Origin of the sequence: Pseudomonas sp. 22526 (assembly GCF_052044735.1) — a bacterium.
Taxonomy (GTDB): domain Bacteria; phylum Pseudomonadota; class Gammaproteobacteria; order Pseudomonadales; family Pseudomonadaceae; genus Aquipseudomonas; species Aquipseudomonas piscium.
Genome location: NZ_JBQENK010000021.1, coordinates 64,690 through 122,360, shown reverse-complemented (window position 1 = coordinate 122,360; position 57,671 = coordinate 64,690). Strand labels below are relative to the sequence as shown.

34 protein-coding genes (2 of these 34 only partly in view) are annotated in these 57,671 nt (G+C 64.3%); 21 read left to right on the top strand and 13 right to left on the bottom strand.

What is annotated here, in order from left to right:
* Nucleotides 1–581: the 3' portion of a methyl-accepting chemotaxis protein gene (locus ACTJKT_RS26155; protein ID WP_370686837.1), read on the top strand. It extends 205 nt beyond the left edge of the window; 581 of the gene's 786 nt are visible here — the last part of the coding sequence; the start codon falls outside the window, past its left edge; it ends in the stop codon at nucleotides 579–581.
* 154 nt (nucleotides 582–735) lie between these two features.
* Here the strand turns inward: ACTJKT_RS26155 and ACTJKT_RS26150 are convergent, their stop codons facing one another.
* The 6 genes from ACTJKT_RS26150 to ACTJKT_RS26125 all read right to left on the bottom strand — a co-directional run bounded on the left by ACTJKT_RS26150 (nucleotide 736) and on the right by ACTJKT_RS26125 (nucleotide 8,586).
* Nucleotides 736–1,200: an SRPBCC family protein gene (locus ACTJKT_RS26150; RefSeq protein WP_440789116.1), complete on the bottom strand. Its 465-nt coding sequence runs from the start codon at nucleotides 1,198–1,200 to the stop codon at nucleotides 736–738.
* A 23-nt stretch (nucleotides 1,201–1,223) separates the two neighbouring features.
* On the bottom strand, nucleotides 1,224–4,658 hold the full coding sequence (locus ACTJKT_RS26145) for an amino acid adenylation domain-containing protein (protein WP_440789115.1): 3,435 nt from the start codon (nucleotides 4,656–4,658) through the stop codon (nucleotides 1,224–1,226).
* A gap of 15 nt (nucleotides 4,659–4,673) precedes the next feature.
* The gene (locus tag ACTJKT_RS26140; protein WP_440789114.1) at nucleotides 4,674–5,603 is read right to left on the bottom strand and encodes a diiron oxygenase; all 930 of its coding nucleotides are present in this window, start codon (nucleotides 5,601–5,603) and stop codon (nucleotides 4,674–4,676) included.
* Nucleotides 5,600–6,376, bottom strand: coding sequence for a DUF3050 domain-containing protein (locus ACTJKT_RS26135; protein WP_440789113.1), 777 nt, complete (start codon nucleotides 6,374–6,376; stop codon nucleotides 5,600–5,602). Before ACTJKT_RS26135 ends, ACTJKT_RS26140 begins: the two co-directional genes overlap by 4 nt.
* 689 nt (nucleotides 6,377–7,065) lie before the next feature.
* On the bottom strand, nucleotides 7,066–7,821 hold the full coding sequence (locus tag ACTJKT_RS26130) for a thioesterase II family protein (RefSeq protein ID WP_097306291.1): 756 nt from the start codon (nucleotides 7,819–7,821) through the stop codon (nucleotides 7,066–7,068).
* Nucleotides 7,822–7,893: 72 nt separating this feature from the next.
* Nucleotides 7,894–8,586: a GntR family transcriptional regulator gene (locus tag ACTJKT_RS26125; RefSeq protein ID WP_440789112.1), complete on the bottom strand. Its 693-nt coding sequence runs from the start codon at nucleotides 8,584–8,586 to the stop codon at nucleotides 7,894–7,896.
* 277 nt (nucleotides 8,587–8,863) lie between these two features.
* Between ACTJKT_RS26125 and lapG the strand changes: the two genes are divergently transcribed.
* On the top strand, nucleotides 8,864–9,553 hold the full coding sequence (gene lapG, locus ACTJKT_RS26120; protein ID WP_440789111.1) for a cysteine protease LapG: 690 nt from the start codon (nucleotides 8,864–8,866) through the stop codon (nucleotides 9,551–9,553).
* 14 nt (nucleotides 9,554–9,567) lie between these two features.
* A complete protein-coding gene (gene lapD / locus ACTJKT_RS26115) occupies nucleotides 9,568–11,514 on the top strand; it encodes a cyclic di-GMP receptor LapD (protein WP_440789110.1) in 1,947 nt (648 codons plus the stop codon).
* Nucleotides 11,515–11,581: 67 nt separating this feature from the next.
* On the opposite strand, the gene ACTJKT_RS26110 is transcribed toward lapD, so the two are convergent.
* Both ACTJKT_RS26110 and ACTJKT_RS26105 read right to left on the bottom strand, forming a co-directional pair.
* Nucleotides 11,582–11,920, bottom strand: coding sequence for a hypothetical protein (locus ACTJKT_RS26110; RefSeq protein WP_025808575.1), 339 nt, complete (start codon nucleotides 11,918–11,920; stop codon nucleotides 11,582–11,584).
* 147 nt (nucleotides 11,921–12,067) lie between these two features.
* The gene (locus ACTJKT_RS26105) at nucleotides 12,068–29,506 is read right to left on the bottom strand and encodes a retention module-containing protein (RefSeq protein ID WP_440789109.1); all 17,439 of its coding nucleotides are present in this window, start codon (nucleotides 29,504–29,506) and stop codon (nucleotides 12,068–12,070) included.
* Between the two features lie 357 nt (nucleotides 29,507–29,863).
* Here ACTJKT_RS26105 and ACTJKT_RS26100 point away from each other — a divergent pair, with 357 nt between their 5' ends.
* The 11 genes from ACTJKT_RS26100 (at nucleotide 29,864) to ACTJKT_RS26050 (ending at nucleotide 44,391) form a co-directional block, all read left to right on the top strand.
* On the top strand, nucleotides 29,864–31,213 hold the full coding sequence (locus tag ACTJKT_RS26100) for a TolC family outer membrane protein (protein ID WP_440789108.1): 1,350 nt from the start codon (nucleotides 29,864–29,866) through the stop codon (nucleotides 31,211–31,213).
* Nucleotides 31,214–31,251: 38 nt separating this feature from the next.
* The gene (locus tag ACTJKT_RS26095) at nucleotides 31,252–33,408 is read left to right on the top strand and encodes a type I secretion system permease/ATPase (RefSeq protein ID WP_440789107.1); all 2,157 of its coding nucleotides are present in this window, start codon (nucleotides 31,252–31,254) and stop codon (nucleotides 33,406–33,408) included.
* On the top strand, nucleotides 33,398–34,765 hold the full coding sequence (locus tag ACTJKT_RS26090) for an HlyD family type I secretion periplasmic adaptor subunit (protein WP_169915683.1): 1,368 nt from the start codon (nucleotides 33,398–33,400) through the stop codon (nucleotides 34,763–34,765). The genes ACTJKT_RS26095 and ACTJKT_RS26090 overlap by 11 nt, the downstream gene beginning before the upstream one ends.
* Nucleotides 34,766–35,115: 350 nt before the next feature.
* Nucleotides 35,116–36,006 carry a TauD/TfdA dioxygenase family protein gene (locus ACTJKT_RS26085; RefSeq protein WP_440789106.1) on the top strand — a complete coding sequence of 297 codons (891 nt, stop codon included), beginning with the start codon at nucleotides 35,116–35,118 and terminating at the stop codon, nucleotides 36,004–36,006.
* Between the two features lie 27 nt (nucleotides 36,007–36,033).
* On the top strand, nucleotides 36,034–37,071 hold the full coding sequence (locus ACTJKT_RS26080; protein ID WP_440789105.1) for an ABC transporter substrate-binding protein: 1,038 nt from the start codon (nucleotides 36,034–36,036) through the stop codon (nucleotides 37,069–37,071).
* A gap of 5 nt (nucleotides 37,072–37,076) precedes the next feature.
* Nucleotides 37,077–37,937, top strand: a complete 861-nt coding sequence (locus tag ACTJKT_RS26075) for an ABC transporter ATP-binding protein (protein ID WP_440789104.1) — start codon at nucleotides 37,077–37,079, stop codon at nucleotides 37,935–37,937.
* 20 nt (nucleotides 37,938–37,957) lie between these two features.
* On the top strand, nucleotides 37,958–38,824 hold the full coding sequence (locus ACTJKT_RS26070; RefSeq protein ID WP_440789103.1) for an ABC transporter permease: 867 nt from the start codon (nucleotides 37,958–37,960) through the stop codon (nucleotides 38,822–38,824).
* Between the two features lie 386 nt (nucleotides 38,825–39,210).
* The gene (locus tag ACTJKT_RS26065) at nucleotides 39,211–40,128 is read left to right on the top strand and encodes a LysR family transcriptional regulator (RefSeq protein ID WP_025808567.1); all 918 of its coding nucleotides are present in this window, start codon (nucleotides 39,211–39,213) and stop codon (nucleotides 40,126–40,128) included.
* 189 nt (nucleotides 40,129–40,317) lie between these two features.
* A complete protein-coding gene (locus ACTJKT_RS26060; RefSeq protein WP_440789102.1) occupies nucleotides 40,318–41,862 on the top strand; it encodes an MFS transporter in 1,545 nt (514 codons plus the stop codon).
* 25 nt (nucleotides 41,863–41,887) lie between these two features.
* Nucleotides 41,888–42,946 carry an HlyD family secretion protein gene (locus ACTJKT_RS26055; RefSeq protein WP_097306281.1) on the top strand — a complete coding sequence of 353 codons (1,059 nt, stop codon included), beginning with the start codon at nucleotides 41,888–41,890 and terminating at the stop codon, nucleotides 42,944–42,946.
* A complete protein-coding gene (locus tag ACTJKT_RS26050) occupies nucleotides 42,943–44,391 on the top strand; it encodes an efflux transporter outer membrane subunit (RefSeq protein WP_440789101.1) in 1,449 nt (482 codons plus the stop codon). Before ACTJKT_RS26055 ends, ACTJKT_RS26050 begins: the two co-directional genes overlap by 4 nt.
* A gap of 6 nt (nucleotides 44,392–44,397) precedes the next feature.
* Here the strand turns inward: ACTJKT_RS26050 and ACTJKT_RS26045 are convergent, their stop codons facing one another.
* From ACTJKT_RS26045 to ACTJKT_RS26035, 3 genes are all read right to left on the bottom strand, one after another.
* Entirely contained in the window at nucleotides 44,398–45,087 is a 690-nt protein-coding gene (locus ACTJKT_RS26045; protein WP_440789100.1) for an NYN domain-containing protein, read from the bottom strand.
* 236 nt (nucleotides 45,088–45,323) lie between these two features.
* Complete coding sequence (locus tag ACTJKT_RS26040) at nucleotides 45,324–46,070, bottom strand: DUF3142 domain-containing protein (RefSeq protein WP_440789099.1); 747 nt, start codon at nucleotides 46,068–46,070, stop codon at nucleotides 45,324–45,326.
* 2 nt (nucleotides 46,071–46,072) lie between these two features.
* Complete coding sequence (locus ACTJKT_RS26035; RefSeq protein ID WP_440789098.1) at nucleotides 46,073–48,244, bottom strand: outer membrane assembly lipoprotein YfiO; 2,172 nt, start codon at nucleotides 48,242–48,244, stop codon at nucleotides 46,073–46,075.
* Nucleotides 48,245–48,485: 241 nt separating this feature from the next.
* Here ACTJKT_RS26035 and ACTJKT_RS26030 point away from each other — a divergent pair, with 241 nt between their 5' ends.
* Genes ACTJKT_RS26030 through ACTJKT_RS26015 form a run of 4 tightly spaced genes read left to right on the top strand, consistent with a single transcriptional unit; the run spans nucleotide 48,486 to nucleotide 53,211 of the window.
* A complete protein-coding gene (locus tag ACTJKT_RS26030; protein WP_440789097.1) occupies nucleotides 48,486–49,268 on the top strand; it encodes an efflux RND transporter periplasmic adaptor subunit in 783 nt (260 codons plus the stop codon).
* Nucleotides 49,265–50,584 carry an efflux RND transporter periplasmic adaptor subunit gene (locus tag ACTJKT_RS26025; RefSeq protein ID WP_440789096.1) on the top strand — a complete coding sequence of 440 codons (1,320 nt, stop codon included), beginning with the start codon at nucleotides 49,265–49,267 and terminating at the stop codon, nucleotides 50,582–50,584. Before ACTJKT_RS26030 ends, ACTJKT_RS26025 begins: the two co-directional genes overlap by 4 nt.
* The gene (locus ACTJKT_RS26020) at nucleotides 50,584–52,680 is read left to right on the top strand and encodes an HlyD family efflux transporter periplasmic adaptor subunit (RefSeq protein WP_440789095.1); all 2,097 of its coding nucleotides are present in this window, start codon (nucleotides 50,584–50,586) and stop codon (nucleotides 52,678–52,680) included. Before ACTJKT_RS26025 ends, ACTJKT_RS26020 begins: the two co-directional genes overlap by 1 nt.
* 27 nt (nucleotides 52,681–52,707) lie before the next feature.
* Nucleotides 52,708–53,211: a GNAT family N-acetyltransferase gene (locus ACTJKT_RS26015; protein ID WP_053276899.1), complete on the top strand. Its 504-nt coding sequence runs from the start codon at nucleotides 52,708–52,710 to the stop codon at nucleotides 53,209–53,211.
* 60 nt (nucleotides 53,212–53,271) lie between these two features.
* Here ACTJKT_RS26015 and ACTJKT_RS26010 read toward each other — a convergent pair whose 3' ends face one another.
* Both ACTJKT_RS26010 and ACTJKT_RS26005 read right to left on the bottom strand, forming a co-directional pair.
* On the bottom strand, nucleotides 53,272–53,583 hold the full coding sequence (locus tag ACTJKT_RS26010; RefSeq protein ID WP_440789094.1) for a DUF6916 family protein: 312 nt from the start codon (nucleotides 53,581–53,583) through the stop codon (nucleotides 53,272–53,274).
* Between the two features lie 53 nt (nucleotides 53,584–53,636).
* A complete protein-coding gene (locus ACTJKT_RS26005) occupies nucleotides 53,637–54,224 on the bottom strand; it encodes a phage tail protein (RefSeq protein ID WP_440789093.1) in 588 nt (195 codons plus the stop codon).
* A gap of 220 nt (nucleotides 54,225–54,444) precedes the next feature.
* Here ACTJKT_RS26005 and ACTJKT_RS26000 point away from each other — a divergent pair, with 220 nt between their 5' ends.
* From ACTJKT_RS26000 to ACTJKT_RS25990, 3 genes are all read left to right on the top strand, one after another.
* Nucleotides 54,445–56,088: a glycosyltransferase family 39 protein gene (locus ACTJKT_RS26000; RefSeq protein ID WP_440789092.1), complete on the top strand. Its 1,644-nt coding sequence runs from the start codon at nucleotides 54,445–54,447 to the stop codon at nucleotides 56,086–56,088.
* A gap of 229 nt (nucleotides 56,089–56,317) precedes the next feature.
* Nucleotides 56,318–57,163, top strand: a complete 846-nt coding sequence (locus ACTJKT_RS25995) for a sulfotransferase family protein (protein ID WP_440789091.1) — start codon at nucleotides 56,318–56,320, stop codon at nucleotides 57,161–57,163.
* A 50-nt stretch (nucleotides 57,164–57,213) separates the two neighbouring features.
* Nucleotides 57,214–57,671: the beginning of an Ig-like domain-containing protein gene (locus ACTJKT_RS25990; protein ID WP_440789090.1), read on the top strand. Its footprint extends 7,147 nt past the window's final position; only the first 458 of its 7,605 coding nucleotides appear in the window; the start codon lies at nucleotides 57,214–57,216; its stop codon lies off the right edge, out of view.

The following is a 57,671-nucleotide window of genomic DNA, read 5'->3' as shown; positions in this document are numbered from 1 at the left end:
AGCTGTCGCAGAAGATCAGCCTGTCCTGCACTCAGATCGAAACCCTGAACGCCAGCACCGACAACATCGGCCACATCCTCGATGTGATCAAAGGCATCTCCCAGCAGACCAACCTGCTGGCGCTCAACGCGGCCATCGAAGCGGCGCGCGCCGGTGAAGCCGGTCGCGGTTTCGCGGTGGTGGCCGACGAAGTTCGCAACCTGGCCCATCGCACCCAGGAATCGGCCGAGGAGATCCACAAGATGATCACCTCGCTGCAGATCGGCTCCCGCGAAGCGGTATCGACCATGAACGCCAGCCAGGCGTCCAGCGAAGAGAGCGTCGAAGTGGCCAACCAGGCCGGTGCGCGGTTGGTCAGCGTGACCCAGCGCATCACCGAGATCGACGGCATGAACCAGTCGGTGGCCGCCGCCACCGAAGAGCAGACCGCCGTGGTGGAAACCCTCAACGTCGACATCAGCCAGATCAACCTGCTGAACCAGCAGGGCGTGGCCAACCTCAACGAAACCCTGAAGGATTGCGACGCCCTGTCGCTGCAGGCCAACCGCCTGAAGCAACTGGTGGACAGCTTCAAGATCTGATCGGCGAGCGCCACAAAAAACGCGATGCGGTCAGGTAGACCGCATCGCGTTTGTTTTTTTCGCGAGCAAGCTCGCTCCTACAGAGAACCACGATCCCCTGTAGGAGCGAGCTTGCTCGCGATAGCGCCCGCGTCCGCGCAGGCGTTTCAGCGCCTTACTCGAACATCCTCCGCACATTGCCCATCGCCTCATCGGCAAACCCCTGCAGGAACCCCTGGAAGGCCGCCACCTCGGCACCGCCTTCGGCCGGGTCGGCGACGATGCGCCAGGTGGCGCGTGCCCGTTCGCCGGGCAAGGCTTCGACGCTCATGGCCGCCCACAGGTTGCCGATGCCCAGGGTGTCGTAGATCAGGCTCCAGGTCATGTACAGCGCCTGGTCATCCCGTGAGTTGAGTTGTTCGATAACGATATTGCCGTCGTGGAAGAACTTCTTGCGCACCGAGCGCACGCCCTCGCCGGTCATCTCGATATGCGACAGCGCGGGAATGAAGGCCGGGAAGCCGGCGAAGTTGCCGACGATGGCCCAGACGCGTTGGGCATCGGCGCTGATGTCTACCCTGGACAGGACCTCGCAAGCGTTCGGGTTCTTGATCAGGGTGTCGGGTTGCAGGTTTTTCATAGTGCTCTCCAGCGTGGGTGGGTTCAGATAAAGCGGATGTCTTTCAGGTACTGGCAGCCCTTGCGCAGCAGCGCCGGGTCCTTGGCCGGGTAGTCGGCACCCATGCGCCGCACCCCGGCCTCGGCGTTGGCGTGGCCGATCTGCGAGATGTCGCCGATGTCTTCCTCGAAGCCGTTGAGGTAGAAACCGAGGACGCCGAACAGCGCGTTCTCGCGGTCGACCCGGCCCAGCTGGCGCTGCCAGTCAGCAACGCTGACCATGCGGAACTCGCGCCCGGCCTCGCGGAACGAGGCGACATAGGCCTCCCAGCTCAAAGGCTGCGGGTTGTGCAGGTTGAACACCGCGTGGGCGGGCTGATAACGGCTGGCGTGGAAGGCGATGAAGCGGGCGAGGAAGTCCACCGGCATCAGGTCGAAGTTCATCGCCAGCTGCGGCACCTGGCCCAGTTGCAGCGAGCCCTTGAGCATCAGCATCAGGCGGTTCCTGTGGGGCTGGCAGACCCCGGTCTGGCTGTTGAAACTGATGTTGCCCGGGCGATAGAGATTGACCCACACCCCCTGTTCGCGAGCCCGTTGCAGGATCCGCTCGCCGACCCACTTGGACAGGTTGTAGCCGTTGCGAATGTAGATCGGCGGGGTGGCCGCGGGCGGCTGTTCCAGCACCCGGCCCTGGGCATCGATGCTGCTGGAGGCGGACAGGGTCGAGACGAAGTTGAAGACCTTTTTACTGCGCCCTTCGCACAGGCGCAGGCACTCGAACAGCGGCTCGACGTTGTCGCGCGCCAGGGCCGGGTAATCCAGCACGTGATTGACGTTGGCGGCGTTGTGCACCAGCGTGCCGTACTCGCGGTCGATGCGTTCATACACCTCCGCAGCGAGCCCAAATTGTGGCTGGCTGATATCGGCGGCATGCACCCGCACCCGGCTCAGGTCCAGATGTTCCAGGCGGTTGTCGCGCAGGGCCTGGGCGAAACGTTCGGCGGCCGATTGCGTGGGCGTTTCCCGCACCAGGCACGCCACCTCGCTGGCGCCCCATTCCAGCAGCGCCTCGACTATGTGCAGACCGAGAAAACTGTTGGCGCCAGTGACCAGCACCTTGTGCACGTCGCCCAGTTGGCTGATGGGCAGCACCTGCAGGTCGAGTTCGGCGTTGGCATCGGCGAACACCTGGTCGAGGGCGTCGTCCGGGCCGTCGTGGGCGGCGCCGTCGATCAGGGTCGCCAGGTTGCTCAGGGTCGGCGCCTCGATAAAGCGGTTGATCGACAGGCTGCGGCCGAACTGTTCGCGAATCGCCAGCAGTAGGCGCGACAGCAGGATCGAATGGCCGCCAAGGTTGAAGAAGCTGTCGTCGGTGCCGATGTCCTCGGCCGGCAGCTCCAGCAGCTCGGCCCACAGCTGCAGCAGGCGCTGTTCGTTGGCGTTCTGCGGCAGGCGTCGCTGGCGGTTGCTGCCCGGGGTACGCGGCAGGGCCAACAGGGCGCGGCGGTCGACCTTGCCGTTGGCGGTGTAGGGCATGCTCGGCAGTTCGATGTAGGCGCTGGGCTGCATGTAGTCCGGCAACCGTTGGCGCACCTGTTCGCGCAGGGCTTGCAGCGCATCTCCGGCAGCGTTCGGCTGGGCCAGGTAGGCGAGGATCCGCCGCTGATCGTCGATCACCACCGCCACCTGGCGGAACAGCTGGTCGTCGCGCAGGCAGTGTTCGATCTCCTCGGGCTCGACCCGGAACCCGCGGATCTTCACCTGGTTGTCCCGTCGCCCGCAGATCTCGATACCGCTGTCGGTCCACTGGCCGATGTCCCCGGTGCGATAGACCCGCAGTTGGCGCCCGTCCGGCAGGTCCAGGGTCAGGTAGCGTTCGGCGCTCAGCGCCGGGTTGTTCAGGTAGCTGAGGCCGACGCCCGGCCCGGCCAGGTACAGCTCGCCAGGGGTGCGCTCGGGCACTGGTTGCAGCTGTTCGTCGAGGATCAGCACCTGGCTGTTGGCGATGGGCAGGCCGAGGTTGCGCGGGTTGTCGTCGACCCGCAGGCGGCGGGTGGTGGCCAGCACCGTGGTTTCCGTCGGGCCGTAGATGTTGTGCAGTGCGCACTGGCCGGCCAGGCGCTGGATGACGAAGGGTTCGCAGACGTCGCCGCCGGTCACCAGATGCTGCAGGCCCAGCGGCTGTTCCAGGGGCAGGATGCTCAGCAGCGCTGGCGGCAGGAAGGCATGGCTGACCCGCTGGCGCTGGAGCAGGGCCAGCAGTTGCTGCGGGTCGCGCCGCTGGTCCTGGTCGGGGACCACCAGCAGCGCGCCACAGAGGAAGGTGGGCAGGATATCCAGCAGCGAAGCGTCGAAGTTGATGGTGGAGAACTGCAGCACCCGGCTGTTCTGGTCCAACTCGACATGGCCGATGTACCAGGCGCAGAAGTGGCTGAGATTGCCCTGGCTGAGCAACACGCCCTTGGGCTGGCCGGTGGTGCCCGAGGTGTAGATCGCCACGCAGGGCGCCTCTGGCGGCGGTGCCTGGCGCAGCAGCGGGAGGCTGTCCTCGGTCTCGTCAGGCAGCAGGGTGCGTACATCGAGTTGCGCCAGGCCGAGGTCGCCCAGGTCTTCGCGGCCGTCGTGCAGCAACAGGGCCGCGCCGGCATTGTCGAGAATGTAGCGCCGCCGTTGTGGCGGATGCTCCGGGTCCAGCGGCAGGTACACCGCACCACAGCCGAGGGTGGCGAGAATCGCGGCATAGAGCGCCGCCGATTTGGGCAGGCACAGGCCGATCACCGGCGGTTGGTCAGGGCTGGCGGGCAGGTGTCGGAGCATCTGCCGCTGCAGGTTGCGGCTCAGGCGGTGCAGGGTCTGGTAGCTGTAGTCGATGCCCTGGATATTCAAGGCCGGACGCTGGGCGAAGGCCTGCAGGCTCTGGTCGATGCGCTGGGCGATCGGCACCTGCATCTCCCGCAACAATGTCGGTGCCGGCTGCTGGTTGTGCCGGTGCTCGAAGGCCAGCGAGTCCAGGCGCTCCAGGCCGAGCAGCGGTTCGCTTGGCTCATCCAGGGTGGCGAGCTGGTGGAAAAACGCTGCGCCGCGGGAAAAGCCGCTGACCAGCCGCGCGGTGCTGGCCACCAACCTGGCGATGGCACTGCTGCGCACGGCCTGGCCATTGCCGCTGGCTTCCGGCGGCAGGGTCGCCTGCTCGATCAGCCGGGCGCCGTGGCGGTGGAACAGGCGCACCTGTGGCAGCCCGGAAGCCGCTTGGGCGATCAGGGCGATGCGCAACTCCAGGCGTTCGGTGTCCGCCGCGAGATGGAGCGAATCACTCAGGCTACCGTCGTCGATCAACAGATGGGCGCGCAGCTCCTTGGCGTCGGTGACCGCTTGCGGCGAGTCCAATCGCCGCAGCAGATGACCGTGGCGCTCCAGCTCCATGGCCAGTTCGTTCAGGGCCTGACTGCGGCCCGTCAACACAATGTCGAGGCGTCTCATGCTCGGGTCCCTCCGTTAGGGCAGGTAGTCGGCCAGTGCGTCCTGGACGCAGGCCGAATCCAGCATCGAACTGCTGCGGAAGAAGCGCAGGATGTTGGCGATCAGGGGGTGATGGCGGTTGATCGGGTAGGCCAGGGCGGCTGCCTCCTCGCGCAGCGCCTGCTTGATCGGGGCGGTGACGGGCAGTTGCTCGATCAGTCGCAAGTCGAAGCCCTTCTGGATGTCGTTGGTCAGGTACTGGGCGATGAACACCGGCAGCACCCGGGCGATCTCCGCGCGGTCGGCGTCGCTGGCGCCGTGCCAATAGATGCGCACCAGGCGCGACCAGAAGCCCGAATGCCGGCCTTCGTCCTGCAGGTGGTCGGCCATCAGGCCCTTGATCGACGGCTTGACCGTGTCGTCCTTGGCGAAGGCGGCGACATCGTTGGTCACGGTGTTCTCGGCGATGGCCACGCAGATCAGTTCCACCGCGTCGCGCAGGTGCTCGGGCGCCCGCTGCAGGGCGGCGGGGATGGCCCGGCTGAGTTCGATTTCCCGGGGCAGCTCGATGGGGTCGATGCCGCTCATGGCGATGGTCTGCTGCATGAAGTCCATCGCCACCAGCGCGTGGTAGTCCTCGTCCACCACCACGGTCATGGCGTCGTAGCGGCAGGCGAAGGGAAAGGCGATGGCGAAGCGGTTCTTGGCGATATTGCGGGCGGTCTTGTCCACCAGCTCGGTCTCGAAGATCACCACGTCGTTGATGAACTTGTAGAGGCTTTGCACCAGCACGAAATCCCGCAGGTGGGGGCAGTGGTCGAGAAAGCTCTGGCTGTGCACCAGGGGCTGGCGGCTCAGGGGGTAGATCAGCTTGTCGTCGTCCTCGAGCATGCGGCGCGGGCGGGTGCGGATGGTCGCGCGCTCTTCCCAGGTGTCGGCGAAGGACTGGTAGTCGAGGGCGTTCATGCGCTCACCCCGATCGGCGATTCCGCCATGCTCAGGCGCAGCCCGTCCCACAGGGCGATGCGGCTGTCCACCGCGGCGATGGCTGCGGCGTACATCTCCTGCTGGCGTTGCGGGTCGCCAGCCACCAGCCGCTCCAGCAGCTGTTCCGCGGCCGGGCCGTGGTCGTCGGAATCGACCTCGATATGGCGTTGCAGGTAGTAGCGAAAGGTCGGTGCCTGCTCGATACCTATGCCCCAGTCGTCGAGGATGCGCTGGAACATCCGCGGGATGACGCTTTCCCGGCCGTGGAGAAAGGCCGCCGCCACGCAATGGGCCGGCGCCTGCACGGCGGTATGCAGGGTCTGGCGGACAAAGGCGCTGGCGGCCGGGTCGGCGTCGACGCTTTGCAGGGCAGTGTCGAAACTCACGCCTTCCTGCTGCAGCGCGACGAAGCGTTCCACCACCCGGGTGGCGGCGCCGACCTCGCGCATGGCGTCCAGGTACAGCTCGAAGTGGCTGTAATGGCCTTGCCCGGGGCGATCGTCGGACTCTTCGCCGAGCACGATCTCGTTGATCAGCCGCGCGGCGTGAGGGTCCTGCGGCGGTAGCCAGGGCAGGCGCACGCAGGTCAGTTCCTGTTGCAGGCGCTTGGTCAGCGACATGAAGTCCCATACGGCAAAAACATGGGTCTGCATAAAGCGTTGAAGAACGGCAAGTGTGTTGATTTCGGCAAAAATGGGGTGGGCGCTGAGTGTGGCTTTCTTGGCGTCGAGAAGTTCTTTGCTGGCGTTCATTTAGGCTACCTGTCTGAGATGTTCAAGTGTGTTTTATTGGCCGATTAGTTGCGGCTCGTATAGGTGTTTTAATCAATGCTTATTTGTTGCGGGCGAGCAGGGGCCTCAAACCTGAGTTGATAATCTGGAAAGTTCTATAGTGCTGGCCGGTCTATCCGTTAAAGAACCGTTGTCTTGGCTTTATTGGGTTTGGAGAGTCAATAAAGCCAAGGCCTGCCAGGTGTTCATAAACGGGTGGTCGATGTTGTTTTAACCTCGACGAAGAAAAAACTAATACAGGGATAAGTGTCGATCAAGTTGTTTTTACAATACTTTTAAAACTTGTATTTTTGTCGCGCGACAAGTTGCTGCAAAACTTCTTGTTCAAGTTTTGTTGAGATGAAGTTGCCCCTTCCGACTTATATAAGTCAGAATTTTTAACGCTGAGTGAATGCCTCACTCGAAGCAAACTTCGAAGCGCTGAGTTGAAGTCGTTGAATATCTGGGAGAAAGCATGCGGGAGCCGATCCCGGTCATGCCCTCCAGTCGCTGGGCTCCTTGCGTGGGTCTGCAGATCGACGTGTGCGGGCAAGTCTGCGTGCCGCTCACGTCCCTTTTTCAGTCGGCGACAGCAAGAGTGAGCCCAAATCGGCGACTGAGCCATCGCCGGCAGGCCTGTGAGGGCAGGAGCGGAGGAGGAAGACGGCGGATTATTCGCCGAGCAGGCCCAGGTGGGTATTGATGATCTGCAGCAGGCGCTGGCGCTGGGACTTGATGAAGAAGTGATTGCCGGCCACCTCGATCAGCTCGAACTCACGACGGGTGAACTCTCGCCAGTTGGCCATGTTGCTGGCGGGGGCCAGCGGGTCCTCGCTGCCATAGAGGGCGGTGAGGGGAATGTCGAGGTTGCCGCTCGACAGATCGCGCCAGGATTCGAACAGCTTCAGGTCGGCACGCAGCAGCGTCTCGTACTGGTTCCGGCTGGCCTGGTCGCGGGGGATTTCGATCGGCGTGGCGCCCAGCGACAGCATGGCTTCCTGGAAGGGCGCCGCGGGCAGCACGTGCAGCAATGGCCGGGGCGATGGGTAGTCGGGGCTGCGGCAGGCGGAAATGAACAGGTGGCGGGTCTGGCCAGGGTAGTGCGCCTGGGCGTGCTTGGCGGTTTCGTAGGCCAGCATCCCGCCCAGGCCATGGCCGAACAGGGCGTGGGGCTTGGCCAACAGTGGGCGCAGCGCGGAGAAGGTATCGGCCAGCAGCCGCGGCCAGTCGTCGAGCGGGGTTTCGGCCTGGCGGCTGCCGTGCCCGGGCAGTCGCACCAGCACCAGCTCGATGTGCCCGGCCAGCCCCGTGGACCAGTTGCGCAGCTGTTCCGGATCCGCGCCGGTCTGCGGAAAGCAGATGAGTCGGGTTTTCGCCGGCTCGCCGGAGTTGAGCACCATCAACCATTTGTCATTGCGCGCGTGCACTGCTTTTCCTTAAGCCGGTGTGCCGGTCATTGAGTGTTGCATCGTGGCCGCGTCATGCCGCCGTTACCGCTGTCAGCTCTCGGCGGACCGTTCGAGGTAGTTGCGAATGGTCTGCGCGGCCTTTTCCAGATGGCCCCGCAGCACCTCCACCGCCCGCTCGACGTCCTTGGCCTCGGCGGCGTCGGTCATGGCGTTGTGATCGTCCTGGGTCAGCTTGCCCAGGCCCATGGAGGATAGATGGAACCGCAAGAAGCGTTCTTCCTCGTTCAACTCGAGCTCGATCAGGCGCAGCAGCTTCTGGTTCGGCGCCCGGTGGTACAGCGACATGTGGAACAGGCGATTGAGACGGCCGATTTCGGCGTGGTCGGTTTCGCTTTCCAGCTGCGCGATATAGCCGCGGGCCTGGGCGATGTCCTCGGCGTCGAGCAGCGGGACCGACAGGCGCAGCGCCTCCAGTTCCAGCAGCAGGCGCAGGCCGTAGGTTTCCACCGCGTCATAGCCGATCAGTTCGGCGACCACCGCGCCTTTGTGCGGCACCACGTGCAACAGCGATTGCGCTTCGAGCTGGCGCAAGGCCTCGCGCACCGGCATGCGGCTGACGCCGAACAGGTCGGCCAGATCCTGCTGGCGCAGTGCCGTGCCGCTGGGCAGGCGGCCGTCGAGAATCGCCGCGCGCAGGGTTTCCTCGATCACCGAGCGCGCGAGGTGGGCGGGGATTGGCCCGCTGACTGCGATCTTGCTCAAGGGCCTCGGTTTTTCTGTCACGTTAACGCTATCCTGTTTTCTATGAGATTTGGATCCAATGGACGCTAGATAGCGCCCTGCAGCTTGTCAAACCAGCCGTCTGAGCCCTGTCGTGGCTTTGCCGGCGCTGATTCTCGGGGCAGCCCTCCTGCCGCTCAAGCACTGGCCGATAAACGAACAGGTCCCTGCTTTCAGCTTAGCGTCTCCAGAGGGGCTGTGATTGTAAGGTGCCATTGTCTTTTGGCGGACCAAGCTGCACCATCCTTCGACCCACGACAGCTCCCATGGACTCTTCGCATTGGCGGCACGTTTAGCTCTTTCTCGGACCCTGCGCTGGCTGTTTTCGGCGCTGCTGCTGGCCGGCCTGCTGCTGGGCGGTCTGCAGGCCGATTGGGACTTTTCGCAGATCAGCCGCCGCGCCACGGCGCTGTACGGGCCGCTGGGCGAAGGGCAGAAGCGCATCGACGCCTGGCAGCAACTGCTGGTGACCCAGAACCAGGCCAGCGAGATGGAACAGCTCAAGGTGGTCAACCTGTTCTTCAACAAGAACATGCGTTACGTGGAGGACATCGACCTGTGGCGTCAGGTGGATTATTGGGAAACCCCGGTCGAGGCCCTGTGGAAGGGCGCCGGCGATTGCGAGGACTATGCGATCGCCAAGTATTTCAGCCTGCGTCACCTCGGTGTTTCCAGTGACAAGCTGCGCATCACCTACGTCAAGGCGTTGCGCCAGAATCGCGCGCACATGGTGTTGACCTACTATTCAAGCCCGGAGGCCATGCCGTTGGTCCTCGACAGCCTGATCGACGCCATCCAGCCGGCCAGCCAGCGTACCGACCTGCTGCCGGTGTACTCCTTCAACGCCGAGGGCCTGTGGCTGCCCGGCAAGGGCAACAAGAAAGTCGGTGACACCAAGCGCCTGTCCCGGTGGCAGGACGTGTTGAAGAAAATGCAGGCCGAAGGTTTTCCGGTCGAGACGACTCACTAGGAGCACGAGCTCAGATGTCTTTGTTCAAACAACTGTTGATCGCAATCTGTCTGTTCCTGGTGGTCGCCTTCAGCGGCAGCTTCATGGTCAGCCTGGAAAGTTCGCGCACCCAGTACGTCAACCAGCTGCGCTCCCATGCCCAGGACGCGGCCACGGCGCTGGCCTTGTCCCTGACCCCGAATATCGACGACCCGGCGATGGTCGAGCTGATGGTCAGCTCGATTTTCGACAGCGGCTACTACTCGAGCATCCGCGTGATCAACCAGGTCACCGACGAGGTCATGGTCGAGCGCAGCGGCACGCCCGAGGTCAGCGACGTGCCGGACTGGTTCGTCAAGCTGATCGGCCTGGAGCCGGCCGGCGGCGACGCCCTGGTCAGCCGTGGCTGGCAACAGGCGGCGCGGGTCGAGGTGGTCAGCCACCCGATGTTTGCTGTCGCCAAGCTTTGGCAAAGCGCCCTGGGCAGCCTCGGCTGGCTGCTGCTGTGCGGTGCCGTGAGCGCGGTGCTGGGGGCCTTGCTGCTGCGGCGCCAGCTCAGGCCGTTGGACTACATGGTGCAGCAATCCCACGCCATTGCCCGCCGCGAATTCCTCAGCCTGCCCGAGCTGCCGCGTACCCCGGAACTGCGGCGCGTGGTGCAGGCGATGAACCAGATGGTGGAGAAGCTCAAGGCGCTGTTCCAGGAGCAGGCCGAGCGCAGCGAAAAGCTGCGGGTCGAGTCCTATCAGGACAACCTGACCGGCCTGGCCAACCGCCGTTACTTCGAGATGCAGCTCAATGCCCGGGTGAGCAACCCGGAGCAGGCCAGCTCCGGCTACCTGCTGTTGCTGCGGGTCAAGGACCTGGCCGGCCTGAACCAGCGCCTGGGTGGGCAGCGTACCGACCAGCTGTTGCAGGCGGTGGGCGAACAATTGCAGCGTGAGTGCGCGCGCTACCCGGAAACCCACAACCTGGTGACCCGTATCCGCGGCGGCGAATTTGCCGTGCTGGCGCCGGGTCTGGTGCGCGGAGAGGCCCTGCAGCTGGCGCAGAACCTGGAGAATGCCCTGGCCAGCCTGCACGCCACTGGCGCCACCGACGTGGCGTCCGTGGCTTCCATCGGCCTGGCGCCCTTCGTCCATGGCGACTCGCCACAGGCGGTGCTGAGCCTGGGCGACCAGGCCCTGGCCCAGGCCGAAGCCCAGGGCGACACGAGCTGGGCTTGCCTGGAGCATGGCGCGACGGCCAGCATCGGCGACGACCATCACGCCTGGCACACCCTGCTGGACGGCGCCTTGGGCCAGCAGCGCTTCGAGCTGTACTTCCAGCCGGTGGTCGCGACCCGGGATACCAAGCTGGTGCTGCATTACAAGGTGCTGTCGCGCTTGCTTGACGAGCAGGGCCAGACCATCGCCGCCGGGCGCTTCCTGCCGTGGCTGGAGCGCTTTGGCTGGACCTCGCGCCTGGACCTGCTGATGCTCGAACAGGTGCTCAAGCAGATGACCGAGCACCAGGACTCGCTGGCGTTGAACCTGTCGGCCGCGACCCTGGCCGATCCGCAGGCCTTGAACAAGGTGTTTGAGATCCTGCGCCAGCACGCCAACCTGGGGCCGCGCCTGACCCTGGAGATCGGCGAGGAGCAGTTGCCTGAACAGGCGCTGCTGGAACAGCTGACCCGACGCCTGCGCGAGCTGGGCTTCTCCCTGAGCCTGCAGCGCTTTGGCGGGCGCTTCAGCATGATCGGCAACCTGGCGCGCCTGGGCCTGGCCTACCTGAAGATCGATGGCAGCTACATCCGCGACATCGACCAGGAAAGCGACAAGCGCCTGTTTATCGAAGCCATCCAGCGCGCTGCCCACAGCATCGACCTGCCGTTGATTGCCGAGCGCGTGGAAACCGAAGGGGAGTTGCAGGTGATTCGCGAGATGGGCCTGTACGGCGTCCAGGGCCGCCTGTTCGGCGAGCCCGCACCCTGGCGCTGAGGCGCTAACGAAAATCGCCGGCCAGCAGCTCCCGCGGTAGAGGCGGGAACCGCTGGCCGGCGCCAGATCAGATCAGGCCGGTTTCGTCGTCGTTGATCAGGTGGCTCAAGCCGCCCAGCGCTTCACGCGCCTGGGTCCGGTCCATCAGCTTGGCCTGGGCCGCCGGTGGCAGGTCGGTGACGCGGATCACACCCTTGCTGGTCAGCACCTGAATCAAGTCGTCGAGTACCCGGATCATTTCCAGGTCGCTCTGCTTGAGTTGTTTCAGGCTGACTTCCACCACCTCGTTGGCGAACCACTGCTGGATCTCGCTGTGGTCGGCCTGCAGTGTTTCCGTGGCCTCGGCGTAAGGTGCGGGCTCCACGCGAACCAGCTGGCCCTGTGCATCGCGTTGCACGTAGAACATGGGGAATCCCTCGAAATATGGTCCGGCATCATGCTGTCAGCAGCATAGGCCAACGGCGCGCTTTGGTCGCGAGTATGCGACGTGGCGGCAAAATCGTCACGGTGGGAACAACCGGCCACCCAGGACGGGTGGCCGGTCGACCCTGGATCAGCTGTTGTTGTGATCGATCTTGATGGTCGGGTCGCTACCGGCGATCAGCGAGTTGATGTTGGTGTTGGACCAGTTGTTGCCCTCCAGCTTGATCGTCACGTCCGCGTTGGCGATGCCGCCCGCCGCGTTGAGCTTGCCTTCGGAACTGACCTGCAGGGTCGAGGTACCGTCCACCGTGGTGATCTTCAGGAAGTTGTCGATGGTGCTGGCGCTCTCGCCCTGCAACAGGTCCCGCAAGTCGATACGGTCGCCTTCGCTGGCCTTGAAGTCCTTGATCACATCGTTACCGGTATCGCCAGCCTTCCAGACGAAGGTGTCGGCACCCGAACCGCCGATCAGGATGTCATTGCCCGCGCCACCGATCAGCGTGTCGTTGCCGGTACCGCCCAGCAGGATGTCGTTGCCCTTGCCTCCGTCGAGCAGGTCGTTGCCGCCCTGGCCGAAGATGATGTCGTTGCCGGCGCCGCCCAACAGCGTGTCATTGCCGTCATGGGCCCCGGAGACATCGAACTCGGTGTAGTGCTCGGTGATGTACTGGTGCACGTTGCTGGTGGTGACACTGCTCGCGGCCACGCCGGTCTTCTGCGCCACGAAGGCCTGCATGGCCTGGTAGCCCTCGCCGGCGATGCCGTTGAAGCTCACCAGGTCGCCGAACAGGATGTCGTTGCCGTTGCCGCCGTTGACCGTGTCGGCGCCCGGCATGGTCGCCTCGGTATGGCCGAGGATGGCATCGGCCAGGTTCGACGGGTCGATATTGGTCTGTGGGGTGCTGTCGGTGTCGTACGGCTTCAGGTCGTTGAGGCTGACGTCGTTGTTCAGACCGATCGCTTCCACCTGCGACAGGTTGCTCAGCAGGGTGAAACCGCTGCCGGAGTTGGTGGTGGTGGCGTTGTTGGTGTAGCTGCCCGCGCCGCCCAGGCTGGACAGCTCATAGGTGCCATCGCCCTGGGCGTGCAGGGTGCCGGCGTTGTAACTGGACCAGCTACCCCAGGCCTGCGTCCAGACAGTGACGCTGCCGCTGCTGTTGATATCGATCAGGTGAGTACTGTCCGGTTGCAGTCGAACGGTATCGCCCAGCTGATAGTTGCTGGTAGTGATCACACTGTCGAGCCTGACGCTGCCGTACAGGATCGGGTTGGTCTGCTCGCCGGTCTGGTAGTACGTCGGTCTGCCGTCGGTAATGAAGTACGTCAGGTTGGTAGCGTTGGTATTGCTGGTGGCCGCGCTGCTCAGGAAGAAGTTGGCCGTGGTCTTGAACACGTCTTCGTAGTTGGTGCCGCCATAGGACGTCATGGAGTCCAGGACCGACTTGAGCAGGGTCAGGGCGTTCGGATCGTTGAGGTTCACCGAAACCTGCTTGTTGACCTGGGTATCGAAGTCCGCCAGGAAGACGTTCACGGTGCCCGAGGTGCTGCTGCCCAGGCTGTTCTTCAGGGTGTTGAACACCGTAGTCAGCGAGTTCTTGGCGGCGGTGAGCGAGGCTTCGCTCATGCTGCCGGAGCTGTCGACCATGAACGCGATGTTGTAGTTCTTGCCCTGCACCACGTTCAGGCCGGCGACGTCGGCGACCATGATGTCGTTGCCCTCGGTGCCGACGAAGTTGTCGTCGCCCGCCGTGGCGACGCTGGCGCTGTAGGTGGCCGGGTACACAGTGACCGGGATCTGCGCCGTGCTGCTGGCCGAACCGCCCAGGGATTCGGTGGAGGTCGAGGTCACGGTCAGGTTGAACGAGCCGTTGTAGTGCGACGGCGGGGTGATCGTCAGCGTACCCAGGTTCCAGCCGGTGACATTGGCTTCGCTGGTGCTGCTGCCCGCGGTGAAGGTATGCCCGGCGCCATCGCTGAGCACCGAACCGGCCGGAATGCCGCCGATCTTCACGCTCAGGCTTTCCGAGCCGTCGGTATCGGTCAGGGCGGTGGTGATCTTCGCCAGCTTGACGCTGCCACCCTCGGCACCTTCGTTGAGCTTGTAGCCGTCGTAGTAGCCTTCGCCGTTGCTGCCGTGCAGCTCGGAGAGGGTGACGCCGGCATTGTTCAGCGCGGTTTCGCTCGGGTAGATCGGAACGTTGGCGTTGCTCAGGTCGACCGGCGTGCTGCCATTGACCGAGAGGTTGACGTCATAGCTGCCCGGACCGCTCTGGTTGGCGTGGTAGATGTCCAGGGTGTAGTAGCCGCTGGTGGTCGGGGTGAACGAACCGCTGATGCCGCCGCCGGCCCCCCAGGTCGCGGTGGCCACGTTCTTGCCGCCGATGGTGATCAGCAGGCTGTCGTCGCCGGTACCACTGAAGCTGTAGGTCTTGCCGGCTTCCAGGTAGATCAGGCCGGAGGTTTTCGAGCCGCTGCCGCCGGTCACGCTGGCGTCGGACTGGGCGTTGGTCACTACCGAACTGCTGGTCGGGTTGCCGGAGTTGTTGAAGACGGTTTTCAGCGCATCGCCGGTGATGCCGTTGCCGTTGGTGCCCAGGCCGCTGAGGCTGGTCCAGGACTCTTTGAGCAGGCCGATGGAGTTCACGCTGTTGCTCGCCACGCCCAGGGTCGGCGCATCGGCCACCGGGGTGATGTCGATCTTCACGGTACCGGTGTTGCCCAGGGCCTGGCCGTCGGTTGGCTGGAACTTGATCTGCGCGTAGTCGGCCTGCTGGTTGCCCACGCCGCTGCCGTTGTAGCCGTCGACACCCGACTCGTTGGCATCCGGGGTGAAGCGCAGCTTGCCGGCGTCGATATCGGCCTTGCTGAAGGTCTGGTTGGTGGCCACGTCCTTCCAGGTCGAGCCATCGAGGTATTGCAGCTTACCGTCGCCCGGCAGCTGGGTGATTTTCACCCCGAGGCTGGCCGCGGGGCTGTCGACGTCGCTGACGCCGAAGGTGGCCCAGGTCAGGGTCAGGGCGGTGTCTTCGGTGCCGGTCACGGCGCCGCCGGTGGCCACTGGCGCGTCGTTCACCGCCACCACGTTGACCGTGGTGGTAGCCGTGTTGGAGTAATTGCTGCCATCGGTCACCGTCACGGTAATGGTCCGCGGCGTGGTGCTCGGGTCCTCACTGCTGTTGGTGAAGGTGATGTTCTTGATCTGCTGCATGTAGTCGGCCAGCGTCGCATTGCCGGACAGGGTCAGGGTGATGGTGCCCGCCTGGCTGTTGGCATTGATGGTGATGCCGTTGACGCTGTTGCCCAGGTTCAGCGCATCGCCCGGCTGACGATTGGTCAGCACGATGGTGGCGCCGGTCAGCATCGTGCTGTCCGGATCGGTGATGCTCAGGTCGGTGTCGGCGATCGACACGCCCGCGCCCGGGGTGTTTTCGGTGAAGGTCACCTTGTAGTCGGCCCCGGTGGCGCCGCTGGAGTTGTTGGCATCCAGGTCGAGGACCGGTGGCGCATCGTTGTCGATGATCGAGGTAGTGACGCTGCCGTTGGTGCCGCTGACCACCAGGTTCTCGAAGTTGCCGCCGGTGGCCGAGTCGATCTTGACCACGAAGTTTTCCGTGCTCTCGGTGATCTTGTCGTCGAGGGTGGCGACGTTGAAGCTGGCGCTGCTGGCGCCGGCCGGGATCTTCACGGTGTACACGCCGGTGAAGTCCGAGCCGTCGGCGGCGGTGCCGCTGTAGCTGATCTTCAGGGTGACCTCGGTTTGCGCCGGGCTGGTCAGGCTGACGGTGTAGGTCGCGGCCTGGCCTTCGGTGACCGAGGTGCTGCCGTTGATGCTCACAGTGGTCGTATTGATGGTGTCGGTGACGCTGGTCACGGCCGGCGTGGTGCTTGGCACCAGGTGCTCGAAGTTGCCGCCGGTGGTGCCGGCGATACTGGCGCTGACGTTGCCGGCGTCGATGTACACATCGTCGGTCGGCGCGGCCACGGTCACGCTGCCAGTGGTGGCGCCGGCCGCGATGTTGATCACCGCGCCGTTGCTCAGGGTCACGGTCATGGCCGTGCCGGCGGCGTTGGTCAGGGTCGCGGTGTAGAGGATCGAACCGCCTTCGGCCACGGTGCTGGTAGCGCTGAGCGACAGGTTGGTGGTGTCCGGGGTGTCGGTCACGGTGGTGTCGGCCGGCTTGCTGTCGACCGCCAGTTTTTCGTAGTTGCCGCCGGTGGCGTTGGTGATGGTGGTGCTCAGGGAGCTGCCGCCCGCCAGGGCATCGTTAGGGGCGACGAAGTTCACGGTACCGCTGCTGGCGCCGACCGGGATGGTGATGGTCTGGCCGTTGGACAGGGTGACCACGACTGGTGAGCCAGTCACCGGAGCGGTGACCGACGCGGTGTAAACCACGGTGCCGCCTTCGGCCACATTCGAGGTCGCGGTGAGGCTGACGGTCGAGGTGTCGATGGTGTCGGTGACGTTGGTCACAGCCGGTGTAGTGCTTGGTACCAGGTTCTCGAAGTTGCCGCCGGTGGCGGTCTGGATGGTCGCTTGCACGGTGCCGGCGTCTTTGTAGACGTCATCCGCAGGAGCGGCCACGGTCACGGTGCCCGTGGTGGCGCCGGCGGCGATGGTGATCACCGCACCGTTGGAGAGCGTTACGGTGACTGGAGTACCGGCAGCATTGGTCAGGGTCGCGGTGTAAACGATCGAGCCACCCTCGGCCACGGTGTTGGTGGCGCTGAGGGTCAGGGACGTGGTGTCCGGGGTGTCGGTAACCGAGGTGTCGGCCGGCTTGCTGTCGACCGCCAGTTTCTCGTAGTTGCCGCCCGTTGCACCGGTAATGCTGGTGCTCAGGGAGCTGCCGCCGACCAGTGCATCGTTTGGCGCAGTGAAGTTCACGGTACCGGAGGACTCACCCACCGGAATGGTGATGGTCTGGCCATTGGACAGGGTGACCACAACTGGCGAACCGGTGACCGGAGCGGTGACCGACGCGGTGTAAACCACGGTACCGCCTTCGGCCACATTCGAGGTCGCGGTGAGGCTGACGGTCGAAGTGTCGATGGTATCGGTAACGTTGGTCACAGCCGGTGCAGTGCTTGGTACCAGGTTCTCGAAGTTGCCGCCGGTGGCATCCTGGATGGTTGCTTCGACCTTGCCTGCATCCTTGTACACATCATCGGCAGGCGCCGCGACGGTCACGGAACCGGTAGTGGCGCCGGCGGCGATGGTAATGATCGCGCCATTGCTCAGGGTTACGGTCACTGGTGTACCAGCAGCGTTGGTCAGAGTGGCGGTATAAACAATCGAGCCGCCTTCGGCGACGGTGTCGGTTGCTGTCAGGCTGAGGGTAGTGGTGTCCGGGGTATCGGTAACCGAGGTGTCAGCAGGTTTGCTGTCGACATCCAGTTTTTCGTAGTTACCGCCAGTCGCGCCAGTGATGGTAGTGCTCAGGGAGCTACCGCCGGCCAGAGCGTCGTTCGGCGCTGTGAAGTTCACGGTGCCGGACGACTCACCCACCGGAATAGTGATGGTCTGGCCGTTGGACAGGGTGACCACAACCGGCGAGCCGGTTACTGGAGCTGTCACGGACGCGGTGTAGACCACAGTGCCGCCTTCAGCCACGGACGGAGTTGCCGTCAGGCTGACAGTCGAAGTGTCGATGGTGTCCGTCACATCGGTAACGGCTGGAGTAGTGCTCGGCACCAGGTTTTCGAAGTTGCCACCGGTGGCGGTCTGGATCGTGGCTTGCACGGTGCCGGCGTCTTTGTAGACGTCGTCCGCAGGAGCGGCCACGGTCACGGAGCCCGTGGTAGCGCCGGCCGCGATGGTGATTACCGCGCCATTCGACAAGGTCACGGTTACCGGAGTGCCAGCAGCGTTGGTCAGTGTCGCGGTGTAAACAATCGAGCCGCCTTCAGCGACGGTGTCGGTTGCTGTCAGGCTGAGCGTGGTGGTGTCCGGGGTATCGGTAACCGAGGTGTCAGCAGGTTTACTGTCGACATCAAGTTTTTCGTAGTTACCGCCAGTCGCGCCGGTGATGGTGGTGCTCAGGGAGCTGCCGCCAGCCAATGCGTCGTTCGGCGCTGTGAAGTTCACAGTGCCGGAAGACTCGCCGACCGGGATGGTGATGGTCTGACCGTTGGACAGAGTGACCACAACCGGCGAGCCGGTTACTGGAGCGGTGACCGATGCGGTGTAAACCACCGTGCCGCCTTCAGCCACGGACGGAGTTGCCGTCAGGCTGACAGTCGAAGTGTCGATGGTGTCAGTCACATCGGTAACGGCTGGAGTAGTGCTCGGCACCAGATTTTCGAAGTTGCCACCGGTGGCGGTCTGGATCGTGGCTTGCACGGTGCCGGCATCTTTGTAGACGTCGTCCGCAGGAGCGGCCACGGTCACGGAGCCCGTGGTAGCACCGGCCGCGATGGTGATTACGGCACCGTTGCTCAGGGTCACGGTCACCGGAGTACCGGCAGCGTTGGTCAGAGTGGCGGTATAAACAATCGAACCACCTTCAGCCACGGTGTCGGTCGCGCTGAGCGTCAGGTTAGTGGTGTCTGGTGTATCGGTAACCGAAGTGTCAGCCGGCTTGCTGTCGACATCGAGTTTTTCGTAGTTGCCACCGGTTGCACCGGTAATGGTGGTGCTCAGGGAGCTGCCGCCAGCCAGGGCATCGTTCGGAGCCGTGAAATTCACAGTACCGGACGATTCACCCACCGGAATGGTAATGGTCTGTCCGTTGGACAGGGTGACCACAACCGGCGAGCCGGTTACTGGCGCGGTCACGGACGCGGTGTAGACCACGGTGCCACCTTCTGCCACGGACGGAGTAGCGGTCAGGCTGACGGTCGAGGTATCGATAGTGTCAGTGACGTCGGTCACTGCCGGCGTGGTGCTTGGTACCAGGTTTTCAAAATTGCCGCCGGTGGCGTTCTGGATGGTCGCTTCGACCTTGCCGGCATCCTTGTATACATCGTCAGTTGGCGCTGCGACGGTGACGGAACCGGTAGTGGCGCCAGCGGCGATGGTAATCACCGCGCCGTTGCTCAGGGTCACGGTAACCGGAGTGCCGGCGGCGTTGGTCAGGGTGGCGGTGTAAACAATCGAGCCACCTTCAGCGACGGTATCGGTCGCAGTCAGGCTGAGGGTAGTGGTATCCGGAGTATCGGTGACCGAGGTGTCAGCAGGTGTGCTATCCACATCGAGTTTTTCGTAGTTACCGCCAGTCGCACCGGTGATAGTGGTGCTCAGAGAGCTACCACCCGCCAGGGCATCGTTTGGAGCCGTGAAATTCACAGTGCCGGACGACTCACCCACGGGGATGGTAATGGTCTGGCCGTTGGACAGAGTGACCACAACAGGCGAACCAGTTACCGGAGCCGTTACGGACGCGGTGTAAACCACAACACCGCCCTCAGCGACGCTAGGAGTAGCGGTCAAGGAAACAGTGCTGGTGTTGATGGTGTCGGTCACGTCGGTGACAGCCGGTGTGGTGTTCGGCACCAGGTTCTCGAAGTTACCGCCTACGGCGTCTTTGATGCTGACCTCAACTTTGCCGGCATCCTTGTACACATCATCAGATGGAGCAGCGACGGTGACGGAGCCCGTGGTTGCACCGGCAGCAATGGTGATCACTGCGCCGTTCGACAGGGTCACGGTCACTGGAGTACCAGCGGCATTGGTCAGAGTGGCGGTGTAAACAATCGAACCACCTTCGGCCACGGTGTCGGTCGCGCTGAGCGTCAGATTGGTGGTGTCTGGCGTATCGGTAACCGAGGTGTCAGCTGGTTTGCTATCAACATCCAGCTTCTCGTAGTTGCCGCCGGTGGCTTCCTTGATGGTGGTGCTCAAGGAGCCACCGCCCGCCAGGGCGTCGTTAGGCGCCACGAAATTCACAGTACCGCTGCTGGAGCCGACTGGGATGGTGATGGTCTGGCCATTCGACAGGGTCACCACGACCGGCGAACCGGTCACTGGAGCGGTCACCGACGCGGTGTAAACCACGGTGCCGCCCTCGGCGACGCTAGGAGTCGCGGTCAGGCTGACGGTCGAGGTATCGATGGTGTCGGTGACGTCAGTCACAGCCGGCGTGGTGCTTGGCACCAGGTTTTCAAAGTTGCCGCCAGCGGCATCCTTGATAGTGACTTCAACCTTGCCGGCGTCTTTGTAGACGTCATCGGCCGGTGCGGCCACAGTCACGGAGCCCGTGGTGGCGCCAGCGGCGATGGTAATCACCGCGCCGTTCGACAAGGTCACGGTTACCGGCGTGCCCGCAGCGTTGGTCAGAGTGGCGGTATAAACAATCGAGCCACCTTCAGCCACGGTATCGGTCGCAGTCAGGCTGAGGGTGGTGGTATCTGGAGTATCGGTGACCGAGGTATCAGCCGGCTTGCTATCCACATCCAGTTTTTCGTAGTTGCCACCCGTTGCGCCGGTGATGGTGGTGCTCAGGGAGCTGCCGCCTGCCAGAGCGTCATTCGGTGCAGTGAAGTTCACAGTGCCGGAAGATTCGCCCACTGGAATAGTGATGGTCTGGCCGTTGGACAGGGTTACCACAACAGGCGAGCCAGTAACCGGTGCGGTCACGGAGGCGGTGTAAACCACGGTGCCGCCTTCGGCCACGGACGGAGTAGCGGTCAGCGAAACAGTCGAAGTGTCGATGGTATCGGTGACATCGGTCACCGCTGGAGTAGTACTTGGAACCAGGTTTTCGAAGTTGCCGCCGGTAGCATCCTTGATGCTGACTTCAACCTTGCCGGCGTCTTTGTAGACGTCATCAGCAGGCGCCGCGACGGTGACGGAACCGGTAGTGGCGCCTGCAGCGATAGTGATCACTGCGCCGTTGCTCAAGGTGACCGTCACAGGTGTGCCGGCTGTATTGGTCAGGGTCGCGGTATAAACGATCGAGCCGCCTTCTGCCACGGTGTCTGTCGCACTGAGGGTCAGATCGGTGGTGTCCGGAGTATCGGTAACCGAGGTCTCGGCAGGCTTGCCGTCGACGTCCAGTTTCTCGTAATTACCGCCGGTTGCGCCGGTAATGGTGGTGCTCAGGGAGCTGCCGCCGGCCAGGGCATCGTTTGGTGCGGTGAAGTTCACGGTACCGGACGATTCACCGACCGGGATGGTGATGGTCTGACCGTTGGACAAGGTGACGACGACCGGAGAACCAGTAACCGGCGCAGTCACGGACGCGGTGTAGACCACGGTGCCGCCTTCAGCCACAGACGGAGTAGCGGTCAGCGAAACAGTCGAAGTGTCGATGGTATCGGTGACATCGGTCACCGCTGGCGTGGTGCTCGGCACCAGGTTTTCGAAGTTGCCACCGGTGGCGTCCTGGATGGTCGCTTCGACCTTGCCAGCGTCCTTGTACACATCGTCAGCTGGCGCCGCGACAGTGACGGAGCCTGTGGTCGCACCGGCGGCGATGGTGATCACCGCTCCGTTCGACAGGGTCACGGTCACTGGCGTGCCGGCCGCATTGGTCAGGGTTGCGGTGTAAACAATCGAGCCGCCTTCAGCGACAGTGTCGGTCGCTGTCAGGCTGAGGGTGGTGGTGTCCGGGGTGTCGGTAACCGATGTCTCGGCAGGTTTGCTGTCGACATCGAGTTTTTCGTAGTTACCGCCCGTTGCGCCGGTGATGGTGGTGCTCAGGGAGCTGCCGCCAGCCAGCGCATCGTTTGGCGCGGTGAAGTTTACGGTGCCCGACGACTCGCCGACCGGGATGGTGATGGTCTGACCGTTAGACAGGGTGACGACGACCGGAGAACCAGTAACCGGCGCAGTCACGGACGCGGTGTAAACAACAACACCGCCTTCAGCCACAGACGGAGTAGCGGTCAGCGAAACGGTGCTGGTGTCGATGGTATCGGTGACATCGGTTACCGCTGGAGTAGTGCTCGGCACCAGGTTCTCGAAGTTGCCACCGGTGGCGTCCTGGATGGTCGCTTCGACCTTGCCGGCATCCTTGTACACATCGTCAGCTGGCGCCGCGACGGTGACGGAGCCTGTGGTCGCACCGGCGGCGATAGTGATCACCGCACCGTTGCTCAGAGTTACGGTGACCGGCGTACCGGCAGCATTGGTCAGGGTCGCGGTGTAAACGATCGAACCGCCTTCGGCCACGGTATCGGTCGCAGTCAGGCTGAGGGTGGTGGTATCCGGAGTATCGGTGACCGATGTCTCGGCAGGTTTGCTGTCGACATCGAGTTTTTCGTAGTTACCGCCCGTTGCACCGGTAATGGTAGTGCTCAGGGAGCTACCGCCAGCCAGCGCGTCGTTTGGTGCGGTGAAGTTCACGGTGCCGGAAGACTCGCCCACCGGAATGGTGATGGTCTGACCGTTGGACAGAGTGACGACTACCGGGGAGCCGGTTACTGGAGCGGTGACCGATGCGGTGTAAACCACAACACCACCCTCAGCGACGCTAGGTGTAGCGGTCAGGCTGACGGTCGAGGTGTCAATGGTGTCGGTCACGTCGGTGACGGCAGGCGTGGTGCTTGGCACCAGGTTCTCGAAGTTGCCGCCCGCGGCATCCTTGATACTGACTTCAACCTTGCCAGCATCCTTGTACACATCGTCAGCCGGGGCTGCGACGGTCACGGAGCCGGTGGTGGCGCCGGCGGCGATGGTGATCACGGCGCCGTTGCTCAAGGTCACGGTCACCGGCGTGCCGGCGGCGTTGGTCAGGGTCGCGGTATAAACAATGGACCCACCTTCGGCCACGGTATCGGTCGCAGTCAGGCTGAGGGTGGTGGTATCCGGAGTATCGATGACCGAGGTGTCGGCAGGCTTGCTGTCGACATCGAGTTTTTCATAGTTGCCGCCAGTAGCGCCGGTGATGGTGGTGCTCAGGGAGCTGCCGCCCGCCAGCGGGCTGTTCGGGGCAACAAAGTTTACCGACCCACTGCTTTCGCCAACCGGGATGGTGATGGTCTGGCCGTTCGACAGGGTTACGACTACAGGCGAGCCGGTCACTGGAGCGGTTACCGACGCGGTGTAGACCACGGTTTCGCCTTCGGCGACGGTCGCGGTTGCGGTCAGGCTGACGGTCGAGGTGTCGATGGTATCGGTCACGTCGGTGACGGCAGGCGTGGTGCTTGGCACCAGGTTTTCAAAGTTGCCGCCAGTGGCGTCCTGGATGGTCGCTTCGACCTTGCCTGCGTCCTTGTACACATCGTCAGCAGGCGCTGCGACGGTGACAGAGCCCGTGGTGGCACCGGCGGCAATGTTGATTACGGCACCGTTCGACAGAGTCACGGTTACCGGCGTGCCGGCGGCATTGGTCAGGGTCGCGGTGTAAACGATCGAACCGCCTTCAGCGACTGTGTCAGTCGCAGTCAGGCTGAGGGTGGTGGTATCTGGCGTATCGGTGACCGAGGTATCAGCCGGTTTGCTATCAACGTCCAGCTTCTCGTAGTTGCCACCGGTTGCACCGGTGATGGTGGTGCTCAGGGAGCTACCGCCAGCCAGGGCATCGTTTGGTGCCGTGAAGTTCACGGTAGCGGACGACTCGCCCACTGGAATGGTGATGGTCTGGCCATTCGACAGGGTTACGACTACAGGCGAGCCAGTCACTGGCGCGGTCACGGACGCGGTGTAAACCACGGTGCCGCCTTCGGCTACGGACGGAGTCGCGGTCAGGCTGACGGTCGACGTATCAATGGTGTCAGTGACATCAGTCACAGCTGGGGTAGTGCTCGGAACGAGGTTCTCGAAGTTACCGCCAGCAGTCTCTTTGATAGTGACTTCGACTTTACCGGCATCTTTGTAAACGTCATCCGCAGGGGCGGCGACGGTGACAGAGCCGGTGGTGGCGCCTGCTGCGATGGTGATGATCGCGCCGTTCGACAGGGTCACGGTTACTGGCGTGCCGGCGGCATTGGTCAGGGTCGCGGTGTAAACAATCGAACCGCCTTCAGCGACAGTGTCGGTCGCTGTCAGGCTGAGGGTGGTGGTGTCCGGAGTGTCAGTAACCGAGGTATCAGCCGGCTTGCTATCAACGTCCAGCTTCTCGTAGTTGCCACCGGTGGCGCCCGTGATGGTGGTGCTCAGAGAACTGCCACCCGCCAATGCATCGTTCGGTGCGGTGAAGTTCACAGTGCCGGAGGATTCACCTACCGGAATGGTGATGGTTTGTCCGTTGGACAGGGTCACGACTACAGGCGAGCCAGTAACCGGCGCGGTCACGGAGGCGGTGTAAACGACCACTCCACCCTCAGCGACGCTAGGTGTAGCGGTCAGGCTGACGGTCGATGTATCGATGGTGTCAGTCACGTCGGTGACCGCAGGCGTGGTGCTCGGAACCAGGTTCTCGAAGTTGCCGCCAGCGGCATCCTTGATGGTGACTTCAACCTTGCCAGCGTCCTTGTACACATCGTCGGCAGGCGCTGCGACGGTGACGGAGCCGGTAGTAGCACCGGCAGCAATAGTAATTACGGCGCCGTTGCTCAAGGTTACGGTCACAGGTGTGCCCGCAGCGTTGGTCAAGGTGGCCGTATAAACGATCGAACCACCTTCGGCGACAGTATCAGTCGCTGTCAGGCTCAGAGTGGTGGTGTCTGGAGTATCGGTGACCGAGGTATCGGCCGGCTTGCTGTCGACATCGAGTTTTTCGTAGTTGCCACCGGTAGCACCAGTGATGGTCGTGCTCAGCGAACTGCCGCCTGCCAAGGCGTCATTTGGCGCCGTGAAGTTCACTGTGCCGGACGACTCACCCACAGGAATGGTGATGGTCTGGCCGTTGGACAGGGTCACTACAACCGGAGAGCCAGTCACTGGAGCGGTCACGGACGCGGTGTAAACCACGGTGCCGCCTTCGGCCACGGACGGAGTAGCGGTCAGGCTGACGGTCGAGGTATCGATAGTGTCAGTGACATCAGTTACGGCAGGGGTAGTACTCGGAACCAGGTTCTCGAAGTTACCGCCAGCAGTTTCTTTGATGCTGACTTCGACTTTGCCAGCGTCTTTGTACACATCGTCAGCCGGAGCTGCGACGGTCACGGAGCCTGTGGTGGCGCCGGCAGCAATGGTGATCACCGCGCCGTTCGACAGGGTCACGGTTACTGGCGTGCCCGCGGCATTGGTTAGAGTGGCGGTGTAAACGATCGAACCGCCTTCAGCGACAGTGTCAGTCGCTGTCAGGCTGAGGGTGGTGGTGTCCGGAGTGTCAGTAACCGAGGTATCAGCCGGCTTGCTATCAACATCCAGCTTCTCGTAGTTGCCGCCAGTCGCACCAGTGATGGTCGTGCTCAGGGAGCTACCGCCGGCCAGAGCGTCGTTCGGCGCGGTGAAGTTCACAGTGCCGGACGACTCACCTACAGGGATGGTGATGGTCTGGCCGTTGGACAGGGTCACTACAACCGGAGAGCCGGTCACTGGGGCGGTCACGGACGCGGTGTAAACCAGAGTGCCGCCTTCAGCTACAGACGGAGTAGCGGTCAGCGAAACAGTCGAGGTGTCGATGGTATCGGTGACGTCGGTAACGGCTGGGGTAGTGCTTGGAACCAGGTTCTCGAAGTTGCCGCCAGCAGTCTCTTTGATGCTGACTTCGACTTTGCCTGCGTCTTTGTAGACGTCATCCGCAGGCGCAGCGACGGTGACGGAGCCGGTAGTAGCACCGGCAGCAATAGTAATTACGGCGCCGTTGCTCAAGGTCACGGTCACAGGTGTGCCCGCGGCGTTGGTCAAGGTAGCCGTATATACGATCGAACCACCCTCGGCGACGGTATCAGTCGCTGTCAGGCTCAGGTTAGTGGTATCCGGAGTATCGGTAACCGAGGTATCCGCTGGCTTGCCGTCGACATCGAGCTTCTCGTAGTTGCCGCCAGTCGCACCGGTGATGGTGGTGCTCAGGGAACTACCACCTGCCAGAGCATCGTTTGGTGCCGTGAAGTTCACAGTAGCGGACGATTCGCCCACCGGAATGGTGATGGTCTGTCCGTTGGACAGGGTTACCACAACCGGTGAGCCAGTCACTGGAGCGGTCACGGACGCGGTGTAAACCACAGTGCCGCCTTCTGCCACGGACGGAGTAGCGGTCAGCGAAACTGTGCTGGTGTCGATAGTGTCGGTGACATCAGTCACAGCAGGCGTGGTGCTCGGAACCAGGTTCTCGAAGTTACCGCCAGCAGTCTCTTTGATGCTGACTTCGACTTTACCGGCATCTTTGTAAACGTCATCCGCAGGGGCGGCGACGGTCACGGAGCCAGTAGTAGCACCGGCAGCGATAGTGATCACCGCACCGTTCGACAGGGTTACGGTCACCGGCGTGCCAGCCGCGTTGGTCAGGGTGGCGGTGTAAACAATGGACCCACCTTCGGCCACGGTGTCGGTCGCGCTGAGCGTCAGATTGGTGGTGTCTGGCGTATCGGTAACCGAGGTGTCAGCTGGTTTGCTATCCACATCAAGTTTTTCATAGTTACCGCCAGTTGCGCCGGTAATGGTCGCGCTCAGGGAGCTACCGCCTGCCAGGGCGTCGTTCGGCGCAGTGAAGTTCACGGTAGCGGAGGATTCACCTACCGGGATGGTAATGGTCTGGCCATTCGACAGAGTGACCACGACTGGCGAACCAGTAACCGGTGCGGTGACGGAGGCGGTGTAAACCACGGTACCGCCTTCAGCGACGCTAGGTGTAGCGGTCAGGCTGACGGTCGAAGTATCGATGGTGTCAGTCACGTCGGTGACCGCAGGCGTGGTGCTCGGAACCAAGTTCTCGAAATTACCGCCAGCGGTCTCTTTGATGCTGACTTCGACTTTGCCAGCGTCTTTGTACACATCGTCAGCCGGGGCGGCGACAGTCACGGAGCCGGTGGTGGCGCCCGCAGCGATAGTGATCACTGCACCGTTCGACAGAGTCACGGTCACTGGCGTACCAGCGGCATTGGTCAGTGTCGCGGTGTAAACGATCGAACCGCCTTCAGCGACGGTATCGGTCGCTGTCAGGCTCAGATTGGTGGTGTCCGGAGTATCGGTAACCGAGGTCTCGGCAGGCTTGCCGTCGACGTCCAGCTTCTCGTAGTTGCCGCCAGTCGCACCGGTAATGGTCGCGCTCAGGGAACTGCCGCCAGCGAGGGCATCGTTAGGTGCCGTGATATTGACGGTGCCGGAAGACTCTCCGACCGGAATGGTGATGGTCTGGCCGTTGGACAGGGTCACCACAACAGGCGAGCCAGTCACTGGAGCGGTCACCGACGCTGTGTAAACCACGGTGCCGCCTTCAGCCACAGACGGAGTAGCGGTCAGGCTGACGGTCGAGGTATCGATGGTGTCGGTGATGTCCGTCACCGCCGGCGTGGTGCTTGGCACCAGGTTCTCGAAGTTGCCGCCAGTGGCGTCCTGGATGGTCGCTTCGACCTTGCCGGCGTCCTTGTAGACGTCGTCGGCAGGCGCGGCAACGCTCACCGAACCGGTGGTCGCGCCAGCAGCGATGGTGATCACCGCGCCGTTGCTCAGGGTCACGGTGACCGGTGTGCCGGCCGGGTTGGTCAGGGTGGCGGTGTAGACGATCGAGCCGCCTTCGGCGACCGAGCCGCTGGCCGACAGGCTCAGGCCGGTGTCGTCCACCGAGTCGGTGATGACGGTTTGCGCCGGCGTGGTGTCGGGCGTCAGTTGTTCGAAGTTGCCGCCAGTGGCGCCGGTAATGCTGGTGCTGACCGTGCTGCCATTGTTGTAGACATCATTGGCCGGGGTATCGACCACCACAGTGCCAACGGTTTTGCCGGCCTCGATAACGATGGTCGAGCCGTTGGACAGGGTCACGGTAACCGGGGTCTGCGCCGGGTTGGTCAGGGTCGCGGTGTAGGTGATCTGGCCGCCTTCCACGACGGTGCCGGTAGCGGTCAGGCTCAGGCCGGTGTTGTCCACCGAATCGGTCACGGTGGTCTGTGCCGGCGTGGTGCTTGGTACCAGGTTCTCGAAGTTGCCGCCGGTGGCGCCGGTAATGCTGGTGCTGACCGTGCTGCCATTGTTGTAGACGTCATTGGCCGGGGTATCGACCACGACGGTACCGGTGGTTTTACCGGCGTCGATGGTGATGGTCGAACCGTTGGACAGGGTCACGGTAACCGGAGTCTGCGCCGGGTTGGTCAGGGTCGCGGTGTAGGTGATCTGGCCGCCTTCGACGACGGTGCCGGTGGCCGACAGGGTCAGGCCGGTGGCGTCCGGCGAGTCGGTGATGGTGGTCACCGCCGGCGTGGTGTTTGGCACCAGGTTCTCGAAGTTGCCGCCGGTGGTGCCGGTAATGCTGGTGCTGACCGTGCTGCCGTTGTTGTAGACGTCGTTGGCCGGGGTATCGACTACCACGGTGCCGACGGTCCGGCCGGCTTCGATGGTGATGATCGAGCCATTGGACAGGGTCACGGTGACCGGGGTCTGGGCCGGGTTGGTCAGAGTCGCGGTATAGGTGATCTGGCCACCTTCGACGACGGTGCCGTTGGCGGTCAGGGTCAGGCCGGTGGTGTCCGGCGAGTCGGTGATGGTGGTCACTGCCGGTGTCGGGTTCGGTACCAGGTTCTCGAAGTTGCCGCCGGTAGCGCCGGTAATGCTGGTGCTGACGGTGCTGCCATTGTTGTAGACATCGTTCGGCGGGGTGTCGACCACCACGGTGCCGACGGTCTGGCCGGCGTCGATGGTGATGGTCGAGCCATTGGACAAGGTCACGGTGACCGGGGTCTGCGCCGGGTTGGTCAGAGTCGCGGTATAGGTGATCTGGCCACCCTCGGTCACGCTGGCGCCCGCGGTCAGGGTCACGGTGGTGGTGTCCAGGGTGTCGGTGACCTGGGTGACGGCTGGCGTCGGGTCGACGGTCACCACCAGGCCACCGCCGCCGGTGGTACCGGTGACGCCCACGCTGATCTGTTTCGGGTCGTTGTAGACGGTGTCGTTCGGCGCCATCGGGACGTTGATGGTGCCGGTCAGTTGCCCGGCCGGAATCACGATCACCGAGCCGTTGGACAGGGTGATGGTCAGGCCGGTCAGCGGCGCCTGGGTCAGCGTGGCGGTGTACACCAGCACGCCGCCGGCTTCGGTAATGGTCGGGGTTGCGCTCAGGGTCAGGGTCGAGTCGCGCAGGATCTCGGTGGTAGTGCTGTTGTCATCAGTGGTCAGCGCGCCGGTGGTGTCTTGCGCTGCGGTGCCCGCCGCGCCGAGGCCGGCGGTCGGGAAGCCGATGGTCGGGTCGACCCGGCCCGCCGTGGCGTCGAGCATTACGAAGCTGTGGCCGCCACCGGCAGCGCCGGTACCCGCGGCGGTCGGGCCGGCTGCGGTGGCTTCCAGCTCAGTGGTCGGGTCCGCGCCGGCGACGATTGCCTGCTGCAGCTCAGCGACCGACGGCGCGGCTTGCTCGGCAGCCTCGGCCAGGTCGGTGCTGGAGTCCGGAGCGCTGCCGCTCCATTGGGTCTCGCGGCCCAGGTCCAGGGTCCGGCCATCGGCCAGTTCCAGGCTGACGGCGCCCGCCAGGCCGGTATCGACCTGGTCGCCTACGTACAGGCGATCACCCTCAACGAGTACGCGGCGAACCCCTTCAGGGGATACGACGAAAACTTGGCCAACAATGCTTTTGACGGTAGCAACAACACTGCTCATTGAGGATTCTCCGGGGGGTACCGTTCAGTAGACTTCCATGTTCCTGACGGGCATGCGCCGACGCAGTCTGGACGTTCTTCAGAGTGTAGAAACACGTGATTTTGACGCGAATACTTGTCAATAAATTGGCTATATTTTTTTGCTATTAACCATATGCCAAACTATTGACCTTCTGAGTGTCATCCTAAACAATCGTCAAGGTAATGTCACATTGATATTCATGCGGCGACCTGTCTAAAAGTGTGTGACCCAGTTCAAGGTTTGAACTTTCCGATATACGGTCATTCCGGTTGCCATCATCCGATGCAGCACCTCGTTTTGCTGTGATTTGGGACAAGAAGTCCTGGGAACCCCTCTATGCGTCCGCAGTTGTTCAAAGCCTTACCCTTCGTACTCGCCGCCAGTTTTGCCCAAGCACAAACCCTGCCTGAAGCCATGCAGAAAGCCCTGGATGTCCATCCGGAAATCCAGGCCGCGGTGAACAGCCGCCTGGCGGCCGACTACCAGCTCAAAGCGGCCAAGGGCGGCTATTTGCCGCGGGTCGATTTGCTGGGCGGCTACGGCCGTGAAGGCACCGACAGCCCGACCACCCGTGCAGGATCGAGCAATCACTGGGAGACGCTGAACCGCAGCGAGTCAAGTTTGCGTCTCCAACAAATGGTTTTTGACGGTTTTGCCACCTCCAGTGAGGTAGGGCGTCAACAAGCCACCGTCAATTCCCGGGCATACTCGTTGCTGGGCACTTCCGAGCGCACCGCGCTGACCGTGGCCCAGGTGTACCTGGATGTACTGACCCGTCGCGAGTTCGTGCGCCTGGCCGAAGACAACATGCGCAATCACGAGCGCATCTACGATCAGATCCAACTGCGCACCCAGCGCGGCGTCGGCAGCCGCGCCGACCTCGACCAGGCGGAAGCGCGCATGGCCCAGGCGCGCAACAACCTGATCACCGAGCAGACCAACCTGGCCGATGCCCAGACCAACTACCTCAGCGCCGTCGGCCAGATGCCGGACCAGCTGGAGCGCCCGGCCGGTTTCATGGCCCTGCTGCCGGCCACCCTCGACGAAGCCCAGCGCCAGATGCTGGAAAACAGCCCGATCCTGCGTTCGGCCGAGTCCGACATCGTCGCCGCCGAGAAGCAGTACGAAGCCGCCAAGTCGACCTTCTACCCGCGCTTCGATGCCGAGCTTGGGCGTACCGCCGACAACAACCTGGACGGGATCAACGGCCACAACAACGAATGGCAGGCCATGCTGCGCATGCGCTTCAACCTGTTCGCCGGCGGCAGCAACAAGGCCGACCTGGAATCCAAGGCCTATCAGTCCAACCAGGCGCTGGATATTCGTAACAACGCCCTGCGTGTTCTGAATGAAGAGCTAGGCTTGGCGTGGAACGCCTTGAACAACGCCAATGCGCAAGTGCCGATCGCCCAGCAATATGTCGATCGCAGCGCCAGCGTGCGTGAGGCGTACCAGAAGCAATTCAGTCTGGGCGAGCGCACGTTGCTCGACTTGCTCGATAGCGAGAATGAACTGTTCACCGCCTCGCGTCGTTTGGCGGAAATCAAGAACATTCAGTTATTTACTCAGTATCGAATCAAGGCGACCATGGGCGAATTGCTCAAGAGCCAGGGAGTGGTCGCCCCCATGGCTTCCGTCGTACAGAACGATGTGAAGCCCAAGGTCCAACTGCCTGGGATGAATTGAGTACATTTCATCCAATAGACAGTTAAAGAGTGCCGAGCGTGGAATCAGAAGTCAGTCGAGTGCAACTTAGCCATGATCCACGCGGCATGCATGACGACCCGCTGCTGGATGCCCTGCTAACCCTGTGCTCCTTGCACCAGAAGCCGGCCAGCGCGGCGATGTTGACCACTGGCTTGCCGTTGCCGTCCCAACGCCTGAGCGCCGAGCTGCTGCCGCGCGCTGCCGCTCGCGCCGGCCTGCAGGGGCGTTTGCTGCGGCGCAAGCTGGAGCAGATTCCCGCCATTGCCATGCCGGCCATGCTGTTGCTCAAGGACGGCCGCAGCGCCGTCCTGCTCGGCTGGCAGGGCGAAGACCGGGCGCGCCTGCTGCTCAGTGAGAGCGACGGCGGCGAGGTCAGCGTCAGTCGCCAGATGCTGGCCGACGATTACAGCGGGCAAGTGTTCTTCGCCCAGCCGCAACACAAATTCGACGTGAACCATGGCTCGCTGATTCCCCGTGCCCGCTCCTGGTTCCGCGACACCTTGAAGCGTTCGCGCTGGCTGTACGCCGACGCCATCGCCGCCAGTCTGCTGATCAACGTCATCGCCATGGCCGCGCCGCTGTTCGTGATGAACGTCTACGACCGCGTGGTCCCCAACCAGGCCGCCGCCACCCTGTGGGTGCTGGCCATCGGCATCACCGGCGCCTACCTGTTCGACCTGATCCTCAAGAGCCTGCGCAGCCTGTGCCTGGACCTGGCCGGCAAGAAGACCGACCTGATCATCTCGGCCACGCTGTTCGAGCGCATCGTCGGCATGGCCATGAAGTACCGGCCGGCGCGGGTCGGCAGCTTTGCCCAGAACATCCACGAGTTCCAGAGCCTGCGCGACTTCCTCGCCTCGCTGACCCTCACCAGCCTGATCGACCTGCCGTTCACCCTGCTGATCTTCCTGGTGATCGCCATCCTCGGCGGGCACCTGGTGTGGATTCCGGTGCTGGCCTTCCCGATTGCCCTGGGTATCGGCTACGCCCTGCAGAAACCGCTGATCGCCACCATGGAAAAAACCATGGCCCTGGGCGCCGAGCGCCAGTCGAGCCTGATCGAAACCCTGGCCGGGCTGGATGCGGTGAAGGTCAACAACGCCGAAAGCGAACGCCAGTACCAGTGGGAGCAGACCATCGGCACCCTGGGCCGTCTCGAGCTGCGGGTGAAGATGCTTTCCAGCCTGGCGATGAACATCACCCTGCTGATCCAGCAGTTGGCCGGGGTGATCATGATCGTCTTCGGCGTGTACCAGATCATCGACGGCAACCTCAGTATGGGCGGGCTGATCGCCTGCTACATGCTCAGCGGCCGCGCCCTCAGCCCGCTGGCCTCGTTGTCTGGCCTGCTGACCCGCTACCAGCAGGCGCGGGTGACCATGACCTCGGTCGACCAGATGATGGAGCTGCCCCAGGAGCGCAACTTCGACGAGCGCCCCCTGAGCCGCAACGTGCTGCAGGGCGCCATCGAATGCCGGCAGCTGAATTTCACCTACCCGGGGCAGCAGAACCCGGCGCTGAAGAACATCAACCTGGTGGTCAAGCCGGGCGAGAAGATCGGCATCATCGGCCGCAGCGGCTCGGGCAAGAGTTCCCTGGCCAAGCTGCTGGTGGGCCTGTATGCCCCGGACTCCGGCGCCTTGCTGGTGGACGGCGTGGACATCCGGCAGATCGACGTCAGCGAATTGCGCCACAACATCGGTTATGTGGCCCAGGACATCCAGCTGCTGGCCGGCACCCTGCGCGACAACCTGACCTCCGGCGCCCGTTACGTCGAAGACGAACTGGTGCTGCAGGCCGCCGAACTGGCCGGCGTCCACGAGTTCGCCCGGCTGCACCCGCAGGGCTACGAGCTGCAGGTCGGCGAGCGTGGGCAGAACCTCTCCGGCGGCCAGCGGCAGAACGTCGCCCTGGCCCGGGCCCTGCTGCTCAACCCACCCATTCTGCTGCTCGACGAACCGACCAGCGCCATGGACAACACTGGTGAAGAACGCTTGAAACAACGCCTGCAAGCCGTGGTGGAAGCCAAGACCGTGGTGCTGGTCACCCACCGTGCCTCGCTGCTGTCGCTGGTGGATCGCCTGCTGGTGATCGACCGCGGGCAGATCCTTGCCGATGGACCGAAAGCGGTCGTGATGGAAGCGTTGAAGAAGGGGCAGATCAGTGTTGCTTAAGTCCGGTTTCAAAGACTCGATCCTGCGCTACTTCAAAGGCACCGAATCGCTGCACGACCAACCCCTGCCGGAGGTCAACAAGGCGCTGATCGAGGATGCGCCGCGGGTTATCCGCCTGACCATCTGGGGCATCATCGGTTTCTTCCTGTTCCTGCTGCTGTGGGCCAACTTCGCGGTGATCGACGAAGTGACCAAGGGCGAGGGCAAGGCGATTCCGTCGTCCAAGGTGCAGAAAATCCAGAACCTGGAAGGCGGTATCGTCTCCGAACTGTTCGTCAAGGAAGGGCAGATAGTCGAGGCCGGCGCGCCGCTGATCCGCCTGGACGACACGCGCTTCAAGTCCAACGTCGGCGAGACCGAGGCCGACCGTCTTTCGATGTTGCTGCGGGTCGAGCGCCTGAGCGCGGAGATCGACAACCGCGAGCTGAACTTCCCGGCCGATGCCCTGGAGGCCGCGCCCGGCCAGGCCGCCAGCGAAAAATCCCTGTATGAAAGCCGTCGCCAGCAATTGCACGATGAAGTCGGCGGCCTGCAGGAACAACTGATCCAGAAGCAGCAGGAACTGCGCGAGTTCACCTCCAAGCAGGCGCAGTACCGCCAGCAACTGGGCCTGCAACGCCAGGAAATCGCCATGTCCGAGCCGCTGGTGGCCCAGGGCGCGGTGTCGCCGGTGGAAGTGCTGCGGCTCAAGCGCGCCGAAGTCGAGACCCGCGGGCAACTGGACGCCACCACCCTGGCGATCCCCCGTGCCGAGTCGGCGATCAAGGAAGTCCAGCGCAAGATCGACGAAACCCGCGGCAAATTCCGCAGCGAAGCCCTGACCCAGCTCAACGAGGCCCGCACCGAACTGAACAAGGCCAGCGCCACCGGCAAGGCCCTGGAAGACCGGGTCAGCCGGACCCTGGTCACCTCGCCGGTGCGCGGTATCGTCAAGCAGCTGATGGTCAACACCATCGGCGGCGTGATCCAGCCGGGCAGCGACATGGTGGAGATCGTGCCGCTGGACGACACCCTGCTGGTGGAAGCGAAGATCCGTCCGCAGGACATCGCCTTCCTGCACCCGGGGCAGGAAGCCGTGGTCAAGTTCACCGCCTATGACTACACCATCTATGGCGGCCTGAAGGCCAAGCTGGAACAGATCGGCGCCGACACCATCACCGACGAAGACAAGAAGACCACCTACTACGTGATCAAGCTGCGCACCGATCGCAGCCACCTGGGCACCGATGAGAAGCCGTTGCTGATCATCCCCGGCATGGTCGCTTCGGTGGACATCATCACCGGCAAGAAAAGCGTGCTCAGCTACCTGCTCAAGCCGATCATCCGCGCCCGCGCCGAGGCGCTGCACGAGCGTTGAGGCTGTAGCCAGGCTGCGTCGACCCTGAGGCGGACGCATCGCAGTGGTTGCAGCGGTGATTCTTAAATCCTATCGCGAGCAAGCTTCGCTCCTACAGAAGCCAACACGGCCNTTGTAGGAGCGAAGCTTGCTCGCGATAGCGCCCGTCCATTCACCGCCATTCCCCCGCCCGAATCGCCATATCGTTATTCGCTAACGGTATTTAAAATTAAGTTCTTATATCTATAAAGTCGACTCCCTGCGTACCTGCCGACCAATCGGCGCGCCGCACGAAATGAACCAACACGGGACCTCCGTGAGTTTCTGATCGACGCGCGCGCCACCGGGCGTGCTCTGCGTGGGAGTGATTTATGTCCGTACTGCCTCCAAGTGCCGCGCCCATCGCCGCACAAGCTTTTGCTATCCGCCCGTTCAGCGGCGCCGTCGGTGCCGAGATCGTCGGCCTGGACCTGGCCAAGCCGGTCAACGACCAGGATTTCGCCCGTATCCACCGCGCGCACCTGGATCATCACGTCGTGGTGTTCCGCGACCAGCGCATCAGCCCCGAACAACAGATCGCCTTCAGCCGCCGGTTCGGCGTGCTGCAGATCCACGTGCTCAAGCAGTTCCTGCTGGCCGGGCACCCGGAAATCCTCATCGTTTCCAACATCATCGAGAACGGCCAGTCCATCGGCCTAGGGGACGCCGGCAAGTTCTGGCACTCCGATCTCTCCTACAAGGAACTGCCGAGCCTGGGCTCGATGCTGCACGCCCAGGAGCTGCCGTCCGAGGGCGGCGACACACTGTTCGCCGACATGCACAAAGCCTGGGACAGCCTGCCCGAAGCGCTGCGCAAGGCGGTCGCAGGCCGCTCCGCCGCCCACTCCTACACCGCGCGCTACAGCGAGACCAAGTTCGAGGGCAACTGGCGCCCGACCCTGACCCCGGAGCAACTGGCCCAGGTCCAGGAAGTGGTGCACCCCGTCGTCCGCACCCACCCGGAAAACGGCCGCAAGGCGCTGTTCGTCAGCGAAGGCTTCACCACCCGGATCGTCGGCCTGCCGGAAGACGAGAGCCGCCAGCTGCTCGCCGAGCTGTACGCCCACAGCGTGCTGCCGGAAAACATCTACCGCCACCAATGGCAGCCCCATGACCTGGTGTTCTGGGACAACCGCTCGCTGATCCACCTGGCCGCCGGTTGCCCCAGCCATCTGCGCCGCAAGCTGTACCGCACCACCATCCAGGGCGACGCCCCTTACTGATCGGCCACCCACGGCAGGAGAAACACCATGTCCCAACCTACTCAACGCCTCCCGCGCCTGGGCAAACTGGCGGCCGCCATCGGCCTGGGCTTCAGCCTGCTGGCCGGCAGCCTGGTCGCGCCGACGGCGGCTCATGCCGAAGGCGAGATCCGCATCGCCGAACAGTTCGGCATCGTCTATCTGCTGCTCAACGTGGTGCGCGACCAGAACCTGATCGAGAAGCACGGCAAGGAAGAAGGCATCGACATCAAGGTCGACTGGACCCAGCTGTCTGGCGGCGCGGCGGTCAACGACGCCTTGCTCTCCGGCTCCATCGACATCGCCGGGGCTGGCGTCGGCCCGCTGCTGACCATCTGGGACCGCACCCACGGCAAGCAGAACGTCAAGGCCGTGGCGTCGCTGGGCAACTTCCCTTACTACCTGGTGAGCAACAATCCCAAGGTCAAGACCATCGCCGACTTCACCGAGAAGGACCGCATCGCGGTGCCGGCGGTGGGGGTTTCCGTGCAGTCGCGCTTCCTGCAGTACGCCGCGGCCAAGCAGTGGGGCGACAAGGAATTCAATCGCCTGGACAAGTACACCATCGCCGTTCCGCACCCGGACGCCACGGCGGCGCTGATCGCCGGCGGCACCGAGCTGACCGGGCACTTCTCCAACCCGCCGTTCCAGGACCAGGCGTTGGCCAACCCGAATGTGCACGTGGTGCTCAACACCTACGACCTGCTGGGCCCGAACTCGCCGACCGTGCTGTTCGCCACCGAGAAATTCCGTACCGAGAACCCGAAAACCTACAAGGCCTTCGTCGAGGCGCTGGCCGAGGCCGCCGACTTCGCCCAGAAGGACAAGGGCGCGGCGGCGGATACCTACATCCGCGTGACCAAGGCCAAGATCGACCGCGAGGCCTTGCTGAAGATCATCGACAACCCGCAGTTCGAATTCACCGTCACCCCGAAAAACACCTACCCGCTGGCTGAGTTCCTCTACCGCGTGGGCGCGATCAAGAACAAGCCGCAATCGTGGAAGGACTACTTCTTCCAGGACACCACCCCGCTGCAAGGGAGCTGATCGCCATGAACGCCCCCTTGCCAGGCCACACGGCCAGCAACCCGACCGCGGCGGCGCAGGCGCTGCTGGCGGTCGACCAGGTCAGCCTGGAATACCGCACCCCGCAGCGCGTGGTGCGGGCCACCCACCAGGTCAGTTTCGAAATCGATCCCGCCGACCGTTTCGTCCTGCTCGGGCCCTCGGGCTGCGGCAAGTCGACCCTGCTCAAGGCGGTCGCCGGCTTCATCCAGCCCTGCGAGGGCGAGATTCGCCTGCAAGGACAGCGGGTCAGCCAGCCGGGGCCGGACCGGATCGTGGTGTTCCAGGAGTTCGACCAACTGCCGCCGTGGAAAACCGTCAAACAGAACGTGATGTTCCCGCTGCTGGCGTCGAACAGCCTCAACCGCCGCGAGGCCGAGGAGCGCGCGCTGCACTACCTGGACAAGGTCGGCCTGGCGGCGTTTGCCGACGCCTACCCGCACACCCTGTCCGGCGGCATGAAGGCGCGGGTGGCCATCGCCCGGGCCCTGGCGATGCAGCCGAAGATCCTGCTGATGGACGAACCCTTCGCCGCCCTCGACGCCCTGACTCGGCGCAAGATGCAGGAGGAGTTGCTGCTGCTCTGGGAGGAGGTGCGCTTCACCCTGCTGTTCGTCACCCATTCCATCGAGGAGGCGCTGGTGGTGGGCAACCGCATCCTGCTGCTGTCGCCCCATCCGGGGCGGGTGCGGGCGGAAATCCACAGCCATCAGTACGACCTGCAAAGCCTCGGCGGCGTGGCGTTCCAGCAGACGGCGCGGCGTATCCACCGGCTGCTGTTCGACGAAGGCCAGTCGCCGGAAACCGAGCGCGAGCTGGATTTCACCGATATCCGTATCGCTTATTGAGCCTTGAAGAGGAACGCCCGATGAGCCATTCATCACCTGTTCGCCAGGAATACGAAGTTGCCCTCGAACCCTTGCTGGCGGTGCCGCTGGAGCGTGAATTGCCGCTGGGCCAGCGCCTGTGGCAGCAAGGCTGGCTGCGCAAGAGCCTGATCCTGATTGTGCTGGCGCTGCTCTGGGAGGCCGTGGCCCGCTACCAGAACAACGACCTGTTGCTGCCGAGCTTCCTGCAGACCGCCATTGCGCTGTACCACGGCCTGCTCAGCGGCGAGCTGCTGGGCAAGGTCGGCATTTCCCTGGTCGTGCTGCTCAAGGGCTACCTGATCGGCATTGTCCTGGCTTTTGCCCTGACCACCCTGGCGGTGTCGACCCAGGTGGGCCGCGACCTGCTGAGCACCCTGACCTCGATGTTCAACCCGTTGCCGGCCATCGCCCTGTTGCCGCTGGCCCTGCTGTGGTTCGGCCTGGGGGAGAACAGCCTGATCTTCGTGCTGGTGCATTCGGTGCTCTGGGCCCTGGCCCTGAACACCTACGCCGGCTTTCTCGGGGTTTCCGAAACCCTGCGCATGGCCGGGCGCAACTACGGGCTCAAGGGCATGCGCTTCGTGCTGTTCATCCTGATCCCGGCGGCGCTGCCGTCGATCCTCGCCGGCCTGAAAATCGGCTGGGCCTTCGCCTGGCGCACCCTGATCGCCGCCGAACTGGTGTTCGGCGCCACCAGCGGCAAGGGTGGCCTGGGCTGGTACATCTTCCAGAACCGCAACGAGCTGTACACCGACAAGGTCTTCGCCGGCCTGGCGGTGGTGATCCTGATCGGCCTGCTGGTGGAGAACCTGGTGTTCGACACCCTGGAGCGGGTCACCGTGAAACGCTGGGGCATGCAGCGCTGAGCCCGTAGCCGCTGCCGAGCCCGCGAGGCTGCGATCGGCACCGCAGGGGCCGCAAAACCTGACAGCGCATTTTGCCTGGCACACCGCGTGCGCAGGTCTGGCGAGGACTTCGTCCTCGATCGCAGGCTGCGCCAGCGGCTACGAACGAAATCTGCGACCGGATTAAATTTGTAGCCGCTGCCGAGCCCGCGAGGCTGCGATCGACGGCGCAGCCGGCGCAAAACCTGACAGCGCATTTTGCCTGGCACACCGCATGTGCAGGCCTGGCGAGGACTTCGTCCTCGATCGCAGCCTGCGGCAGCGGCTACAGAGAGTGGTGTCCCTGACTGAAATGACCCTGCTAGCATTGCGCCTGACTCATTCCCGATCAGCCACGAGTGCTCAGCATGCAACTCCCGGACATGAACCTTCTGGTCGCCCTCGACGCCCTGCTCGACGAGGGCAGCGTGGTCGGCGCGGCCCGGCGCATGAACCTCAGCCCGGCGGCCATGAGCCGGACCCTCACGCGTATCCGCGAGGCGCTGGGCGACCCGATCCTGGTGCGCGCCGGCCGCGGCCTGGTGCCCACGCCCAAGGCCCTGGAACTGCGCGGCCAGGTACGCGACCTGGTGGAGCAGGCGGCGCTGGTGTTCCGCTCCGGCGATCAGGTCGACCTGAGCACCCTGCGCCGGCGCTTCAATGTGCGCGCCAACGACTTCTTCGTCGGCGTCTATGGCGGCCGCCTGATCGACACCCTGGAGCGCCAGGCGCCCCATTGCGAACTGCGTTTTGTCCCCGAGGGCGATGGCGACGACGAGGCCCTGCGCGAAGGGCGGATCGACCTGCGGATCAGCAACACCCGGCCGCTGACCCCGGAAGTGAAGGTGCAGAACCTGTTCTCCACCACCTTCGTCGGCCTGGTGCGCGAGCATCATCCGTTGCTCGACGAGGAGATCACCGCCGAGCGTTTTGCTGCCTTCCCGCACATCAGCATGTCCCGGCGCGGCATTGCCCGCGGGCCGATCGATGTGGCGCTCGGCGACCTGGGCCTGGAACGCCGGGTGCCGCTGATCGCGCCGAGCTTCCATGCCGCGATGTTCATGCTGCCGGATTCGGACCTGATCCTGCCGGTGCCCAAGGAAACCCTGCTCAGCGTGTCGCGCCTGGGCCTGCACCTGCGTTCCTTCGTCTTGCCGATTCCCCTGCCGACCCTGGTGCTGACCCAGGCCTGGCACCCGCGCTATGACAAGGACCCGGCGCACAAATGGTTTCGCGAGACCCTGCGCGCCTCCTGCAACGAAACCTGGCGCGCCGCCCAGCCCTGACGTCATCTTCTGTAGGAGCGAGGCNATTTGCCTGAGGCACCGCGTTATCGTTCATCGCGGGCAAGCCTCGCTCCTACAGGTCATCCAATCGTTGTGTCTGATGCACTTATAAGCTGTCGATAAGTCAGTTTTCGTCAGCTGTCGGGCTTTTTAAACTGCTTCGGTATTTCTATCGGAGTCCTTCCCTTCATGAGTTCCCTCGCCGTGGCTGTGCCGGCGCCCGTTGAAGTGGCCAGCAAACCGGCAGCTGTCAGCCCCGCGGTCTTCGGCCCGCGAATCATCATCGGCCTGCTCGGCGTATTGCTGGCGGTGCTGGTGTCGGGCCTCAACGAGATGGTGACCAAGATCGCCCTGGCCGATATCCGTGGCGCCCTGGCCATCGGCTACGACGAAGGCACCTGGCTGGTGGCCAGCTACACCGCCACCTCGGTGGCGGCCATGGCCTTCGCGCCCTGGTGTTCGGTGACCTTCTCGCTGCGCCGTTTCACCCTCTGTGCCATTGCCCTGTTCACCCTGCTGGGCGTGCTCTGTCCGTTCGCCCCGAACTACCAAAGCCTGTTGCTGCTGCGTACCGTGCAGGGCCTGGCCGGCGGTGCGTTGCCGCCGATGCTGATGACCGTGGCCCTGCGGTTCCTGCCGGCCAACGTCAAGCTCTACGGCCTGGCCGGCTACGCCCTGACCGCCACCTTCGGCCCGAGCCTGGGCACGCCGCTGGCCGCCCTGTGGACCGAATATGTCGGCTGGCAGTGGGCGTTCTGGCAGGTGGTGGCGCCCTGCTTGCTGGCGATGCTCGCGGTGGCCTACGGCCTGCCCCAGGACCCGCTGCGCCTGGAGCGCCTCAAGGCCTTCAACTGGCGCGGCCTGCTGCTGGGGTTTCCGGCGATCTGCATGCTGGTGATCGGCATCCTGCAGGGCAACCGCCTGGACTGGTTCGGCTCGCCGCTGATCTGCCTTCTGCTGGGCGGGGGCGGGTTGTTGCTGGTGCTGTTTTTGATCAACGAATGGTCGCAGCCGATCCCGTTCTTCAAGTTGCAGATGCTCGGCATCCGCAACCTGTCGTTCGCCCTGCTGACCCTGGCCGGGGTGCTGGTGGTGCTGACCGCGGTGATCATCATTCCTTCCAGTTTCCTGGCCCAGGTCCAGGGCTACCGGCCGTTGCAGACCGCTCCGGTGATGCTGGTGATGGCCCTGCCGCAACTGATCGCGCTGCCGCTGGTAGCGGCCCTGTGCAACCTGCGCTGGGTCGATTGCCGCTGGGTGCTGGGCATCGGCCTGACGATGCTGGTGCTGTCGTGCCTGGGCGGAACGCAGCTGACCTCGGCGTGGATCCGCGACGATTTCTACGTGCTGCAACTGCTGCAGATCTTCGGCCAGCCGATGGCGGTGCTGCCGCTGCTGATGCTCTCCACCGGCAGTATCCAGCCGATCGAGGGGCCGTTCGCGTCCGCCTGGTTCAACACCGTGAAGGGCCTGGCGGCGGTGATCGCCACCGGCGTGCTGGATGCCCTGACCACCCACCGCCTGCACTTTCACTCGACCATGCTGGTGGACAGCCTCGGCAACTCGCCGCTGAGCGCCATCGACGCCGGCAACCTCGCCCAGCGCCTGCACCGCCAGGCCGTGGTGCTGACCTCCACCGACCTCTACTACGTCATGGCTGGCGTGGCGGCGGCCCTGATCCTGCTGATTTTCTGGCTGCCGACGCGGATCTATCCGCCACGCGCGCCGACTTGAACGTTCACTGAGACAGAAGGTTTTTATGACGATCCATATCAAACACAAAATCGCCGTCAGCGTGGCGGCGGTCGCGGTCCTTGGCGTGCTGGTGTATCTGGTCACCGGCAAGGCCACCGAGCAGACCACCAACGACGCCTTCGTGAGCGCCGACTACACCCTGGTGGCGCCGCGCGTGGCGGGTTTCATCAAGGAAGTGCTGGTGGAAGACAACCAGCGGGTCAAGGCCGGCCAGTTGCTGGCGTTGATCGACGATCGCGACCTGCGCGCCGCGGCCCAGGCGGCAGACGCCGAAACCCTGGTGGCCAAGGCGCAGCTGCAGAACGCCCGCGCCACCCTCGACCGGCAAAGCTCGGTGATCGCCCAGGCCCAGGCCTCGGTGGTGGCCGCGCGGGCGGAAATGGCCTTCGCCGAACATGAACTGAACCGCTACAACCACCTGGCCGGGGTCGGCGCCGGTACGGTGCAGAATGCCCAGCAGGCCAGGACCCGCATCGACCAGGCCAGCGCGCGGCTGGCCACGGCCACGGCGGCGCTGGCGGCGGAACGCAAGCAGGTGGAGATCCTCACCGCCCAGCGCGATGCCGCCGAGGGCGGCCTGAAGCGCTCCCAGGCGGCCCTGGAGATGGCCAGCTATGAGCTGTCCTACACGCGCATCGTCGCGCCGGTGGATGGCATGGTCGGCGAACGCGCGGTACGGGTCGGCGCCTATGTCACGCCGGGCAGCAAGATCCTCGCCGTGGTGCCGCTGGAGCAGGCCTATGTGGTGGCCAACTTCCAGGAAACCCAGTTGGCCCGCATGCACCCCGGGCAGCCGGTCGAGGTGCGGGTCGACAGCCTGGACGGCGAAACCCTGCGCGGTCGGGTCGAGAGTCTGGCGCCGGCCACCGGGGTGACCTTTGCCGCAGTCAAACCGGACAACGCCACCGGCAACTTCACCAAGGTGGTGCAGCGCATTCCGGTGAAGATCCTGCTGGAGCCCGGCCAGCCCATGGCCGAGCGCCTGCGGGTCGGGATGTCGGTGGAAGCGAGCGTCGATACCCTGGGCAAGGCCAGCTCCGTGCGTGAGGTGGCGAAGCGATGAGTCGTCTGCTCCAGCCGGTATTCGCCCTGAGCCTGTTGTCCCTGGCCGCCTGCACTGTCGGCCCGGATTTCCAGCGCCCCGAAGGGCCGCGGGTCGAGGCCTGGGCCACTCCGCAAAAGGCCGCGCCGAGCCAGGTGGTGACCAGCCCCCTGGACGAGCGCTGGTGGGATGTATTCAAGGATCCGCAACTGTCGGCCCTGAGCCGGCGCGTGCTGACCGACAACCTCGATCTGCAACTGGCCACCAGCCGCCTGCAACAGAGTCGCGCGGCCCGTCAGGTGATCACTGCCGAGCGTTATCCGAGCAGCAGCGCCAGCGGCGGCTATGCGCGTAAACGCAACAGCGGCGAAGGCTTGAGCGATCCGTCGGGGCACGAGGGCAAGTCCGCCTTCAACCTGTGGGACGCCGGCTTCTCGGCTTCCTGGGAACTGGATTTCTGGGGCCGCGTGCGGCGTGAAACCGAGGCCGCCGACGCGACCCTGGAAGTCGCGGAAAACGACCGGCGCGGGGTGCTGCTGTCGGTGCTGGCCGAGACCGCCCAGGACTACATCCAGCTGCGCGGCGTACAGAGCACCCGGGCGGTGACCGAGCAGAACCTCGACGTCGCCCGCCACAGCCTCAAGCTTTCGCAACTGCGCCTGGCCGACGGTGTGGCCACCGACCTGGACGTCGCCGAAGCCGCCGCGCAAGTAGCGACCATCGAGTCGCAACTGCCGGCCTTGCAGCAGCGCCAGGCGCAACTGATCAACGCCCTGAGCCTGCTGATGGGCGAGCCGCCCCAGGCCCTGCACGCCGAACTGGCGGCGGACGGGCCTGTGCCGCAAACCCCGCGTCAGGTCGCCATCGGCCTGCCGTCGCAACTGGCCGAACGCCGCCCGGACATCCGCCAGGCCGAAGCTCGCCTGCATGCCGCCACCGCCAGCATCGGCGTGGCCAAGGGCGACTTTTATCCGCGCATTACCCTGTCGGGCAACTTCGGCTCCCAGGCCATGCAGCTGTCGGACTTCGGCTCCTGGGGCTCGCGCCAGTTCGGTATCGGCCCGCAGTTCAGCCTGCCGCTGTTCGACGGCGGCCGCCTGCGCGGCGTGCTGCATCTGCGCGAAGCCCAGCAGCAGGAAGCGGCCGTCGCCTACCAGCAGACCGTGCTGCGCGCCTGGCATGAAATCGACGATCAGCTGACCCGCTACAACAGCAGCCAGCTGCGCCGCGACAGCCTCGCCGAAGCCGTGCGGCAGAACCAGATCGCCCTGCGCACCGCGCAACAGCAATACGTCGAAGGCGTGGTGGACTTTGTCAACGTCCTCACCGTTCAGGGCGCCCTGCTCGCCACACAGGAACAACTGGTGGAAAGCTCGACCGGCGTTTCCCTGGCCATGGTCGGCCTGTACAAGGCGCTGGGTGGCGGCTGGGAGTCGGTGTATCCGTTGGCGGCTGCACGGCCTTGAGCCGCCTCACCAATACCCTGGCTTGATGGCCGGCGCCTTGTGCGTCGGTACGCGCTCCGGAAACTGGTGCCGCTGCAACTCATCGCCAGTGACGACCCGCCGCATCCAGTGCGCACAGGCCTTCAGCGAGCCCGGCGCGGGGCGTTTGAATTCAGGTCGGTGAGGCAGGATCACGCCTAGCGTCAGCTGTGGGAAGTCCGTGCGTATGGCTTTCAGCGCCGGGGTCATGTCGGTATCGCCAGAGACCAGCACCAGTTGTTCGATTGGCGGGCCGTTGGTGGCGCAAGCCTGCCTGGCCGCAAGGCGATACATGCTGATCGCGATATGCACGTCGGTTTCTTTTTCTTCGAGTTTCCAGATATCGACTTTGTCCTGCCGCGAAGCGCCGGTCTTTTTGTCGATGAAGCGTGGGGCCCTGGCGGGTTCGAGCTGGTGCCGCCCGAAATGCACGGTGACATTGGCGGCCTTCAGGGCACGGACATAAGTGTCCTGGGCCTCCTTGGAAAGTCGGCCACGGGTAGCGAGTTCGGGTTTTACCGAGGAGGTGAAGTAGTCCACCGAAACCAGCTCGCTGGCCGGGTTCTCGACGTGGGCGATATGCGCGAGCAACTGCGGCAGGTCCAGCCACTTGTACGGCGTACCGGCCAACAGCCCGTAGAACAGGTTGTAGCCGTCAACGAAGAAGGCGGTGCGCACAATTCCAATCCCTGGAAACGAAAAAACCGGCCTGGGCCGGTTTTTTCACCCCAACGGCCAGTGAACTTAATCGCTGCGTACGGGGTTGAGTTGTGGGGCCGATCCTAAGTTCGAGTGGTCGACTTCGTCAACCGTCCTCCGACTTAAGGTATCGACTTGCGATAGGTTCCGAACCTGTGCCAGCTGTTTTGCCTGTGCGGACCCAGAGCGTCAAGGGTGCGGCGGGTACGGATCTGTTAGGGCGTGTTGCGCTTGCTACTGCCCTGCGATGGATTCTGCAAAAACACCACATACCCCCTGAACCACGGGCTGTCTTTCAGATAGTCCGGTTCCTGCCATTCGCCGCCCTGGATCAAGCCCACCTTGTACGGCAGGCCCATGCGGTCGAGGCGGGGCAGGTAGGCGGCGTAGTTGGGAATGCTGTGGCGGCCCTGGTAGGTCTGCACCACCACTTCGTCGACGACGCCCTTGAGCCCGGCGATGGCCTCGGGGTTGGCGTTGCTGCTCCAGTCCATCAGGCCGGTGATGCTCAGGCGGTACTGCGCAGGCAGGCGCTGGCGCAGGTCGCGCAGGAAGCTGGTGTACTCGTCGAGGTAGCGGGTGCGGGCGTCGAAGTCGATCTGGATGCCGACCACCGGGTTGCCGGCCTGCTGCCAGCGTTGCACCTGGCCCAGTAGTTGGCTGTAGACCGGCTCCGGCCAGTGCAGGGTGTGGGCGCGGTAGACCACCCAGACCTCGCCCTGGCGCAGCCGTGGAATGGCCATGCCTTGGGCGATGAAGTGCACGTTGCCGCTCGGGTCGCGACGCGAGCGGCTGATCTGTCCTTGCAGGATGTACAGGGTCTTGGCCTGGTTCAGCACCGGCTGCGGGGCGACGCCGCTCCACAGCCAGAAGGCCTGGTGGTCGCGGGCGTCGACCGCCGCCTGGGCACTGCCGGTCAGCAGCAGCCAGACCGGCAGCAGGCATTTCCAGAAACCGCTCATGCTTACCAGTAGTACTGCAGCGACTTGCCCCACTGGGTGTCGGCGAAGGTGCCTTTCAACTGGCGGAACCAGGCCTTGCGCACCGCCGGTTCGACTTCCTTGCCGCCACAGCTGTTGTAGCCCGAGGGCGCATAGCAGTTGATGGCGCGGTACAGGGCGTAGGCGCGGTCGTTGCGCGGCGCCTTGGTGTTGGTGATCACCTGTTTGTAGCCGTCGAGGCGGGAGAAGAGCTCGCCCTTGAAGGCCGATTCCGTGCCGCCCAGGGAGCGCTTGTCGGGCTGGCTGTCCAGCGGCATGCCGTCCAGGCCGTTGCGCAGGATGAACTCACCGAAGCAGTTCAGGCCTTGCGGGTTTTTCCCATCCTTCTCCAGGGCTGCCGCGGTTTCCACGATGCTCGGGCAGGCGTAGCCGGACTCGGCCTTGTCGCCACTCCACTGGAACAACTTGAGCGACTGGCCCTGGCTGTAGACGTAACCCAGGCTGTAGCCGAGTTTGTCGTCAGGGGCGCTGGCCGGCAGTTGCTTGAGGTCGCTGGCGAAGGCCGCGTACTGGCTGCGCAGCAGGTCCTTGTAGAGCAGCACGAATTGCGCGGTGTTGCGCTCCACCGGGTCGGCGGCCTGGCTGATCTGCTGGCGCAGCAGCGTGGCATCGGCCACGTTACGCAGCAAGGTGAAACGCACCTGCGGGCTTTTGATCGGCGAGTCGGCGGCGAATACCTTGGCCAGTTGCTGGTTGCGTTCGTAGTTCATGGCCAGGGCCAGCTCCAGCTGTTCCCGTTGCAGCGGTTGCTTGGCCAGGGGTAGCAGTTGTAGCCACAGGGCCTGGGCGGCCGGGCCGTTGTTCTGCGCTTCCAGGGCCAGGCCGCGCAGGGTCTGCTGGCTGAAGGCGAGGTAGTTGAGGTTGGTGGGCAGCTCGCTGGGCAGGAGTTTCAGCGCGGCGTCCGGGTTGTTATCGACATACAGGGCGAAAGCCGCCAGCAGGTAGTCGTGCAGCGCCGGTTGCTCGGCGAAGACCGCCTTCTGTTGCTGCAAGGCCTCGCGGGTCAGCCGGCCTTCGGCTTGCTCGCGCATCCACATCAGGTCGTTGACCGCCAGCAGCAGGGGCGTGCTGACCGGGTTGCGGTTGACCATCAGCAGCTTGGTGTCGACTTCTTCCACCAGATCGTTCAGCGACAGGTTGCGCTGCTCGTCCTTGGCCTGGGTCATCTGCCAGGCGTAGTCGGCGGCCAGCTTGTCCGGATTGCCGTCCAGCCAGTGCACCCGGCGCAGCAGGCCCTTGGCCGACGCGGCGTAGGCGCCCTGTGGGTAAGTTTGCAGGTAGCTGTCGAAGCCGGCTTCGGCCTGTTGCAGCACGGACTTATCCACATGCTCGAGCGCGGGCATGCCGTATTCGTCGAAGGCGTTTTGCTGGGCGCTGTTGAGGGCGGTGCGGGCGTTCATGTACAGCGCGGTTTCTTTCAGCCAGGCATTCGGGCTGTCCTTGAGCGTGGCGAAAGCCGCGCCGGCCTCGCTGAAGCGGCCGCTGTAGAAGTCGCCAGCGGCCTGTAGATAAGTGGCGAAACCCTTGCCCAGCGGGGTCTGCAGATTGGCCGGCAGCAGGCTGGCCAGTTGCGGGCTGTCCCAGTTGCAGGCGGCGAGCAGCTTGACCCGGCTTTGCGCCAGTGCCTGGCGCTCGCTGGCGGGCAGGTCGGCGGCGATCAGTTGGTCGACAAACACCTGGGCGCTGGCGTCCGAGTTGCTGCGGCAGCGGCTGCCTTCGCCGGACAGAAACGCATCGCCGGCCGCCTGAGGGGCTTCGCGCACCACCTGCAAGGCTTCCAGGCGGCCGTTGAGGTCAGTGTCGGCGCTGGCTGCCTTGGCATCCGCCGCTTCGGGGCTGGGCGCCGGGTCCAGGCGAGATACCGAAAACGGCACCGGGCCATAACCTTCGGCCAGGTCGTCGGCGTCCAGCGCTTTCGGGGTCAGGGGCAAGGCGCCGCTGTCGGCCAGCAGCAGCCGCAGGTTCACCCGGCTGTCGTTGCCCGGGTTGAGAAACGGCAGGCTGCTGCAGCTTTCGAGGTTGTTTTTGACCAGGGTCCAGTGCGGGTAACAGGAATCGTCGGAGCTGGCCTGGGCCTGATTGCAGAGGAGGGCGCCGAGCGCCAGTGTCAAAGACGACAAAAGACCGATACGCATGAATTGTCCTTAATCCGAAACCATGGGAGCCGAAGGCCCAAGTGTGGCGCAAATCATACAGAAGGCGCTCGCCGGCATCTAAAATACCCACACGACCCGATACGAGCCGCGCCGGGCAAGGCATCTATGCTGTCAGGCGGGCGCTCGATGCCGTTGTCGGGATTGATAAAGATAGTGGCCATTTGCTTGACGCTTGCGCTTGCTGTCTTAGACTCCGCCCATCCGTCAGGGAGTTACGGTTATGCGGCGATTTCAAGGATTGGGATTCGGATTGACCTGCCTGGTGTGCGTGGCCCAGGCGCAAACACCTGCACCAGAGGATCCGCTACTGAATGACAGTGCTGCCAGCGCCGCTGTAGCGAGCGGCAGCGAAGCGCGAGGCGTGCTGCGGGCCAAGGATCAGGCGGTATTGGCCGGCGAACTGTCCGGGCGCATCGTCGAGTTGCCCTACAGCGAAGGCGAGTCCTTCAAGAAGGGCGACGTGCTGGCCCGCTTCGATTGCTCGGCCTACCAGGCCCAGCTCAATGCCGCTCAGGCCGCCAGCCGTGGCGCCAACGAAGAGCTGGCGCACAACCGCCAACTGGCCTCGCTCAATTCGGTCGGCCGCTTCGAAGTGGCGCGGGCCGCGGCCAAGGTCTCCGAGACCCAGGCGCAATCCCAGGTCTATCAGGTGCAGGTCAAGCGTTGCAGCGTGGTCGCGCCGTTCGACGGGCAGGTGGTGGAGCGCAAGGTGCAACGTTACGAAAGCGTGACGGCCGGCTCGCCGCTGCTGGAAATCGTCGACAACCGTTCCCTGGAAATCCACCTGCTGGTGCCGTCGAGCTGGATGGGCAAGCTCAAGGCCGGGCAGACCTTCAGCTTTGTCCCCGATGAAACCGGCAAGCCGCTGGCCGCCACGGTCAAGCGCCTCGGCGCGCGGATCGACGAGGGCAGCCAGACGCTGCTGCTGGTGGCGGCCGTGCCCAATGCCGAGGGCCTGTTGGCGGGCATGAGCGGCACGGCACGGTTCGCGGAGCTCAAGTGAACGCCCCGGTAGCGGGCGCCGCCGAACAGGTCTTCGCCCGGTTCCTCGACCTGGAGCGCCAGACCCGCGCCGCGCGCACGGTCGAGCAACTGACCTACAGCCTGGTCAACGACAGCCAGGCGCTGTTCGGTTTTCGCCACGCGGCCCTGGTGATCGCCGGCAAGGTCCGCGCGGTGACCGGCGTCAGCGCGCTCGACCCGAATGCGCCCTTCGTGGCTTTCGTCGAACAGGCGGTGGCCCAGCTGTTCAAGCTCCAACTGGTGCAGCAGGCGCGGGTGGTCGCGGCCGAGCAACTGAGTGCCCCGGTGCGGGCCGACTGGCAGAGCCTGTCGGCGGCGCAGATGTTCTGGTTGCCGCTGATCGATCGTCAGGGCGCGGTCTTTGGTGGCCTGTGGCTGGCCCGCGATATGCCTTGGAACCCTTCCGAACAAGTGCTGCTGGCGCAACTGGGCGACACCTACAGCCACGCCTGGCTGGCGCTGCAACCGCGCAAGCCGTGGCGCCTGCGCTGGAATCGCCAACGCCGGCTGGCGCTGCTGGCGGTGGTGTTGCTGGGCTTGCTGATTCCGGTGCGGCAATCGGTGCTGGCGCCGGCCGAAGTGGTGCCGCTGGGCGGACGCGTGGTGGCGGCGCCGCTGGACGGGGTGATCGCCGAGTTTTTGGTCAAGCCCAACCAGATGGTGAAAGCCGGCGATCTGCTGCTGCGTTTCGAAAACACTACTCTCAACGCCCAGGCCGATGTCGCCGCCCGTGCCTTGGGCGTGGCCGAGGCGGAACTGAAGGCCAACTCCCAACGGGCCTTTGCCGATGCCGAATCCAGCTCGAAGATCGACCTGCTGGCGGCCCGGGTCGAACAGAAACGCGCCGAACGCGATTACGCCCGCGAGCTGCTCAAGCGCAGCGAAGTGCGCGCCGAACGGGACGGCATCGCGGTGTTCGCCGACGCCGAGCGCTGGACCGGCAAACCGGTGCAGACCGGCGAGCGCCTGATGGAAATCGCCGACCCGAGCCAGGCCGAGTTGCGCATCGAACTGGCGGTGGGCGACGCCATTGCCCTGGAGCCCGGCGCGCAGGTGGCGCTGTTTCTCGACAGCGACCCGTTGCAGCGCCACCTGGCCAGCCTCGAACGGGCGGCCTACGAAGCGCAGCCGACACCGGGCGGACAGCTGGCCTACCGCCTCGATGCGCGTTTTCGCGATGCGCCGCCACGGATCGGCCTGCGCGGCACGGCCAAGCTCTTTGGTGAGCGCGCGCCGCTGGCGCTGTACCTGCTGCGCCGGCCCCTGGCCGGTCTGCGGCAGAGCGTGGGCCTGTAATGAACCTGCCCGGCCTGCGCGCGGACTTGCAGCTGTCGGCAGCGGCGCCGGCGCTGGACGGTTCGCCGCGTTGGACCCTGGCCGACCCGGTGCGCGGCCGTTATTTCAAGCTCGGCGCGGCGGCGATGCGTTTGCTCAGGCACTGGTCCCTGGGGGACGCCGGGCAGGTGCTGCGCGCCGCCAATCGTGAGCCGGGGCTGCCCCTGGGCGGTGCGGAACTGGATGAGTTGCTGGGCTTCCTGCGCAGTCACGACCTGATCACCGCCCTCGATCCGCAACAGCGCGCCAGCTATGAGCTCAAGGCCGCCGCGCAGCACCAGAGTCTCTGGCAGGTGCTGCTGCACCAATACCTGTTCTTTCGTATCCCGCTGTGGCGCCCGGACGCCTTTCTCAATCGCGCCTGGCCGTGGCTGGCGCGATTCGGGCCGGGGCTGTTGCGCTACGGCTTGCCCCTGACCCTGGGCCTGGGGGGGTTCCTGGTGTCGCGGGACTGGCAGCGCTTCCTGGCGACCTTTCCCCACCTGTTCAGCCTCGGCGGTGCCCTGGCGTTTGGCGTGGCGCTGTTCTTCGCCAAGCTGTGCCATGAGTTCGGCCACGCCTTCATGGCCAAGCGCGCCGGCTGCCGGGTGCAGAGCATGGGGGTGGCGTTCATGGTGCTGCTGCCGATGTTCTACACCGACGTCAGCGATGCCTGGCGGGTCAACGACCGTCGCGCGCGCTTGCTGATCGGTGCCGGCGGTGTACTGGCCGAGCTGCTGCTGGCCAGCATCGCCCTGCTGGCCTGGTCGCTGCTGCCGGACGGGCCGGCGCGCACCGCGGCCTTCATGCTCGCCAGCGCCACCTGGATCACCACCCTGGTGATCAACCTGAACCCCTTCATGCGCTTCGACGGCTATTTTCTGCTCAGCGATTTCTGGGAGGTGGACAACCTCCAGGGCCGGGCCTTCGCCCTCTGTCGCTGGCGCCTGCGCGAGGCCTTGTTCGGCTATCGGCAGCCCGCGCCGGAACCCTGGTCGCCGGCCATGCAGCGGCGCCTGCTGTGGTGGGGTTATGGCTCGTGGCTGTGGCGCGCGGTGCTGTTTTTCGGGATTGCGCTGGCGGTGTACCACCTGTTTTTCAAACTGCTGGGCATCTTCCTGATGCTGGTGGAACTGGTGTGGTTCATCTTCCTGCCCATCGTGCGGGAATGGCGCGAATGGTGGACGCGCCGCGAACAGGCCGATGCGCCGCGGGTGTTGCTCAGTAGCCTGGGGCTGGTGGCGGTGTTGCTGTTGGTGGCGGTGCCCTGGCGCAGCTCGGTGGAGGTGCCGGCGATGCTTGAGGCCGGACGCGCCAGCGCCTTGCATGCGCCGGTGGCGGCGCGGGTCCGGCAGGTCAATGTCAGCGACGGCCAGGCGGTGAACAAGGGCCAGGTGCTGGTGGAGCTCGAATCCCCGGACCTGGCCTCGCGCCAGGCCATCGCGCGGCGGGAAATCGAGATCCAGCAATTGCAGATGCGCCGTCGCGCCGGGCGTAGCGAGACCGCGGCCGACGCCGGGATTGTCGAGCAGCAGTTGGCCGAGGCCGTGGCCGAATACCGCGGCCTGTCGGCGCAACGCGAGCGCCTGCTGCTGCGCGCGCCCGAGGCTGGCCAACTGCGTGACCTGCTGCCGCAACTGCAGGTAGGCCGCTGGGTATCGCCCAAGGATCCGCTGGCCCGGGTGGTCGAGCCGGGGGCGCGCTTGCGTGGTTTCCTCGCCGAGGCCGACCTGTGGCGCGTCGCGCCGGGCGCCACGGGGCGCTTTATCGCCGACGACCCGATGCACCCGGCGCTCGAAGTACAACTGAGCGAAGTCGACACCAACGGCGTGGCTTATATCGATCAGGAGGCACTGACCTCCGATCACCATGGGCCGATTGCCGTGCGCCGCGATGAAAACCACCGCGCCGAACCAGTCCAGGCGCACTATGGCGCGCGGCTCAAGGTGCTCGACGCCAGCGTCACCCCGAGCCAGCCGCTGCGCGGCGTGGTGGTATTGCAGGGGCGTGGCGAGTCTTTGCTGGGTACGGCCTGGCGGCGTATGGCGGCACTCGGCGTGAGGGAAAGCGGGTTCTGAAACAAGGAATTTTCAGGGAGAACGCATATGTTGCATAAGGATTCAGCCATGTCCGATGGCCTGGTGGTACGTCCGTCGCGGCCCACCGACGGACCGTTCCTGCAAAGCCTTTACCGTTCGGCGCGCAGCGATCTGCAATGGATCGATGGCGAACAGGAGCAGATCGAGCAGGTGATCGCCCAGCAGTTCCAGATCCAGGAACAGGGGGCGGGGGAGAACTTCCCCGGCGCCATGCACTACGTGATCGAAAAACTCGGCAGCGCCATCGGTGCCTTGACCACCGATTTCGGCCCCAATGAAATCCGCGTGCTGTACCTGGCGTTCATTCCCGCCGCCCGTGGTCGCGGTTACGGGCGCACGGTGCTGCAGGGCGTGCAGAAAGCCGCCGAGCAGGTGCGCTGCCCGGTGGCGACTGTGGTCTGGGCCAGCAATCCCCATGCGCGTCGGCATTACCTGGCGCTGGGGTTTCAGGTCGAGGAAGCCAACCCGGCGGCCGAGCGGCTGGTGTGGTACCCCGGCCCGCGCGGATAAGCGGCGCAGCCCCGCGGGTTCGAGCCAGTGCCTGGGGCGATGCCGCCAGGCACGCCCGGTTCAGTTGAAGGCGATATAGAAATAGCCCAGCGTCGGATCGCGGCCCAGGGCCGGCACCCGTGACACGAACATGTCTTGCAGATGGCCGACGCCGGGCAGCTCCAGGTCGCACAGACCGTCGACGAACTCCGTCGGCCCCAGGCTGTTGAGCTCGACGCAGAAGGGCATGCGCGCGCTGTTCGGCATGCGGGCCTGGGGGGTGTCCTTGATGGACTCGATATGGACCGGCAAGACGCTGCCGTCCGGTAGCAACAGGTTGCAGGTTTGCCCCAGCAAAGGCTGGAAATGCTCACTTTGCAGCAGATGCAGCATGGCGCCACTCCTGGCCGGAAAAAGGGCCGGGGGAATGTCCCCCGGCGCGAGCTTCAATTGCGCGATGGGAACAGGCCGTTCAGGGCCACGCTGAAGTTGATCACCAGGAACGGGTTCATCACCTGCAGCGGCAGCCCGTTGCCGGCGGGCGAGATGGTGCCGGTGATCGTGGTGTTGACCCCCTGGAGCGGCACTGGCGTGGTGCCTTGCTTGTCGGAGTAGATGGTGGCGGTGCCCGGCCCGCCGCCGGAAGTGCCGATGAACGAGTTGGTGGCTGTCGGGGTACTGGCCGGATTGCTGGCGGGGTTGGCCAACTGCAGCGTGGTGGCCGCGTTCAGGCCGGCGAGGGTATGGGTGTGGGCAGGCAGGTTGTTGAGGGTAGGGGTGACGTTTTCGGTGCCGGAAACCTCGCCTATCACCCGGGGCGTCAGGCCCAGCCCGTTGCCCTGGCCGATGGGCAGGCGCCCTTGCAGGTTCGGCAGCTGGAAGTTGGTGGTGCCATTGCCGCCGTAGAAGGTGCCCAGCAGCGAAAACAGCGCCTGGTACTGTGAGATTCCCAGGGTCTGGCCGTAACACGAGGCCCAGCCGTTCGGAGGGAAGTTAAAGGAAAAAGCTTGAATGGTGCCCATGAACACTTCCATAGTTTTTTATCCTTCAGGTTAATCAGTGGAACTCCCTGAGCCGATCCCTGGTGTCTGGCCTGACAGCTTGACCTATAGGGTCAGAACGCCAAGCGGGCTCGTTGACAGCAATGGTTAGCGTAGACGCTGTTCCGCCAGTCGCCTGGGGTGATGGGGTGCCTTATGTCTGGCCGGATAAACAGCGATGCTGTGGTGGTAAACGCGGGTGCAGGGGAAATTCATGGCGTTTCGCAGAGAACCGCAAGTGCTGGGTATGGCCGAGCCGGGCATCGCCCATCGGCTGGCGAGCGACGCGCAGCGCCTGATCGCACTGCTGCGGGCGTATTGGCTGCTACCGATCCTGCTGCTGGCGGCGGCCACCCGCTTCTACGACCTGACCGCCGCGGCCATCTGGGGCGATGAAGGCTCCAGCCTGTTGCTCAGCCGCTACGGCCTGAGCGAGCTCTGGGTGCATGCCGCCCACGATGTGCATCCGCCGCTGTACTTCATGCTGCTGCGCGGCTGGATCGCGCTGTTTGGCGACGGCATCTTTGCCATTCGCAGTTTCAGCGCCTGGCCGGGGATCCTCTGTGTCGGCCTGGGTGTGTGGCTGGTGGCGCAGATCGCCAGCCGTCGTGCGGCGATCCTTGCCGGGTTCCTGCTGGCCCTGCTGCCCACCGCCGTGCGCTACAGCCAGGAAGTGCGCATGTATGCGTTGTTGGGGGTATGGCTGCTCGGCGCCACCATCGCCCTGGTGTACTGGGTTAGGCAGCCCCGGCATCAGCGCTACCTGGTGTATTACACGCTGCTGATGAGCGCGGCGTTCTACACCCACTATTTCACCGCGCTCTGCGTGCTTGCCCACTGGTCGTACCTGTTGCTGCTGCGCCTGCAAGCGACGCCCCCGGGCCGGGCTATCGACCAGCCGGGCTGGTGGCTGGCCAACCTGGCCATTGTCATGCTGTTCGCCCCCTGGCTGCCGGGGCTGGTGGACCTGCTGCAGCATATCGACCAGCTGAAAGCCAGCGGCGACGTGGGCTGGGAGCCGTCGGTGGACCTTTCTTCGTTACCTTCGATGGTCTGGCAACTGCTGACCCAGGACGCTGGCGAAACCCGCTCCCCGCTGCTGTTCGCCAGCCTGCCGCTGCTGGTGCTGAGCGTCGTTGCCATGCTCGCCTGGCGCGACCGCTCGCCCTGGCGATGGAGCTGGTTGCTGGTGATCTACACCCTGCTGCCGCTGTTGCTGGTGTTTGCGGTGTCCTTCGTTTCCCCGGTGTTCATCGAGCGCTACCTGACGGCCTATGCCCTGGGCCTGCCGCTGATTTTCGCGATTGCGATCGACCGGCTGCTGGCGCAGGCCCGCGTGCTGGCACTGGCGATCCTGTTGCTGTTCGGCGGGGCCGAGGTGGTCGGCCTGAACAACAACGCCACGGTGGATGCGAACGATCAGATCAGCGTGCTGGTGGACTATGTGAACCAGCGCTACGTGGCCGGCGACCGGATCGTCACCAGCGATCTGCTGTGGTACCTGAGCTACGTCTACTACAACCGCACCGACGCCCAGCCGCTGCTCTACACCCCGCCTACGCCCGCCGGAGTCTCGACCCGGCCCAACGCTTATGGCTTCGGCACCCTGATCGACCAGCAGGCCGACCGGATTTACCTCGACCGGCTGTCGGCGTTGCCGGTGGGCAGTGGCCGTGTCTGGCTGATCGGCACCGCCGACCAACCCGACGAATTCGCCCCGCTGCCGGCGCACTGGCGAAAAACCGGCGAATTCACCGCCGGCGGGGTCACGGCCCGGTTGCTGCTGATGTGTGGCGTGGCGCAGGGCCAGGCGTCGGCGAAAGCCCTGTGTAGCCAGCCAGGGAAACCTGCTGGATAGACGCCTTGGGCGGGTTTTCGCAAAAAAATCGGTTTGTGAACAGGCCGGTGACGAAAGGCAGAATTCAGGGCGATCAGAGGCTTAATCGATTCACGTTCAGTCCCAGAGCGGTTGCTGTTTTTTTGAGCACACATTTTTTGTGGTTTTGCTCCGAATTGATATCAAAACACCACTGTTGGTTTTCTGACCTTGCACTACGCTTTGTTCCATAAATGGACTTATAGCTAGGGTGAAGGGATTGCCGCAGTTCCACTTTATCTCCGGTTTACCGCGCTCAGGGTCGACCCTGCTGTCTGCCATTCTGCTGCAGAACCCGCGCTTTCACGCCGGCATGACCAGTCCGGTGGGGGCGCTGTTCAGCGGCATCCTCGAACAATGCAGCGCCGGCAGTGAATTCGGCGCGGTCATCGACATCGACATGCGCCGCCGCTTGCTGCGCGGGCTGTTCGACTCCTACTACGCCGACAAGGCCGACAAACCGGTCATCTTCGACACCAACCGCCAGTGGTGCGCGCGCCTGCCGGCCTTGAAGGACCTGTTTCCCAAGGCCAAGACCATCGCCTGCGTGCGCAATGTCGCCTGGGTCATGGACAGCCTGGAACGGCTGTACCGGGCCAACCCCTTCGAAAACACCAAGCTGTTCGGCGATGCGGTCGAGCGCAATTCGGTCTACAGCCGCTGCGAAACCCTGGCCCAGCACAACCGCCTGGTGGGGTATGCCTGGACGGCCTTGAAAGAGGCCTATTACGGCGAAAACGCCGATTCGATGCTGATCGTCGACTACGACCTGCTGAGCCAGGCCCCGGATCGGGTGATGCGGCTGATCTATGACTTTATCGGCGAACCCTGGTTCGAACACGATTTCGACAGCCTGGCCTATGACGCGCCCGAGTTCGACCAGGCGCTGGGGGTCGCGGGCCTGCACAAGGTCAAGGCGCGGGTGGCGCTGCAGTCGCGGCGCACCATCCTGCCGCCGGACCTGTTCGAGAAGTATGCGGAGCTGTCCTTCTGGAAAGACGGGGCATCCAGCGCCGCCAATGTCATTCGTATGAAATCCGACGCCGCGATCCGTTGATCGCGGTTTTCATTTGCACCTTTCAGCACGTTCGAGTCCGGGTGAGCATCATGTGGTGGAGCAAAGGCAAGTCGCGGGTCAATCAGCGGGCCACCGGGCGGGCGAATGCCCTGGCCTCACCGATGATCATGCCTCTGGAACCGCGCATGCTGTTCGACGGCGCGGTGGCGGCGACGGTGGCCGATACCGTCCAGCCGGACAGCCACACCACCACGGACGTGGCCAAGACGCCGACTGCCGCCGATCAGCCGAGTGTCAGCAAGGACACCCACGGCCAGGCCGATGTAGCGCCTGCCGCGACCCCGACCGCGGTGCCGGGGCTGACGGTGGTGTTCGTCGATTCGCGGGTCAAGGACGCCGACAGCCTGCTCCAGGGCATGGCGCCCGGCACCCAGGTGGTGCAACTGGGGGCGAACCAGGATGGCCTGCAGCAGATCGCCGATTACCTGGACCAGCATCAGGGCGTCAGTTCGGTGCAGATCATCGCCCACGGCAATGCCGGGGACCT

What these genes read in the sequence shown, in the direction of transcription:
- ACTJKT_RS26150 (WP_440789116.1), bottom strand. Translation starts at nt 1,200, where the DNA reads ATGAAAAACCTGCAACCCGACACCCTGATCAAGAACCCGAACGCTTGC.
- ACTJKT_RS26145 (WP_440789115.1), bottom strand. Translation starts at nt 4,658, where the DNA reads ATGAGACGCCTCGACATTGTGTTGACGGGCCGCAGTCAGGCCCTGAAC.
- ACTJKT_RS26140 (WP_440789114.1), bottom strand. Translation starts at nt 5,603, where the DNA reads ATGAACGCCCTCGACTACCAGTCCTTCGCCGACACCTGGGAAGAGCGC.
- ACTJKT_RS26135 (WP_440789113.1), bottom strand. Translation starts at nt 6,376, where the DNA reads ATGAACGCCAGCAAAGAACTTCTCGACGCCAAGAAAGCCACACTCAGC.
- lapD (WP_440789110.1), top strand. Translation starts at nt 9,568, where the DNA reads ATGTCTTTGTTCAAACAACTGTTGATCGCAATCTGTCTGTTCCTGGTG.
- ACTJKT_RS26110 (WP_025808575.1), bottom strand. Translation starts at nt 11,920, where the DNA reads ATGTTCTACGTGCAACGCGATGCACAGGGCCAGCTGGTTCGCGTGGAG.
- ACTJKT_RS26105 (WP_440789109.1), bottom strand. Translation starts at nt 29,506, where the DNA reads ATGAGCAGTGTTGTTGCTACCGTCAAAAGCATTGTTGGCCAAGTTTTC.
- ACTJKT_RS26100 (WP_440789108.1), top strand. Translation starts at nt 29,864, where the DNA reads ATGCGTCCGCAGTTGTTCAAAGCCTTACCCTTCGTACTCGCCGCCAGT.
- ACTJKT_RS26085 (WP_440789106.1), top strand. Translation starts at nt 35,116, where the DNA reads ATGTCCGTACTGCCTCCAAGTGCCGCGCCCATCGCCGCACAAGCTTTT.
- ACTJKT_RS26080 (WP_440789105.1), top strand. Translation starts at nt 36,034, where the DNA reads ATGTCCCAACCTACTCAACGCCTCCCGCGCCTGGGCAAACTGGCGGCC.
- ACTJKT_RS26075 (WP_440789104.1), top strand. Translation starts at nt 37,077, where the DNA reads ATGAACGCCCCCTTGCCAGGCCACACGGCCAGCAACCCGACCGCGGCG.
- ACTJKT_RS26070 (WP_440789103.1), top strand. Translation starts at nt 37,958, where the DNA reads ATGAGCCATTCATCACCTGTTCGCCAGGAATACGAAGTTGCCCTCGAA.
- ACTJKT_RS26065 (WP_025808567.1), top strand. Translation starts at nt 39,211, where the DNA reads ATGCAACTCCCGGACATGAACCTTCTGGTCGCCCTCGACGCCCTGCTC.
- ACTJKT_RS26060 (WP_440789102.1), top strand. Translation starts at nt 40,318, where the DNA reads ATGAGTTCCCTCGCCGTGGCTGTGCCGGCGCCCGTTGAAGTGGCCAGC.
- ACTJKT_RS26055 (WP_097306281.1), top strand. Translation starts at nt 41,888, where the DNA reads ATGACGATCCATATCAAACACAAAATCGCCGTCAGCGTGGCGGCGGTC.
- ACTJKT_RS26050 (WP_440789101.1), top strand. Translation starts at nt 42,943, where the DNA reads ATGAGTCGTCTGCTCCAGCCGGTATTCGCCCTGAGCCTGTTGTCCCTG.
- ACTJKT_RS26040 (WP_440789099.1), bottom strand. Translation starts at nt 46,070, where the DNA reads ATGAGCGGTTTCTGGAAATGCCTGCTGCCGGTCTGGCTGCTGCTGACC.
- ACTJKT_RS26035 (WP_440789098.1), bottom strand. Translation starts at nt 48,244, where the DNA reads ATGCGTATCGGTCTTTTGTCGTCTTTGACACTGGCGCTCGGCGCCCTC.
- ACTJKT_RS26030 (WP_440789097.1), top strand. Translation starts at nt 48,486, where the DNA reads ATGCGGCGATTTCAAGGATTGGGATTCGGATTGACCTGCCTGGTGTGC.
- ACTJKT_RS26020 (WP_440789095.1), top strand. Translation starts at nt 50,584, where the DNA reads ATGAACCTGCCCGGCCTGCGCGCGGACTTGCAGCTGTCGGCAGCGGCG.
- ACTJKT_RS26015 (WP_053276899.1), top strand. Translation starts at nt 52,708, where the DNA reads ATGTTGCATAAGGATTCAGCCATGTCCGATGGCCTGGTGGTACGTCCG.
- ACTJKT_RS26010 (WP_440789094.1), bottom strand. Translation starts at nt 53,583, where the DNA reads ATGCTGCATCTGCTGCAAAGTGAGCATTTCCAGCCTTTGCTGGGGCAA.
- ACTJKT_RS26005 (WP_440789093.1), bottom strand. Translation starts at nt 54,224, where the DNA reads ATGGAAGTGTTCATGGGCACCATTCAAGCTTTTTCCTTTAACTTCCCT.
- ACTJKT_RS26000 (WP_440789092.1), top strand. Translation starts at nt 54,445, where the DNA reads ATGGCGTTTCGCAGAGAACCGCAAGTGCTGGGTATGGCCGAGCCGGGC.